At 67.2% G+C, this 43053-nt stretch carries 31 protein-coding genes and 2 pseudogenes; 16 read left to right on the top strand and 17 right to left on the bottom strand.

Going from position 1 to position 43053, the window contains the following annotated elements; genetic code table 11:
* Window positions 1-43: 43 nt before the first annotated feature.
* Window positions 44-234: pseudogene (locus tag O5O54_RS19960) on the top strand (IS3 family transposase); the annotation flags it as partial.
* A 156-nt stretch (window positions 235-390) separates the two neighbouring features.
* On the opposite strand, the gene O5O54_RS19955 reads toward O5O54_RS19960, so the two are convergent.
* Genes O5O54_RS19955 through O5O54_RS19935 form a run of 5 tightly spaced genes read right to left on the bottom strand, consistent with a single transcriptional unit; the run spans window position 391 to window position 9802 of the window.
* Entirely contained in the window at window positions 391-3063 is a 2673-nt protein-coding gene (locus tag O5O54_RS19955) for a carbohydrate-binding protein (protein WP_279483612.1), read from the bottom strand.
* The gene (locus O5O54_RS19950; RefSeq protein WP_279483611.1) at window positions 3060-5291 is read right to left on the bottom strand and encodes an amylo-alpha-1,6-glucosidase; all 2232 of its coding nucleotides are present in this window, start codon (window positions 5289-5291) and stop codon (window positions 3060-3062) included. The genes O5O54_RS19955 and O5O54_RS19950 overlap by 4 nt, the downstream gene beginning before the upstream one ends.
* A gap of 23 nt (window positions 5292-5314) precedes the next feature.
* The gene (locus tag O5O54_RS19945) at window positions 5315-8809 is read right to left on the bottom strand and encodes a molybdopterin cofactor-binding domain-containing protein (RefSeq protein ID WP_279483610.1); all 3495 of its coding nucleotides are present in this window, start codon (window positions 8807-8809) and stop codon (window positions 5315-5317) included.
* Window positions 8806-9297 (bottom strand): (2Fe-2S)-binding protein, encoded by a 492-nt coding sequence (locus tag O5O54_RS19940; protein ID WP_279483609.1) that lies wholly within the window; start codon window positions 9295-9297, stop codon window positions 8806-8808. Before O5O54_RS19940 ends, O5O54_RS19945 begins: the two co-directional genes overlap by 4 nt.
* Window positions 9298-9331: 34 nt before the next feature.
* Window positions 9332-9802 carry a MarR family winged helix-turn-helix transcriptional regulator gene (locus tag O5O54_RS19935; protein WP_279483608.1) on the bottom strand — a complete coding sequence of 157 codons (471 nt, stop codon included), beginning with the start codon at window positions 9800-9802 and terminating at the stop codon, window positions 9332-9334.
* 367 nt (window positions 9803-10169) lie between these two features.
* On the opposite strand from O5O54_RS19935, the gene O5O54_RS19930 reads away from it, so the two are divergent.
* From O5O54_RS19930 to O5O54_RS19885, 10 genes are all read left to right on the top strand, one after another.
* A complete protein-coding gene (locus O5O54_RS19930; RefSeq protein ID WP_279483607.1) occupies window positions 10170-11324 on the top strand; it encodes an FAD-dependent monooxygenase in 1155 nt (384 codons plus the stop codon).
* Window positions 11321-12136 carry an alpha/beta hydrolase gene (locus O5O54_RS19925; RefSeq protein WP_279483606.1) on the top strand — a complete coding sequence of 272 codons (816 nt, stop codon included), beginning with the start codon at window positions 11321-11323 and terminating at the stop codon, window positions 12134-12136. Before O5O54_RS19930 ends, O5O54_RS19925 begins: the two co-directional genes overlap by 4 nt.
* A 3-nt stretch (window positions 12137-12139) precedes the next feature.
* Complete coding sequence (locus O5O54_RS19920; protein WP_279483605.1) at window positions 12140-12895, top strand: Asp/Glu racemase; 756 nt, start codon at window positions 12140-12142, stop codon at window positions 12893-12895.
* A gap of 11 nt (window positions 12896-12906) precedes the next feature.
* Entirely contained in the window at window positions 12907-13566 is a 660-nt protein-coding gene (locus tag O5O54_RS19915) for an N-carbamoylsarcosine amidohydrolase (protein WP_279483604.1), read from the top strand.
* 34 nt (window positions 13567-13600) lie between these two features.
* Window positions 13601-14629 carry a leucyl aminopeptidase gene (locus O5O54_RS19910; protein WP_279483603.1) on the top strand — a complete coding sequence of 343 codons (1029 nt, stop codon included), beginning with the start codon at window positions 13601-13603 and terminating at the stop codon, window positions 14627-14629.
* A 169-nt stretch (window positions 14630-14798) separates the two neighbouring features.
* Window positions 14799-16112 carry an MFS transporter gene (locus O5O54_RS19905; RefSeq protein WP_279483602.1) on the top strand — a complete coding sequence of 438 codons (1314 nt, stop codon included), beginning with the start codon at window positions 14799-14801 and terminating at the stop codon, window positions 16110-16112.
* 133 nt (window positions 16113-16245) lie between these two features.
* Entirely contained in the window at window positions 16246-17322 is a 1077-nt protein-coding gene (locus O5O54_RS19900) for a PotD/PotF family extracellular solute-binding protein (RefSeq protein ID WP_279483601.1), read from the top strand.
* Between the two features lie 94 nt (window positions 17323-17416).
* Entirely contained in the window at window positions 17417-18238 is an 822-nt protein-coding gene (locus O5O54_RS19895; protein WP_407061737.1) for an ABC transporter permease, read from the top strand.
* A 12-nt stretch (window positions 18239-18250) separates the two neighbouring features.
* Window positions 18251-19030 (top strand): ABC transporter permease, encoded by a 780-nt coding sequence (locus O5O54_RS19890; RefSeq protein WP_279483600.1) that lies wholly within the window; start codon window positions 18251-18253, stop codon window positions 19028-19030.
* The gene (locus tag O5O54_RS19885; protein ID WP_279483599.1) at window positions 19017-20090 is read left to right on the top strand and encodes an ABC transporter ATP-binding protein; all 1074 of its coding nucleotides are present in this window, start codon (window positions 19017-19019) and stop codon (window positions 20088-20090) included. Before O5O54_RS19890 ends, O5O54_RS19885 begins: the two co-directional genes overlap by 14 nt.
* 284 nt (window positions 20091-20374) lie before the next feature.
* On the opposite strand, the pseudogene O5O54_RS19880 reads toward O5O54_RS19885, so the two are convergent.
* From O5O54_RS19880 to chrA, 3 genes and pseudogenes are all read right to left on the bottom strand, one after another.
* Window positions 20375-20592, bottom strand: a pseudogene (locus tag O5O54_RS19880) (transposase); the annotation flags it as partial.
* A gap of 123 nt (window positions 20593-20715) precedes the next feature.
* On the bottom strand, window positions 20716-21522 hold the full coding sequence (locus O5O54_RS19875; RefSeq protein WP_279483598.1) for a Crp/Fnr family transcriptional regulator: 807 nt from the start codon (window positions 21520-21522) through the stop codon (window positions 20716-20718).
* A 100-nt stretch (window positions 21523-21622) separates the two neighbouring features.
* A complete protein-coding gene (chrA, locus tag O5O54_RS19870) occupies window positions 21623-23038 on the bottom strand; it encodes a chromate efflux transporter (protein ID WP_279483597.1) in 1416 nt (471 codons plus the stop codon).
* 476 nt (window positions 23039-23514) lie between these two features.
* On the opposite strand from chrA, the gene O5O54_RS19865 reads away from it, so the two are divergent.
* The 5 genes from O5O54_RS19865 to O5O54_RS19845 all read left to right on the top strand — a co-directional run bounded on the left by O5O54_RS19865 (window position 23515) and on the right by O5O54_RS19845 (window position 30339).
* Complete coding sequence (locus tag O5O54_RS19865; protein WP_279483596.1) at window positions 23515-25464, top strand: methyl-accepting chemotaxis protein; 1950 nt, start codon at window positions 23515-23517, stop codon at window positions 25462-25464.
* Window positions 25465-25583: 119 nt separating this feature from the next.
* A complete protein-coding gene (locus tag O5O54_RS19860; protein WP_279483595.1) occupies window positions 25584-25829 on the top strand; it encodes a hypothetical protein in 246 nt (81 codons plus the stop codon).
* Window positions 25826-26290 carry a chemotaxis protein CheW gene (locus O5O54_RS19855; protein ID WP_279483594.1) on the top strand — a complete coding sequence of 155 codons (465 nt, stop codon included), beginning with the start codon at window positions 25826-25828 and terminating at the stop codon, window positions 26288-26290. Before O5O54_RS19860 ends, O5O54_RS19855 begins: the two co-directional genes overlap by 4 nt.
* Window positions 26287-28398, top strand: coding sequence for a bifunctional diguanylate cyclase/phosphodiesterase (locus O5O54_RS19850; RefSeq protein WP_279483593.1), 2112 nt, complete (start codon window positions 26287-26289; stop codon window positions 28396-28398). The genes O5O54_RS19855 and O5O54_RS19850 overlap by 4 nt, the downstream gene beginning before the upstream one ends.
* Window positions 28399-28698: 300 nt before the next feature.
* Window positions 28699-30339 carry a sensor histidine kinase gene (locus O5O54_RS19845; protein ID WP_279483592.1) on the top strand — a complete coding sequence of 547 codons (1641 nt, stop codon included), beginning with the start codon at window positions 28699-28701 and terminating at the stop codon, window positions 30337-30339.
* 24 nt (window positions 30340-30363) lie between these two features.
* Here the strand turns inward: O5O54_RS19845 and O5O54_RS19840 are convergent, their stop codons facing one another.
* From O5O54_RS19840 to O5O54_RS19800, 9 genes are all read right to left on the bottom strand, one after another.
* Window positions 30364-32592 (bottom strand): ATP-binding protein, encoded by a 2229-nt coding sequence (locus O5O54_RS19840; RefSeq protein WP_407061736.1) that lies wholly within the window; start codon window positions 32590-32592, stop codon window positions 30364-30366.
* Window positions 32593-33132: 540 nt separating this feature from the next.
* A complete protein-coding gene (locus tag O5O54_RS19835; protein ID WP_279483591.1) occupies window positions 33133-34149 on the bottom strand; it encodes an ABC transporter permease in 1017 nt (338 codons plus the stop codon).
* A 32-nt stretch (window positions 34150-34181) separates the two neighbouring features.
* A complete protein-coding gene (locus tag O5O54_RS19830; protein ID WP_279483590.1) occupies window positions 34182-35714 on the bottom strand; it encodes a sugar ABC transporter ATP-binding protein in 1533 nt (510 codons plus the stop codon).
* A gap of 71 nt (window positions 35715-35785) precedes the next feature.
* A complete protein-coding gene (locus O5O54_RS19825; protein WP_279483589.1) occupies window positions 35786-36862 on the bottom strand; it encodes a sugar ABC transporter substrate-binding protein in 1077 nt (358 codons plus the stop codon).
* Window positions 36863-37048: 186 nt separating this feature from the next.
* A complete protein-coding gene (gene rpiA, locus O5O54_RS19820) occupies window positions 37049-37762 on the bottom strand; it encodes a ribose 5-phosphate isomerase A (RefSeq protein ID WP_279483588.1) in 714 nt (237 codons plus the stop codon).
* 62 nt (window positions 37763-37824) lie between these two features.
* Complete coding sequence (locus O5O54_RS19815) at window positions 37825-38664, bottom strand: MurR/RpiR family transcriptional regulator (protein ID WP_279483587.1); 840 nt, start codon at window positions 38662-38664, stop codon at window positions 37825-37827.
* 5 nt (window positions 38665-38669) lie between these two features.
* Window positions 38670-39356 carry an HAD-IA family hydrolase gene (locus tag O5O54_RS19810; RefSeq protein ID WP_279483586.1) on the bottom strand — a complete coding sequence of 229 codons (687 nt, stop codon included), beginning with the start codon at window positions 39354-39356 and terminating at the stop codon, window positions 38670-38672.
* Between the two features lie 25 nt (window positions 39357-39381).
* Window positions 39382-40902 (bottom strand): xylulokinase, encoded by a 1521-nt coding sequence (gene xylB / locus O5O54_RS19805; protein WP_279483585.1) that lies wholly within the window; start codon window positions 40900-40902, stop codon window positions 39382-39384.
* A gap of 4 nt (window positions 40903-40906) precedes the next feature.
* Window positions 40907-42364, bottom strand: a complete 1458-nt coding sequence (locus O5O54_RS19800; protein ID WP_279483584.1) for an NAD-dependent succinate-semialdehyde dehydrogenase — start codon at window positions 42362-42364, stop codon at window positions 40907-40909.
* Between the last annotated feature and the right edge of the window lie 689 nt (window positions 42365-43053).

Below are 43053 nucleotides of genomic sequence, written 5' to 3'. Positions count from 1 at the left end.
CCCTCCGTGAAGTAGGCTTTTGAGCCTTTGGAGGATGCCGAGACTGCCGCAGAAGAAGCACAAGGCTGAAAAGATCGTCGCGGAACTCCGGCAGGTCGACGTGTTGCTGTCGCAGGGTTGCCCGGTGGCGGAAGCGATCCGTGCGATCAGCGTGACGCCGTTCGCGTGCTTCGCCGGCGCAAGGCGTTCGGCGGGCTGAAGAGCGATCGGGTGAAGCGTCTGAAGGATCCGGAGAAGAGGCGTACGACTACAAAGCCGTCCCCGCTCTTCTCACCATGCCAGTCGGCAAACCGCGCCTCATGCTGGCCGACAAGGGCTATGACGGGGCTGACGTGCGTCAGTCGCTGCCCCTAAGGCCGCCTTGAGGACTGTGTTCCGACTGCCCAACCTTTAACGTATTCGCGTTGCCACCAAATGCGGTGGAGTTGTCAGACCAGAGGATGGCGGTTCCTTTGCGGAGAAAGGCATTGCCTCGTGATATCGGTTTGCGGCGGTGTTGCGAACGTGGATCGCGATGGAAAGCGTTTTGTCCGAGCGGCTTGGCAAAGGGAATCTGACAGGACAGTCGAGAAAACGGCCGACGAAGACATCATCGATCCAGAGCTCGCCCGAGACATGGACGCCGGCAAGTTCGAGATGCCAGTCGGCTTCGTCCGGTTGATCCGGTACTACAATCGTCGTCCGATAGATGCCCGTCCCGGAGAAGAATGGGAAGCCTTGGACTTCCCAGCCACGATCGACGGCGATGGGAACGGGGCTCGGATCGCCGGCCTCCAGAGTCCATCCGTCGACGAGAGTGATGTTATCGCCGACGCATGATCGGATCGAGGCGTCGACGCCGCGACGCCCGGCGTTTGGGTGTTTGCCTGCCTCGTTCTCGGTTACGACGAGGCAGGCGATCCCAAAGGCCGGAACCGTGAGGGTCGTCGTGCCGTCGCTGTCCTCCACAAGCTGCGTGCGACCAGTGCCGATGGTGGAAGGGTGAAAGAGCGTGACGTCATGCTGCTGCGAGACACCTCTTAGGTTCAGTTGCCTCGCATGACCCATGTCATTGAGGGCGGCGAGGCGCCAGGAGGTTCCAACCCGTGCGATCGAGGACCAGGTCGGTCCGCCGTCCGTGAAGCGCATGTCGAGCGCCTGGCGGGCCAATGTCGAGACACTCGCCCTGATACCTGCAGCTTCCAAGCCTGAATGCGGGCAGGGGAGCGTGGCGGACGACGCGCGGTCGTCCTGGGCGGTTTGGAAGAGGTTGGCCATGTCGCAGAGTGCCCGCGGCAGGCCGCCAGACCAGAGGACCTTGCGGCCACAGCGCACAAACTCGCGAATGCGGTCGTCACTGCGGCAGTCCGCCAGCCTATCGATAGCGGGGAGCACCAGCACCTCGTAGCTCGCCTCGGGCGCCAGCGCCGTCCCGAACTGACGCTCGTCGACGACATCGTAGCCGATGCCGGCTTCCGACAGGGCTTCGGCCCAAAGACCGAAATGCCTGCCGCTGACATGGGCAGGACCCTCTGCCCGGATCGTCTCCAGCGGATAGAGAAGCGCTACGGGCCTCAGAGGTTCGCCGTTCTCAAGAAAGGCCGAAAGCCGCGCCAGTTCGTCGAAGATGGGGCCGCAGTCGTCCCACCACGGCAGGAAGTTGTAGGCCGGAGGAAAGTCCCAACGCGGGTTGGCGAGGAGGCGCTCGTCATGATCGAAGCCGTCTGTCACGTTGACGGCATGGAGGAGAATGCGGCGGGCACCCAGAAGCAGGTGCCGGATCGCCTGCACGCGGAACCGCTGTGGGGTCAGGTCCCACTGTCCCGCCAGCGTCGGTCTGCCGGCCTCCCGGCCGGTGGCATACTGCTCGATCGTGCAGCGCCGGCGCCCGTTGGTGCGGGCGACGCTGTCACCGAACTTGGCCGCAAGCTGCGGCGCGAAATCAGCGGCGTCCACCGCCGTTTCGGTTCGGAAGGCGTCGATGCCGAAATGATCGACGCCCGGCATGACGCGCGGGTCGATGCCCGTCAGCCCGCCATGCAGCGCCCAGCCGCCGACATGGGTGAGGAGTTCGTGTCCGGTGAACCCGACGCCGCGCTCGCGCGTCCAGCGTGCGAGGGTGCCGAAGAAGGCCTCGTGCATGCGCTCGGCATAGGCGCGCAGAAAGCCCGTCCGCAACGCGCCCGTCTGCGGGCCGACGTCATAGACAAGCGACAGAAGCGCGGCGGTCCCGTCGGCCGTCGCCGGGCTGCCGTCGCACAGGAGGCTGTTTCCGATGACGCCTTCGTGCTCCGTCCAGGAGTAAAAACCTGCATAGGGATGATCGAAGAAGAAGCCGTCCGCAGCGCCGTCGGCTGCTTCCAGGAGAGGCGCGTAGACCACCTCGGCGAAGCGCTCGGCGGTTTCGGGCAGGAGATAATTGACGAGCCTCGACGTCAGGCATCGGGCCGACACGAAGACCGTCACCTTCCAGTCGGCCGGAAGGTCGGCGCAGGTGGGCCATTCGACGCGGCACCCGTCAGTTCCTTCCGGGCGGACCGCGAACGCATGCCCGAGGAAGCGGAGGTCCGCCGCATCGCGAACGACGGGCGGGTGCGCGACGGCGGCGATCGCCTGCCAGTCGCCCCAGACCGCGGAGGCGCCGTCGTAGATCCAGGCCCGGCCGACATCGCCGAGGAAGTCGAGAAACGGCGACGCGATGCCGCTGATGGCGAGCGCCGATCCGACCGACGCCGTCGCCCAGAACATGTGGCGCTCGCGAAGATGGTCTGCGCCGTCCACGGTCCGTCCGCCGCCGTGGCCGGACATCCAGCCGTATTCATCGTAGATCGTGACCACGATCCCAAGACTCTTTGCCGTCGCGCAGGCCCTGCGGTAGGCCGCCAGATAGGCGGGCGACAGATAGGCGGAGAGATCCAGGGCCGGTCGGGCCTGGATCATCACGCAGCCGATGCCCTTGTCCCGCATGTCGCGGATCTGTGCCACGATCTCGTCATCGGTCGGGATGCGGTGCCAGAACCAGAAGGTGGCCGTTCGAAAACGCGCCGCGGGGTTCTCGAACCAGTCCGGCTGCGGTTCCGTCACGCGGCATCCGCCGGGGCCAGATGCCAGTCGAGCCGGGCGCCGGCCTCGACCCCCTCGAGATCGGCGACCTGGCGGCCATCCTCGAGCCGCGTCGATATCGCTTCTCCGCGAAGGCGCACGGCAACTATTCGACGGGACGCCTCGGTGCCCAGCCGGAACGCGAACGCGCCGCCGCCATCCGCGAAGGTCACCGAGACGAGAAACGGGTGGACCGTGATCTTCCGCAGGCGTCCGCGATAGGTGGTCTCGAAGATCGCCCGGCCGTCAGCCCCTAGGAGCCGCATCTGCCCGTTCTGCACCTCGACGGTCACAGGGCCGGCCGGACTCATGATCGGACCAAGGCGCACAGGCTGCCCGTCGTTGTCGAGCTGCCACCCGTCCCAGGGGCCGATGTCCATGATGTCGCCGACGGCCATGAGCGGCAGCATGGCGCCCCAGGTGTAGAACGGGTCATTGCCGGGGCGCTCGTCGATCCGCCCCGTATCGCCGTCGTAATTCTCGCCGCACCAGCGGTGCGATGTCCAGGATTTCTCGAACATCGCGAAGCTTCGCGCGACAAGGCTGGAGGCCTGCGCTTCGAGCCTGTAGCGCCTCAAGCCCTGCCAGACGAGCCAGTTGACATTGGGCCAGATGCGGCCGCGCCAGTAGATCTGGTCCGCATAGGCGGGATCGTCGCGCGAGACGTTGGGCAGCGGGTAGCGGCCGCCAAACATGGCGGGATCGTCGAGATGGGCCAGAAGCCGCAGGACCTGCCCATCGTCGGCTGCCCCGCACAGGAGCGGGAAGAAACTCGTCGGCGAGACGCTGCGCACGAAGCCGCCGTCACGCTGGCGGTTGGCGAAGAGGCCGCGGGCCTCGTCCCAGAGTTCGGTGCGGATCAGTTCGCGAGTCTCGCGGGCGAGGGATGCGAACCGTTCGACTTCATCAGGCCGGCCGATGTCGGCGGCGATCAGCGCCAGCATCTCGGCGTCGAGCGCCAGCGCCGAGTTGAGACCGACGTCGAGCGTCGAGAGGGTGCGGGTTGCCGGATCGTAGCGCGCCTCGTCGTGCGTTGGCGAATTGTCCATGCCGGTTTCGTTGCGCGCGCCGAAGGCCGTGCCGCGATACATCGCGTCGCCGACGTCCGATGTGCCGCAGGACACGAGGCCGCGCCCGTCCGGGTCGCGGTTCGCGCGCCACCAGAGCTGGTTGCGCGCCAGCGCGTCGAAGACATCGGACAGAAACGCGCGGTCGCCCGTGCGCTGGAAGATCATCCAGGCGACGAAGGCCCCGTGAGGAGCCTGCGTGCGATCGACCCAGGCGTCCTTCGGGTTGACGAGGCAGGCGATGTTGCCCTGTGGCGTCGCGCTTCCCATCGCCACGTCGAAGTTGCGCCGCGCGAGCGCCGGATCGAACAGCCCGGCCATTAGAGCGGCGAAACACTGGTCGTTGTACCAGACAGCATCGCCCAGCCCCCAGATCCGGCTGGCGGTCGTGGTGGGACGCCGGTTCAGCCGGTCGTAGACGGTGTTCCAGCCGATCACGTCGCGCACGGCGTCGAGTGCGCCGGCATGGCGGCCGGCGTGGAGCGTCGGGACATCCGCCATCTCGCCGGTGAGCGCCGCACGAGCCCTGGCGACGGCCAGATCGCGCGTGTCGGCGACCGCGGCGGCGAACGCCAAGCGCGGGGTCATCTCGAGGTTGAAGCGCAACGCCATCAGCGGGGCGGCATCGGCGCGCGCCGATTTGTCGAAGTAGCCGTTCCTGTCGAAATCCTCGACCAGCGCCGCGAAGGTCTCGTGGCCGGTAGCCAGCGCCGGGATATCGTCGGCGGCGAAGGCGACGAAACGGAAGTCCACCTCCACCACCGCGACGCCGGTGCGCGGATCGTAATGCACCGTTCTGCCGTCCTCGGCCGAGATGCCGAACGTGACCCAGTAGCGCAGGCCCCATTCGCCGGCCTCCAGCGTCTCGAAGCAGCCGCGCAGGACGAACGGGTCGGGCTTGTCGGCGTGGAAGGCGACGCGAGTGTCGGCAAAGCGCGTCTCGTAGGCGACCGTCTCGCCGCGCAGGCCGTGCGCCCCGAACCGGATCTCGTCGGGTGCGCGGATCGCGGTCGCATGGCCCGCCTTGGCGGAATAAAGGACGGGCGCGATGCGCACGCCGAGCGGAAGGAAGGTGAACTCGCCGGGGCGCTCGGACCATGTGTTCCAGGCGCTGTCGAGGGAGACGGACTTGTCGAGAAACATGGAGGCGATCCGAACGCGTTCGATCAGGAATGGGGCGCGCCGCGCGCCGCGTCCACCGCGCTGGGCACATCTGTCCAGGCCGGCTTGTCGGGTGCGAAGCGTGCGCGAAGATAGGCCATGAGGTCGGCGATCGCACGGTCGTCGAGCGCCTTGCCGAAGCCCGGCATTGGTTCGCCCGCAAGCCCCCGATGGGCGGGCACGCCCGACAGGACCGCCAGGATGGCGTTTCCAGGCCCGGCTGCGTGAAGGTTGACGTTAAGGGCGAGCGGTGCGGCGCGCTCGCCCGGCGCATGGCAGGTGGCGCACGCCCCGTCGAAGATGCGCGCGCCGGCGGGCGATGCGATCGCGGCCGCGACGGCGGCGGCCTCGCTCGCCGCGATCGTGCGCTCCGTCTGCGCCCGGGCCTCGTCCGAACTCGTCGGCGGCCCGCCCAGCGACGCAAGATAGGTCGCCATCGCCTGGATGTCGGCATCGGGCAGGTCGGCCAGCGAGGCGACGACATGGGCCATCGGACCGGCGGCGCTGCCATGCTCGGCCGATCGACCGTCGCGCAGGTAGTCATAGAGTGCTTCGCGCGTCCAGGCGACGGGCGACACGCCGCCACGCAACGAGGGCGCGTGCCAGCCGTCGGCCTCGCCGCCGGCCAGATGCGCCTTGCCGCCGACCTCGGCGCCCAGCGCATTTCGCGGACTGTGGCAGGCGCTGCAGTGACCGAGCCCTTCCACGAGCTCGGCGCCGCGGTTCCATTCGGCGCTTCGGCCGTCGTCCGTTGGTGCGGGTGCCGCGGAGTGGAACAGCGCGTTCCATCCGGCCATCAGCGGACGGATGTTGAAGGGCGCGCGCAAGGTTGTCGGCGGCGCCTTCGAGGCGACCGGCTCCTGGACCATAAGATAGGCGTAGAGCGCCTGAAGGTCCGCCTCGCTCGCCTTGGCGAAAGACGTGTAGGGATGAGCGGGATAAAGGTGATGGCCGTCGCGCGAGACCCCCTGCCGCATCGCCCGCTCGAAGGCCGGATAGCTCCAGCCGCCGATTCCGGTCTTCTCGTCCGGGGTGATGTTGGTGGCGTAGACCGTGCCGAACGGCGTCTCCAGCGCGCGGCCCCCCGCAAAGGCCTCGCCACTGTTTCCGACATGGCAGACGTTGCAGGCGCCGACGGCGGCTGCCAGGCGCCCGCGCTCGATCGTGGCCGCCGAGAACACGTCGGAGCCGGGTTGGGGGACCGGGGCGATGGCGCCGGGGAAGGGGAGGATCGCCGCGCCGGCGGCGAGCGAGCCGAAGAGCGCGCCCGCGATCGGCCAGGTCCAGCGCCGACGTGTCCTGACCGAGGCCGCATCGGGCGGCGGCAGGGGATTGAGCGCGGCGCGAACGCGCTCGGGCGTCAGAGGCAGTTCGCGGAAGCGCACGCCCGTCGCGTCGAACACGGCGTTGCAGATCGCCGCCGCGCTCGGCACGGAGGCGGATTCGCCCGCGCCGAGCGGCGGCTCGTCGGGGCGCGGCACCATCAGGACGTCGATGTCCGGCACCTCGGGAAACTGGAGGATGGGATAGGCGCCCCATTCGAGCGCGGCGACGCCCGTCCGCGAGAAGCGAACCTCCTCCTTGAGGACCCGGCTCGTGGACTGGATGACGTTGCCGTGGATCTGATGCCGGACGCCGTCCGGATTGACCATCTGTCCGGTGTCCTGGCCGCAGACGACGCGTGTCACGGCGATCTCGCCGGTCGCGCGGTTGACCGCGACATCGGCCACCCAGGCCGCCCAGGCGGCCGCGGTGCCGGGAAACTTGCCGTGGACATAGACGGCATAGGCGAAGCCCCGGCCGTAGAGGATGTCGCCTTCGCTCCCGTGCGTGAAGGGCTCGGTGTGGGGCACCCAGTTCGCGCGCTCGGCCGTGGCGCGCACGAGGTCGATCGCGCGTGGATCGGTGAGGTAGCGCAGCCGGTACTCGATCGGATCGACCTTGGCGGCGATCGCCAGCTCGTCGATGAAGGATTCGTGCGCAAAGGTATTGGGCATGGCCGACACGCCGCGGAACCAGGATGCACGCGCGATCGGCGGCATGTCGTGGACGGTGACGCGCAGGTTCGGGAAGGCGTAGGGCGGGATCGCCGTGCGGTCGCCCATCTGCAGCGTGTCCGCCACCGGCGGGACCTTGCCGGTGAGGATCAGCGGCAGGGTCGGGGCGAGGTTCGAGGGATAGCGCGTCTCGAAGTCGTAGAGGGCGGGACCGCCTTCGAGATCCAGGCCGCCGCGCACGTCCACGACCTGCGCGGCGCCCTTCGGCTCCCAGGCGTGCTCCTGCTCGCGCGTGAGCTGGACCCGGACGGGGCGCCCGACCGCGCGCGACAGGAGCGCGGCGTCCGCCGTCACGTCGTCGGCGCAGTTGCGGCCGTAGCACCCGGCCGCCTCCAGCCGTTCCACGGTGATCCGGTCCTCGGCCAGGTCGAGAAGGCGGGCGAGGTCGGCGCGCAGAGGAAAGGGGTTCTGCGTGCCGGACCAGACGGTCAGGCCATCGCCGCTCCACTCGGCCACGGCGCAGGACGGGCCGATCGAGGCATGCATCTGGTAGGGCCAGACATAGGTCCGCTCCAGCGTGGCCCCGGCGTTGAGGGCGCGCTCCACGTCGCCTCGGTCGGCGAGGCGACGGGCCGTGGAGGGCTGGTCGCGCAGCGCCGCTTCGGGCCGGCCGAGGTCGGCGATCTCCGGCGGCGTGCGCCAGCGCACCTTGAGCCGGCGCATCGCCTCGATCGCCTGCTCCTCGCGCTCGGCGACGACGCCGACGAAGTCGCCGACGACGACCAGCGCGACGAAGCCGGGAAGGCCGGAGACCGACAGCTCGTCCGCGTGGATGAGGCTGGCGCCGACATGCGGGCCGCTGTCGAAGCCGAGATAGGGCGGGCGCACGACGCGGCCGTGCAGCATGCCGGGCACGCGTACGTCGTGGACATAGGCGAAGGTGCCGGTCGCCTTGGCGGGAATGTCGGTGCGCGGTTGCGCGGTTCCGACGATGCGGTAGTCCTCGACCGGCTTGAGCGGGGCCGCCGGGTCGATCGGAAGCCGCACGCCGTCCCCCGCGAGGAGGTCGGCATAGGAGACGAACGCGTTGCCCGGTTCGCGCGTGCCGACGATCCCGTCCTCGACGGATAGGTCCCCGACGGGGTGGCCGAGGCGAATGGCGGCGCGCCCGAGGAGGTGGGCGCGCGCGGTGGCCGCCGCGGCGCGCAGCGGCTCGGCCGTCACCTGGATCGTCTCGCTGGCGATCGTCGCGCCTTGGTTCGGGCCGGTCGTGGTCGATCCCAGCACCATGGTGACGTCGGCAAAGGCTACATCGAGTTCGTCGGCGACGATCTGGGCCAAGGCGGTGCGGATACCGGTGCCTAGATCCACATGCCCGTTATAGGCCGTCACGCGCCCGTCTTCCCCGACCACGAGGAACAATTCGTCCGCGCCGTCCGCCCGTGCGCCGGGGCGCACCACCGAAAGGCCCTTCGGCGCGTTCCTCTCCGTCGTCGACGTCATGATGCGGTCTCCGCGCTGGTCGATCGGGCCGCGGCGCGAACGGCCGCCAGGATCTCCACATGCGTGCCGCAGCGGCACAGGTGATGGCGCAGCGCCTGGCGGATCGCTCCCTCGCTCGGGCTCGGGTCGCGCCGCAGGAGCGCGACGGTCGCGATGATCATGCCGTTCAGGCAGTAGCCGCACTGGGCGGCCTGGGCGGCGATGAAGGCGGCCTGGACGGGATGGGGCGCGGCCGACGTTCCGAGACCCTCCAGCGTGGTGACGTCGCGCTCCCCAAGGTCGGCGAGCGGCAAGGTGCAGGACCGCACGGCACGGTCGCCGATCAGGACCGCGCAGGCACCGCATTCGCCGAGGCCGCAGCCGTATTTCGGGCCATTGAGGGCGAGGTCGTTGCGCAGGATGTAGAGAAGGGGCGTGTCGGGCGCCGCCGTGACGGACATGGACTTGCCGTTGACCGAAAGGCGGAAGGATCGGGCCGTCACGCTCATGGGGCGGGTCCGCAGGGTGTCGCCGGCTGGCCCGTCAGAAGCTCGCGTCCACATCCGCGATGATGCGCAACGTATGGATCAGTGCCATGCGCTCGGCGGGGTTGAGCCGCTGCATCGTCAGTTCGGTGATGCGTTTGGCGCGCGGGACCATCTCGTCGAGAAGGGCGAGCCCGGCCGGGGTGATGCCGGTGATGACCTTTCGGCCGTCCTGCGGATCCTTCGACAGTTCGATCAGGCCGCGCGCACGCAAACGGTCCACGATCCCACGGATCGTCGCCTGGTCGATGCCCGTCTGCCGAACGAGTTCGCCCTGCGACTGCGCCCCGTTGTCCTTGAGGGCGCAGAGGGTCGAGAACTGGACGGCCGTCAGCTGGCCGTCGGCGCTCTCGGCCTGAAAGATCGCCAGATGGCGCTGGTACGCCCGGCGCAGAAGATACCCGACCTGTTCGGTGAAGTCGTATGGCGCGGCCTCCTGCGCGGCCGGCTCCTGATGTGCGTCCTGCATGTCCGTCCTTCGATCGTCCGAGCGCCGGGGAGCCCGTCGGGGCGTGGCCGGTCGTTTCCTCATGCCGGTCCGGCGAGGGAACCGCAAGGACGAGCGGGCAGGGGAGGGTGGCCGGCGTCGGGGATCGGGGCATCAGGCTGGCCGCAACGAACACTGCATCGAAAATTAGAGCGTAAACGCTATGATTGCGAGAAAGCGCGTTCGTGTCAATCAAGTATAGATTGCCTGATATGCAACGAATTTGTGCAATGCGATAGCAATCTATGCAGTTGCAGCACAAAGTTTCCCCTTGCATTTGCAGCGTACACACTCAATCAATAGGGGGTCGGTCGTCTCGCGGGACGACCTTGAACGGAGTGACGCAACCATGCAGCCAGGATCCCGCATCGCCGTCGTGGGCGCCGGACTCGGCGGTGTCGCCGCTGCCGCCCTGTTGCAGAAGGCGGGCTTCCAGGTCGACGTCTACGAGCAGGCCCCCGCCTTCTCTCGCGTTGGCGCTGGCATCCACATGGGCCCGAACGTCCTCAAGATCTTCCGGCGCATCGGCATCGAGGACGCGCTGGTCGCCATCGCGTCCAAGCCGGACTTCTGGTTCTCGCGCGACGGCGAGACCGGCGAGTACCTTTCGCGCATCCCGCTCGGCGAGCATGCCCTCAGGACCTATGGCGCGCACTATCTCACCGTGCACCGCGGCGACCTTCACGCGCTCCAGGTTTCGGCCCTTCAGCCCGGCACGCTCCATTTCGACAAGCGCCTCGCATCGATCGAGGAGGACGGCTCGGGCGTCGATCTCGCCTTTGCGGACGGCTCGCGCGCCCGCGCCGACATCGTGGTGGGGGCGGACGGCATCAACTCGCGCATCCGCGAGACGCTGCTGGGCGACGAGAAACCGAACTACAGCGGCTGGGTCGGCCATCGCGCCCTTCTCGACAAGGATGCCCTGCGCAGGACGGGACTCGATTTCGAGGCCTGCGTGAAGTGGTGGACGCACGACCGCCACATGATGGTCTACGACACGACGGCCGACGGGCACGAATACTACTACGTGACGGGCGTGCCGCATCCCGCCTGGGACTTCGACGGTGCCTTCGCGCCTTCGAGCCGCGAGGAGATGCGCGAGGCCTTCGTCGGCTACCACCCGGTCGTCCAGGCGCTGATCGAGGCGACCACCGAGGTCACCAAGTGGCCCCTCCTCAACCGGAACCCGCTGCCGCTGTGGAGCCGCGGGCGGCTCGTGCTGCTCGGCGACGCCTGCCATCCGATGAAGCCGCACATGGCGCAAGGGGCGGCCATGGCGATCGAGGACGGCGCGATGCTGGCCCGGTGCTTGTCCGAGACGGGCCTTTCCGACCACTCCACCGCCTTCCGTCTCTACGAGGCGAACCGGCGCGAGCGCGCCTCCCGCGTGCAGGCCGTGTCCAACGCCAACACATGGCTGCGCACGCAGGAGGATCCGGCCTGGGTCTTCGGCTACGACATCTTCGAGGTGCCGCTGCGCAGCGAAAGCGGAGTGGCGGCATGAGCGCCATCGCGCCCGAAGGCTTCAACATCCGCGCCAACGGCATCCGCCAGCACATCCTGCGCTATCGCGGATCGGGCGAGCCGCTGGTCCTCGTGCCCGGCATCACCAGTCCTGCGATCACCTGGGGCTTCGTCGCCGAACGTCTGGCCGAAGGGTTCGACACCTATGTCGTGGACGTGCGCGGGCGGGGCCTGTCCTCGACCGGGCCGGGTCTCGACTACGGGCTCGACGCCATGGCGGACGACCTGTCGGCGCTGATCGAAGGACTTGGCCTCTCGGGCACGACGGTGCTCGGGCATTCGATGGGTGCCCGGATCGCGATCCGCGCAGCCAGCCGCAACGCGGCCGGCATGAAGCGTCTCGTTCTGGTGGACCCGCCCGTGTCGGGGCCGGGCCGACGCGCGTACCCGTCCAAGCTGCCCTGGTACGTCGATTCCATCCGCCAGGCGACCGAGGGCATGGACGCCGAGGCGATGCGTGCCTTCTGCCCGACCTGGACGCTCGAGCAGCGCGCGCTGCGCGCCGAATGGCTGCACACCTGCTACGAGCCGGCGATCGTCACCGCCTTCGAGGGCTTCCACACCGACGACATCCACAGGGACCTGCCGGCCCTGCCGGTACCTGCGGTCCTGATGATCGCGGGGCGCGGCGGCGTGATCGAGGCGGAGGACGAGGCCGAGATCGCAAGGCTCAATCCCGCGATCCGCACGGCACGCGTGCCCGATGCCGGCCACATGATCCCCTGGGACGACCTCGAAGGCTTCTTTCGCGCCCTCGATGCGCTTCTCGGCACCACTCTCGCGCGGGCCTGATCCATGAGCACCCGAACCTTCCGCATCGGCCAGATCGTACCGAGTTCCAACATCACGATGGAGACGGAGATCCCGGCCATGCTGGCCGCTCGCCAGCTGATCCGGCCCGAGCGCTTCACCTTCCATTCGGCGCGCATGCGCATGAAGCACGTCACCAAGGACGAGCTCGCCGCGATGGACGCCCAGTCCGACCGCTGCGCGCTGGAGCTGTCCGACGCGCGGGTCGACGTCCTCGGCTATGCCTGCCTCGTCGCCATCATGGCGATGGGTCACGGCTATCATCGCGAGAGCCAAGCCCGCCTGTCGAAGGTGACCGAGGAGAACGGCGCGCCGGCCCCGGTCGTCACCAGCGCCGGCGCCCTGGTCGAGGCGCTGGATGTCCTGAAGGCGAAGCGCATCGCGCTGGTCGCCCCTTACATGAAGCCGCTGACGAAGCTCGTGATCGACTATATCGAGGCCGAGGGCATCGAGGTCGTCACCCACGAGGCGCTGGAAATCTCGGACAACCTCAAGGTGGCGGCGCACGACCCGGCCAACCTGCCGGGGATCGTCGCGGGCCTCGACACGTCGGGCGTCGATGCGGTGGTCCTGTCGGCCTGCGTTCAGATGCCCTCGCTGCCGAGCATCGCAAGGGTCGAGGCGCTGACGGGCAAGCCGACGCTGTCGGCGGCGGTCGCCACCACCTACCGGATGCTCGACGAGCTTGGCCTCGAGCGCATCGTGCCGGGCGCCGGCGCGCTGCTCTCAGGCGCCTACTGAGGAGCGGCCCGATGGATCCGGCGGCTTCCGAGAACTACAGGGGCGTCTGGGGAAACCGCATCGGCTTCGGCCGGACACCCGCGCTCCTCGTGATCGACTTCATGAAGGCCTACACGGAGGTCGGGGCGCCGCTCTATGCCCCCGGCGTCGTCAGGGCGGTGGTCGAGACGCCGCGCCTTCTGGCCGCCGCGCGCGGAATCGGTCTGCCGGTGATCCACACCAACATCCTCTACCACGCGCCGGGCTGCACCGACGGCGGGATGTGGGTGAAGAAATCGCCCGTCATGACCGCCATGGTGGCCGGCAATCCGCTGGCGGAGTTTTGCGACGGCGTCGAGCCGGTCGCGGGCGAGCCGGTCTTCACCAAGCAGTATGCCAGCGCCTTCTTCGGCACCAGCCTGGCTCCCATGCTGCACGCGCAAGGGATCGACACGGTGATCCTCGCCGGCTGCTCGACGTCGGGCTGCATCCGCGCGAGCGCCGTCGACGCCGTCCAGCACGGGTTCCGAACGATCGTCGTGCGGGACTGCGTCGGCGATCGGCACGAGGCCCCGCACGAGGCGAACCTCTTCGACATCGACGCCAAGTACGGCGACGTCGTCACGCTGGACGAGACGCTGGAGGCGCTCGCGCGCATCGGCGTGGCGCACGACGGCCCCCCATCCGTTTGAGACCTCAGACCCTACAGGCATCAGGAGACCGGACATGGATCACGCGAGCTTCACCGAAATCTGCCTGCATCAGCTGAAGATGTCGGGCGTCCACGAGGGCGAGAAGCTCGTTGTCCTGACGCAAGGCGCCGACCGGCTCGACTATGCCGATGCCTTCATGGCCGCCGGCCAGCGGCTCGGCGCGCGGATGTACCACATGCGCCTGCCCGCGCCGCTGCCGACCGGTGGTTGGAACGTCGGCGTCACCGGTCTCGCCGCGCTGCCCGACGCGGTCGAGGCGCTGAAGAACTGCGACATGCTGATCGACTGCGTGTTCCTGCTCTTCAGCCCCGAGCAGTTCGCCATCCAGGCGGCCGGAACGCGTATCCTGACGGCGGTCGAGCCGCCGGAACTTCTGGCCCGGATGCTGCCGACGAAGGAGCTGCGCGAGAAGGTGGAGATCGCGGGCGAGATCCTCGCCAAGGCCAAGGTGATGCGCATCACCTCGAAGCACGGCACCGACGTCACCTACAAGCTCAACACCTATCCGACGATCACCGAATACGCCTGCACCGACGAGCCGGGCCGCTGGGACCATTGGCCGTCGGGCTTCGTCTTCACCGGCGGCGACGACGACGGCGTGGACGGTCAGATCGTGGTCGCGCCGGGCGACATCCTCCTGCCGCAGAACGTCTATGTGCGCGAGCCGATCACCTACACGATCGAGAAGGGCTGGGTGCGTGACATCCGCGGCGGCCTCGAGGCCGAACTCGTGAAGTCCTACATGGACGGCTTCAACGACCCGCGCGGGATGGGCATGAGCCATGTCGGCTGGGGCATGAACCCCAACGCCAAGTGGCACGGGCTGGTGCCGGGCGAGTTCCCCGGCGGCATGGGCATGGAGCCGCGCTCCTTCTGGGGCAACGTCATGTTCTCGACGGGCCCGAACAACGAGCTCGGCGGTCCCAACGACACGGCCTGCCACCTGGACATCCCGATGCGCGGCTGCTCCCTCTTCCTTGACGACGAGGCCGTCGTCATCGACGGCGACATCGTGGTGAAGGAACTGCGCCGCTCGGTCTGACGCGAATGGAGGAGGGCGCGGGGAGGGGCGCCCTTCGCGGGTCGATCACATGGAGATGCCTGTCCGCTTCCTGGCGGGTGGGAGCGACGACGCGCGGCCGCCGCATCCTGGCTTCGGCACCTCGTCGCGCATGCCTCACAGATGAACCGCAATCGCAGGGGATAAGGACATGGCTCAGACCATATCTGTCGAACAGGGCATCCAGGCCGCCGGCGTGGGCGCCTTTCAGCGTCGCCTCTTCGTCATATTCGGCCTCGTCTGGGCCGCCGACGCCATGCAGGTCCTCGCGATCGGCTTCACCGCGCCGACCATCGCGACGAGTTTCGGCATCACCGTGCCCCAGGCTCTGCAGACCGGCACCCTGTTCTTCGTCGGCATGCTGATCGGCGCCTTCGTGTTCGGGCGCCTCGCAGACCGGATCGGACGGCGGAACTGCCTGATCATCACGGTGCTGATCGACGCCGTCTTCGGTATCGCCAGCGCCTTCGCGCCCGACTTCGGCTGGCTCCTGGCGCTGCGCTTCCTCACCGGCGTCGGGGTCGGCGGCACGCTGCCGGTCGACTATACGATGATGGCCGAGTTCCTCCCCTCGCAACGGCGCGGGCGCTGGCTCGTGCTTCTGGAATCCTTCTGGGCGGTCGGCACCATCGTGCTGGCGATCGTCGCGCTCTATGCCGGATCGCAGGGCGGCGAGGCGTGGCGTACGATCTTCTTCTGCACCGGCGTGCCCGCGATCATCGGCATCGCCCTGCGGTTCTTCGTGCCGGAGTCCCCGCTTTACCTCAACAAGACGGGGCGATCCGCCGAGGCGAGGCGCGTCCTGCAGCAGATGGCGAAGGTGAACGGCTCGACCCGGGCGATCGGCGAACTGCGCCCCGAGACGATGGAGAAGAAGTCCATTTCGGCCCTCTTCGACAGCGTCCTGCGCCGCCGCACCGTGGTGCTGCTGATCGCCTGGACGCTGGTGTCGATCTCCTACTACGGCATCTTCGTCTATCTGCCGGTCCGCCTGTCCTCGGAAGGTTTCGGCTTCATGCGCGGTCAGATGTTCCTGGTCATCGTCGCCCTCGTGCAATTGCCCGGGTTCTTCCTGGCCGCCTACGGCGTGGAGAAGTGGGGCCGAAAGCCGACCCTCATCGGCTTCCTGATGCTGAGCGCCCTCGGCTGTCTGCTCTACAGCCTCGGCTCGACGACGGCACTCGTCGTCGGCGCGACGCTGCTCCTCAGCTTCTCGCTGCTCGGCACCTGGGGCGGGCTCTACGCCTTCACCCCGGAAATCTATCCGACGGGCCTTCGCGCCAGCGGCATGGGTCTTGCCGGCGCCATGGCGCGGGTCGGCGGCCTGCTCGCCCCCTCCATCATCGCGCCGCTGATGGCGACGAACTTCACCATGGCCCTCTTCGCGATCTCGGCCCTGCTCGTGATCGCGGCCGTCTCCGTCTCGCTGATCGACGTCGAAACCCGCAACATGGTGCTCGAATGACGTCGCCCTGAATTCGACCGCGACGGGCCGGACCGGCACGATGCCGGATGTCGAATCTCCCGGCCTTGTGCTCGAATGGCCTTCCGTATTCCTCTTCACCCCCTTTTCCTTGCGACCGATGGGAGCCGCCAGTATGCAGAAGCCTTCAAGACGCGATGTCCTGACCCTCATGGGCGCCGGCACGCTGGCCATCGCCGGGCTCGGCGCGGGGCTTCGCCCGGCGCGGGCGGCCGGAACCGTGACCGTCCTCAATTGGCAGGGCTACGGCACCGACGAGAAGTGGGCCGTCGAGGCCTTCAAGGAGAAGACCGGCATCGAGGTGGTCCACGACTACTACAATGCCGAGTCCGAAATGCTGACGAAGCTGCGGACCAACCCGGGCGCCTACGACGTCGTCGTCGTCAACAGCGCCCGCACCCAGCAGGCGACCGCCGAAGACCTTCTCGATGCCATCGACCTGTCCAAGGTTCCGAACGCCGCCGGCGTGCCGGCGAAGCTCGCCGACCATCCGAACTTCACGGTGGACGGCGAGCACTACGGCGTTCCCTGGGTCTGGGGCATGAACGCGCTCGCCGTGCGCGACGGCAGGCCGCGGCCCGACAGCTACGGCGCACTGGCCGATCCCGCCTATGCCGGGAAGGTCGGTCTCTTCGACGACGCCGTGACGGCGGTCGCCATCGGCGCCTTCATGACCGGCCAGGACATGAACGATCCGAAGGACCTGAAGAGCGCCGGCGACTGGCTGAAGGCTCTGAAGCCGAACGTCAAGACGATCTGGACCAGCGAGGACCAGTGGAACAAGGCCTTCTCGGCCGGCGAGTTCGACCTCTCCGTCTACTGGTCCGGAGCCTCGGTCCGCTCGAAGCGCAACTTCAAGCTGCCGGTAGAGTTCGTGGTCCCGAAGGAAGGGGCGGTCGGCTGGCTCGACACGCTGGCGATCCCGGCGACGAGCGAGAACAAGGACAGCGCGCTCGCCTTCATCAACTACATGATCGATCCCGCCTTCTACTTCGACTGGGCGACCAAGGTCGGCGCGCCGGCCTCGGCCAACACGGCCGCAATGGACAAGCTTCCCGCTGACGACCTCAACCGCAAGGTCCACGACGCGGCCTATCTCGACACGATGACGATCATGGCGCCGCAGCCCGACGAGCGCCGCGAGGCCTTCAGCAACCTCTGGCAGGAAGTGAAGGCTTCCTATGCCGGCTGAGGCCGCCATCGGTTCCGACATCAGCTCCGGCCGCGACCCCGTCGCGGCCGGAGGGGGCACCCGACGGCTGCCGGCTTGGATGGCGACGGTCGCCATGCTCCTGCCGACCTATGCCTGGCTGACGCTCGCCGTCCTCCTCCCGCTCGGCGCCATGCTGGTCTTCAGCTTTCTCAGCGGCACGCCGATGGGCAAGAAGGAGGTGTTCTTCACGCTGAAGAACTACCGCGCCTTCATCGACCAGCCCTATCTCGTCGGCGTCGCCTGGACGTCGCTCCTGATCGGGCTCTGGACGACCGCGATCTGCGCCGTCCTAGGCTTCCTCGCGGCCCTAGCCCTGGTGCGCGCGACGGCCGGGCGCGCCCGCGAGACGCTCCTGATTCTCGTCATCCTGCCGTTCTGGACCAACGGGCTCGTGCGCGTCTTCTCCTGGACCATGGTGATCCGCGAGGGCGGCTTCCTCGACACCGCGATCCGCACGGTCTTCGCCGACGCGCCCTCGGTCGGCTTCCTCTACTCCCTTCCCGCGATCGTCCTCGGTCTCGTCCACGGCTACCTGCCCTACATGGTGCTGACCTGCTACGTCGCGCTTCTCGCGATCGACGACGCGATCCTTGAGGCGGCGGCGAGCCTGGGGGCGCGCTGGTGGACCATCCTCTTCAAGATCCTTGTGCCGCTGGCCGCGCCCGGCCTCATCTCCGGCGCGATCCTGATCTTCGTGCCCGTCATCGGCGCCTTCATGGAGCCGCGCATCCTCGGCGGGACGCGCGGCGTCACGCTCGGCACGGTGATCGAGGAGCAGTTCACGGCAGCCTTCAACTGGCCCCTCGGCGCCGCCCTGTCCTTCACCATCCTGGCCGTGGTGCTGGCGATCTTCGCCACCTTCTCCGGCGTCCTGCGCCGCAATGCCGCCGTCTGAGGAGGGACACCCATGAAACTCGCCGCCCGCACCTATCTCGTGGCGATCCTCGTCTTCCTCTACCTACCGATCGCGGTGCTGGTGGCGATGGGTTTCAACGAGTCGCCGCTCTACGCGCTGCCCTTCCGGTTCACGACGCACTGGTACGCGGCGCTCAGCGAGAACGCCAAGCTCCTGCGCTCCAGCTGGAACAGCGTCTTCATCGCACTGATCACGTCGGCGATCGCGACCGGCCTCGGAACGCTCGCGGCCGTCGCCCTGTCTCGGCGCGAATTTCGCGGCAAGACGCTGCTGCGCCTCCTGCTCCTGCCGCCGATCGCCATTCCCTGGCTGATCACCGGCACGGCCATGCTCGTCTTCTTCTTCTGGACCGGCATCGGGCGCGGGTTCCACGCGATTCTCATCGGCCACGTGGCGCTGGCCATCCCCTATGTCGTCCTGGTCGTCGGCACGGGCCTGACGACGATCCGCACGGATCTCGAGGAAGCGGCCATGAGCCTCGGCTCGCGGCCGGTGTCGGCCTTCTTCCGGGTGACGCTGCCGCTGCTCCTGCCCAGCATCGTCGGCGCAGCGCTCTTTGCCTTCGCCGTCTCCCTCGATCAGTTCGTCGTCTCGTACTTTCTCGCGACGCCCGGCTTCTCGACCCTGCCGGTCGAGATCTACTCGGCCATTCGCAAGGGCTTCACGCCCGAAATCAACGCGATCTGCACGATCCTTCTCGGCGGTTCGATGATGCTCTTCCTCCTCTTCTCCCTCTTCGCCAGACCAGGAGCCCCCCGTGACCGCCGTTGACGTATCCGCAGTGGCGAAGAGCTACGGGAAGGTGGACGTCCTGTCGGACATCTCCACCCATTTCCCGGAGGGCTCCTTCACCAGCCTCCTCGGCCCCTCGGGCTCCGGCAAGACGACGCTCCTGCGCATCATCGCAGGCTTCGTCATCCCCGACCGGGGTAAGGTGACGATCGGCAGCCGCGATGTGACGAGCGTTCCCGTCTGGGACCGCAACATCGGCATGGTCTTCCAGTCCTACGCCCTGTTCCCGCACATGAGCGTCGCCGACAACGTGGCTTTCGGTCTGGCGAGACGCGGCATCAAGGGCGAGGCAGCCCGGCGCGAGGTCGATCGAGCCCTCGAGATGGTCCGCCTGCCGGGGTTCGGTGAGCGCAAGCCCAAGCAGCTTTCGGGCGGTCAGCAACAGCGCGTGGCGCTCGCCCGTGCCATCGTCACGCGCCCCAGCGTCCTTCTTCTCGACGAGCCGCTTTCGGCGCTCGACCGGCGCCTGCGCCAGGAGATGCAGGTCGAACTCGTGCGCATCCAGCGCGAAAGCGGGCTGACCACCATCTTCGTGACCCACGATCAGGAAGAGGCGCTGACCCTGTCGGACAAGGTAGCGATCCTCGATCGCGGCCGCATCGTCCAGATCGGCGAGCCGACCGAGGTCTACGAGCGTCCCGCGAACCGCTTCGCCGCGGAGTTTCTCGGGGACACGAACTTCCTCCAGGGCACCGTGGAGGTGGAAGGGACCGTCTCGGCGCACGGCCAGCGGATCGCCAGCGCCATCGCGCTGCCGCCTGTGGGGCAGTCCGTGACGCTGGCCGTGCGCCCAGAGAAGATCGAGATACGGGACGCGTCCGACGACAGCGGCAACGGCGCGCAGCCTTCGGCAAACCAGCTGTCGGCGGTGATCCTAGCCTCGATCTATTCGGGAACGGCGATCACCTACGAAGCGGAGGCGGCGGGCGGCCTCCGGCTGAAGATCTTCGCCCAGAACCGCGACGCTCGCCCGCGCAGCCCGGGAGAGCCGGTGATCCTGTCCTGGTCCGCTGACCACACGGTGCCGCTGGAGGGGTGATGGCCTTGTAGGGGACAGCTTGACGCGTCGGTGATGCTGGTTGAGTTCTTGGACCCGTTCTGCGAGGCCTGCCGTATCTTCCATCCGATACCTGGATAGATCATCTACAGGACCTCAGACCGGTCATCCGCTGCATGCCGCTCCATGAAGGTTTGGACGAGCTTATGTGTATCCAGTTGTTGGAGGTGCCGGCCGTCATCGAGCGGAAGGTCTCCGATCTGGAGGCCGGCGGTGTTGCTGAAACCCATCGTTCTTCGTCAACGGCCGGGAGCCGACCCAATTGGACGCAGCCGCTTCAACTCGGCCGCCAGGTCCTCCTGGCGTTCGGGAGGTGGCGCTTCCAGATCACGCTCACAGCGTTTGTCCAGCCAGAGCCGCAACGCCGATAGCCCGACGCCGAGACCCTGGGCGATCTCCTGGCTCGCGTGCGGTCGCTCGACCCTACCAGACGAACGGCCTCCGCCTTGAACTCCTTGTCGAACCGGCGCTGCGGCTTGCCCATGAAATGCTCCTCTGTCGTTCGAAAGAGCTCTCCACTTGCCCAGCGCAAGTCCACTGTGATCGGCTCGATCGAGTGGCTTTTAGACGGTCAGCCATCCAGGCGCGCATTGGTAAAGCGGACGTTTCACGGCATGGTGGTCGGCGACCTCGCAAGAGGCGGACGGCTTTCATCAGTCATTGGATCCTCGAACCAATCCAAAGTGCGGATCGCCTCGCGTGGGATGCCCACCAGCTCTTCGAGCCGGGCTCGGTCATGGACTTCCAACGAGAAGCGCCGCCACGATGCGACCTGACGCTGCCGCAGTTCCTGAAGGCAATGGTTGACGGTGACATTCGTCAAGCCCGTCGCATCTCCGATCTCCTCCTGACTGAGGGGTGCGAAGATCGGTCCCGTATGCGTAGGGTCGGCAAGGCTCACCCGATCGTGCAGACTCATGATGAGTTCGCCGACACGCTGGATCGAGCGTGTTCTGCCCACCCACGCCAGGCGTCGCATGAGGAGAGCGCGCTCTTCCTGCGAGACAACGAACAGGATCGCTGCGAGGCGTGGGTGATGGCGAAACAGCCTGCCGAAGCTTTGGTTGGAAACCGGTGCCACGACCGCGTCCGATAGAGCCTGGATGGTTTCGCCAGCGACCGAAGCTGCGAAGCTTGGGACCCCGACGAGGTCGCCGGGGAGGTGGATCTTGACGATCTGGCGGGCCCCGTCCTCGAACGTGACGCTACAGGACACCCAGCCGGATCGCAGGAAGTAGACCTTGGGATCGGTGTCGCCTCGATGTCGGACATACTGTCCACGCGTGAGCGTCATGGGTGCGCCGGCCATCTCCTCGAACGCCTCGGCCTCATCGGGAGAGAGCGGACCATACTTGGTGATCCGACATGTCGGCGGGCGCTGATCCATCGGCTCGCTGGGTTCGAAAAGGGTCACCCCGATATGCGTTTCATCCGATCCCTCAGCATCCCGCGCAACGGGACTCATCGACGGCTATCGGATTTGTGCCGGTGGGCTCGCACTGGATTGCTCCCTATCAAACAGCACTCGTGATCAGGTGCCATAAAGCTCCCGCGCCAGCCGCTCCGAGCAGCGTCGGGACGACGCCGAGGCGGAAGCGGAACAGGGCGATCGCGGCCGCGACGAACAGGACGAGGGCGGCGGGGTCGATGCTCGCCACCTGCGGCACGTCCAGTGAGAGCGGGCCGACGCGGACCTCCGCTACCTGCCGGAACAGGACGTGCAGCCCGAACCAGACGGCAAGGTTCAGGATCACGCCGACCACCGCGGCCGTGATGGCCGAGAGTGCCCCCGACAAAGCGTGGTTACCGCGCAGCCGCTCGATGAAGGGTGCGCCGAGGAAGATCCACAGGAAGCAGGGCAGGAACGTCACCCAGGTGGTCAGCAGCCCGCCGAGCGTTCCGGCGAGGTAGGGGTTCATTGCCCCCGGCTCTCGGAACGCGGCCAGGAACCCGACGAACTGGGTGACCATGATCAGCGGCCCAGGCGTCGTTTCGGCGAGGCCGAGGCCGTTCAGCATCTCGCCTGGGCCCAGCCAGCCGTAGTGCTCGACCGCCTGCTGGGCGACATAGGCGAGGACGGCATAGGCGCCACCGAAGGTGACCACCGCCATCTTGGAGAAGAACACGGCCACGTCGGCGAAGACGTTGCCCGTGCCGAAGGCGAGGACGAGGAGCGCGACTGGGACCAGCCACAGGGCCAGGAACACCGCCGAGATGCGCAGCGCCCAGCGCAGGTTCGGTCGAGCATGGTCGGGTACCCTCTCGCCGAGGGCGGAATCCGCGTCGGCGAGCACCACGCCCTTCGACGGCCCGTGTCCGCCGCCCCCGGTAAAGGCGGCAGATCCCGCGCGGGCGCCGATGTAGCCGAGGAGACCGGACGCGAGGATGATCGCGGGGAACGGCACGTCGAATAGGAAGATCGCGGCGAAGGCGGCGGCTGCGACGGCGACCATGGTGCGGTTGCGCAAGGCGCGCCTCCCGATCCGGTTCACGGCCTCGAGCACGATCGCCAGCACCGCCGCCTTCAGGCCGAAGAACAGGCCGGCGACGATGCCGACGTTGCCGAAGGCGACGTAGACGAACGACAGGGCCATGATGGCGAGAAGGCCCGGCAGGACGAAGAGGCCGCCCGCGACGAGGCCGCCCTTCGTGCGGTGAAGGAGCCAGCCGATGTAGGTCGCGAGCTGCTGGGCCTCGGGGCCGGGCAGGAGCATGCAGTAGTTCAGGGCGTGGAGGAACCGCTCCTCGCCGATCCACCGCTTCTCGTCGACGAGGACGCGGTGCATGAGGGCGATCTGCCCGGCCGGCCCGCCGAAGGACAGGCAGGCGATGTTGATCCAGACCCGGACGGCTTCCCCGAAAGGGATGCCGTGATCGTGCGCGCGGGTGGGTTCGGTGGACGGGAGGCGGGTCGTCGGAGCGACAGTCATTTCTCGTAAACTCCATTCATCCCGCGCAGGGCTGAAAGTCCTGTGTTGTTGTGGGTACCCAAGGTGACGAGTATCGGTCAAGCTGTATACAGCTTCTCCCCTTTCCGGGAAGCGGGAACCGAACGGGCCGGGCGTACGCATGCTGGAAAATACGAAAGATCGTCTGCAACAGTTCTGTTTCCACGCGAATTCCCCAATCATTCTTCTTGTTGTCATCCTAAACGGCGTGAAACTATTCGGTAGATACGCAATGGCGGCCTTGCGCACGGGCCTTCCGCATGCAGGAAAATTATATGCAAACCTTGCTATCAAGGCGAACGGCCCGTTCTTGGGCCGGAAAAACAGGAGCCGTTGTACGGTCGTCAGTAAATTTACTTAGTCGGAACGATTAGCCAGGGGAGCATAGCTAATCCCATTTTAATAACCTGGGGTTACGGTCTTGAAAGGACATTTTCACGCTCTATGGGGCAAATTCGATGATGAAGAAGCTGCGGATCGCCACAAAGATCGCTTTGATTGCGCTCTTCATCAGTTCGATCGGCATAGGTGCTTCGATCTATGGGGCAATGACCCTCTTCGCCTCCAACGCCGCTTATTCGGACATGATCGAACGGCTGGACAAGTCGGCGATCTACCTCGCCCGCTTGAACCGTTCCGCCAATGCCGTCGGGTTCGCGGCCTACCGTAGCTTTGCCTATTCCGGGACATCGCAAGAAGCGAAGTCGGCTGCGGAGCTGGCGAAGGAACAGCTCGACCTCATGCAGAAGTACTACGGTGAGGCCGCCAGGCGCTTGACGGATGAAGCAGATGCGCTGCGTGCCATCAAGGAGCAGATGGACATCGTGACGAGCCGCGCCCCGTTGGCCGTGGCCGCCGGTCTCGCGGACAACAACGATGCGGGGCTTGCGGAGATGAGGATCGTCAACCCTGCGGTACTCGCATTGAGCAAGCAGACGGGCGCCTTGAACGACAGGACGATCGCACATGTCACGGAGATGAACGCAAGGCTTTTCGCGCAGGCGGCCAGCGCGTCCTGGATGCTGATCGGCGGTACCATCGTGAGTGCCGTCTTCGGCCTTATCGCCGCATTGTGGGTTTCGACCAAGGGGATCACGCAGCCGCTGACGAACCTCCGGGACCGCATGGCGGATCTGGCCGCCGGCAACCTTGAGACGATCGTCGATGGACAGGACCGTGGCGATGAGGTCGGCGGCATGGCTCGTGCCGTTCAGGTGTTCAAGGATGCGGCGATCCTGAACAAGCGTCTGGAGGCTGACGCCGAAGCGGCCCGGAAGGCGGAAGACGCACGACGCGAAGCGCAGGCTCAGGCCGACCGCGCGAAGGCACAGGAACTCCAGGGCTTCGTATCCGACATCGAGACCGGCTTCGCAGAGCTTGCCGCCGGCAACCTGACAGCCCGCATGAATCGTCCTGTGGCGGCCGAGTTCGAACCCATCCGCGACCAGTTCAATGGATCGGTGGAGAAGCTGGAGCAGACGATCGGCGCGGTGGTCGGCTCGATCGGCTCGATCCGGACGGGCCTCACGGAGATCAACGTGGCGTCCAACGATCTTGCCCAGCGCACGGAGCAGCAGGCGGCAAGTCTTGAGGAAACGGTCGCTGCGCTCGGCGAGGTGACGCGCGCGGTCAACGAGACGGCTGAGAACGCCACACAGGCGCAGGCCAGCGCCCAGAGCGCCCAGCGCAACGCCCAGAAGGGCGGCGAGATCGTGAGCCGGGCGATCGACGCCATGCAGACGATCGAGCAATCCTCGCAGAAGATCGGCAACATCATCGGGGTGATCGACGAGATCGCCTTCCAGACCAACCTGCTCGCGCTGAACGCCGGTGTCGAGGCGGCGCGCGCCGGCGAGGCCGGCCGGGGCTTTGCGGTGGTGGCGCAGGAGGTGCGGGGGCTCGCCCAGCGCTCGGCGGAGGCGGCGAAAGAGATCAAGGGCCTGATCGAGGCATCGAGCCATCAGGTCGGAACCGGCGTCGAACTGGTGACGGCGTCGGGCCGGAGCCTCGAGGAGATCATCGGCGAGGTCGGCGAGGTCAGCCGGGTCGTCAGCGAGATCGCGCGCCGTGCCCAGGAGCAGGCGGTGAGCCTGAAGGAGGTGTCCACCGCCGCCGACCAGATGGACAAGGTCACGCAGCAGAACGCGGCGATGGTGGAGCAGGCGACGGCAGCGGCCCAGACACTGGCGAACGAGACGGACGAACTCGCGCGCCTCATCGCCGAGTTCAAGACGGCGGCGACCGCCAACCATGCGCGCCAGAGCGAGCGAGCGGCCCAGCGCACCGCCAACGTCGGTCGCCGCGCTGCCCCGACCGCATCCGTAGCCCGTCCTGTCGTCCAGATGAAGCCGGTCGCCCAGGGCAACGCCGCCTTGTCGACGCTCCAGGACAACTGGGAGGAGTTCTAGGCCGCATCCAACGACGTGGGGCCGTCGTGATCCGGTCTGAAGGCATAAGGTCCGGGGATCGAGGGCCTCGATCTCCGTCGGATTTACCGACTGGACCGTATTGGGAAGCGGGGGAACAGATGGTGCAGGAACGCCGCTTTCGAGGCTTCACGTTGGCGCATGTCGAGACGCTCGAGGCGCGTGACGATGGAACAATCGCAATGATCGGTCTCAGCGGATCAGGAGATGCGGTTGCGATGATCGTCCAGCCGGAAGCTATCGACGATCTCGTTTCCCGTCTCCGGAGCATTCGGCCTTCCATGTCCTCGAACGCCGGACAGTCGAGCGCGAATCCTTTGGCAGACCTCAAGTGGGACCCGGCATGAGCGAAGTGTCCGCTGCCGTGTCCGACACATGCGAACTGATCGCCTTTTCCGCTGCGGGGCAGGAGTTCTGTGTCGACGTCCATGCCGTCCGCGAGATCCGCAGCTATACTGCGGCCACCCCGATGCCGCACGCTCCGCCCTACGTCTGCTGCGTCGTCAACCTCCGGGGAACTGTTCTGCCCATCGTCGACCTCGGCGATCGCCTGGGGCTCGGCCGCACCGTTCCGAACGCGAGGTCCGCGATCATCGTCGCGGACCTCGATGGCGGACTCGTAGGTCAGCTGGTCGACGCGATGTCCAGTATCATGACGGCCCGGAATGATCAGCTTCAGCCGGCTCCCGACGTCGCCTCGGCTCTCGCACGATCCTGTGTGACCGCAGTGCTGGCGATCGACGATCGGATGATCTCCCTTCTTTCCCTGCAAGATATCCTTGCGCAAGGCGCGGACCTGGCAGCGTGACCCACGGTTCCGACGATCTTCTCGCACCCTCCCGGCGCTCGACCGCCGTCCCGCGCAGCCTCGCCGACGATCTCGACCGTGTTGCGCGCTTCGCGCGCGAGGTTCTGGAAGCTGCCGCCGTTCGCGTGCGCATCGACCATGTGGACGGTGGGACATCCATCCACACCGCCGGGGTCGTGTCGAGCGCATCGGTCACCGAAACAGGGGACATGAACTCTCTCGCCGTTTCGACGGGTGACGAGCGGACCGGTACCTTTCGCTCCGATGTATGCGACCCCGACGGAAGCGTCATCGGTTCTATCGTTATCGAGCGTCCCGGTTCGCCGGCGCTGGAGCGGGCGGAATGTCGCGTGCTGGCGGGTCTGGCGCGTCACGTCGGCGAACGGGTGGAGGCCGCACGTCGGATCGACGCCGAAGCTTCGCAGCGGTTCGAGAGCATCGCGACGTCCTCCCCCGACGCTATCGTCACCGCCAACGGCCGCAACGAGATCGTGGCATGGAACGCGGGGGCGGAGCGTCTGTTCGGGTACGCCCCGAGCGAAGTGCTCGGTCAAAGCCTCAGCCTGATTGTGCCACCCGCGATGAGAGGAATGCACGAGGCCGGTCTAGGAAAGCTGGCATCCGGAGGCGAGCCGAAGCTGATCGGGCAATCCGTAAAGGTTCGGGCCTGCCGGAAGGACGGCAGCGAGTTCCCGATTGAACTGTCCCTTTCCAGGTGGATCGAGCGCGGCGAGCAGAGGTTCGGGGCGATCATCCGCGACATGAGTGAGCGCGTTCAAACCGAGACGGAGCTTCGCGAGGCCGCCGCGACCGATCCGCTCACGGGACTTGCCAACCGAGGAGCGCTGAACAAACGGCTGGCTGACCTTCTGGCGGTCGAGCGTCCCGTCTCTCTTCTCCTGATCGATCTCGACGGCTTCAAGGAAGTCAACGACACGCTCGGGCATCCGGTCGGCGATGCCGTCCTTGTCGAAGTCGCCTCCCGCATCCGGGAGGGTGCATGTCATTTCGGGCTGTGCGCCCGCATGGGCGGCGACGAGTTCGTGGTCCTCATGGAGGACACCGCCAACCCGATGGATGCTCGCTGGCTCGGCGAGACGTTGATCGACGCGATCGAGATCGCGATCGGAGCGTCCGGTGCGCTGGTCACCATCAGCGCGTGCGTCGGGGTTGCCTGTACCGGGGACTGCGGGACGGACGCCGGGACGCTCATCGCCAACGCCGACCTCGCCCTCTACCGGGCGAAGGCGGAGGGGCGCGGTCGCACCCGCCTGTTCACCCCCGACCTCCGGAACAAGGTGGCCGAACGCGGCTTGGCGCGCAGGGAACTTGGTCTCGCCTGGGACACTGGCTCGTACGAGTTGTACTATCAGCCTCAGGTTCTGATCGCCGACGGCTCGGTCCGGGGGGCTGAGGCGCTGCTGCGCTGGAACCACCGGGAGAGAGGGTTGCTCGCACCGGGCGCGTTCCTTCCGATGCTGGAGAGCGACGCGACCGCGCTCGCGGTCGGGGACTGGATCCTCGAGACCGCTTGCCGACAGGCGGCGCACTGGCGCTCCACCATCCGGTCCGACTTCCGGATCGCGGTCAACCTGTTCCCGATCCAATTCAAGTCCGGCGATCTCGTCCAGAACGTCGAGCATGCCCTGCGGGCGGCTGGCCTTTCCCCGGACGGCCTCGAGATCGAGATCACCGAGACGACGATCCTGAAGAGCGACGAGCGGATCCTGTCCCAACTTCAGCGCCTGCGGGCTCTCGGCGTCTCGCTCGCGTTCGATGACTTCGGCACAGGCTTTGCCTCGCTCAGCATGCTGCGAAAGTTTCCGGTCACGAAGATCAAGATCGACCGCTCGTTCGTCAGCGGACCGGACGTCGACGACCGGGACGTGTCGATCACGCAGGCGATGATCCAGATGGCGGATGGGTTGGGTATGTCCGTCGTCGCGGAAGGGATCGAGACGCTTGCACAGCACGACCTGATGCGCCGGCAAGGATGCGACTGGGGACAGGGATATCTCTACGGCCGGCCCATGCCCGCGCTAGGGTTCGAGCGGGCGGCGGAACCCGACGCGACGGAGGCTACTGCTCGTCTCAGTACGGCCGGATGAGCGCGTGTCATCCAAATCGCGGGTCAGCGACGGGTTCTTCGCCATCCAAGAAATTCGCCCCTACCAATACCAAGCCGCGACATAAAATGCACGGGAGCCTCGCTGCCCCTGGACCTTGAACATGTATCCGAACCCGACGACCCGGCGTTTCCTGAAGGCGCCGGATCACCGAGCGGGCTGCATTGGGTTTCGATCCCCGGAAAGGCGTGCAACTCGTCGGCACGGTCTTGTCGGATCATCCCACACCTATGGGTCCGCATGATGCCACTCCTCCGGCGCCCGCTCCCGATCCGAAGGCACATGGCGATCTTCGCCGCTCTCGTGCTCCTTCCCCAGCTCGCCCTCGCGGTCGTGATCGGTACTTGGTACGCCACAGCCGAGCGCCATCGCGTGGAAGCTTCGGCATCCGCCGCAGCCACGGCCATTCGCAGCCAACTCGACCGGGAGCTCGAGGCGATGAAGGCCGCGCTTCAAGCGTTGGCGACCTCCCCGAATGTCGAGGGTGGCAACTTCGACGCCCTGCGTGAGCAGGCTCTGGAGCTGCTGCGATTTCGCGGCTCGGCGATCGCCGTCAGGGACCGCAGCCATCAGCAATTCATGAACACCTATGCGAAGCCGGGTGCGAAGCTGCCCGTCAGCACCGATCCAACCCTTGTGGAGACGGATCGCCGCGTGTTCGAAACTGGGTTGCCGCAGGTATCGGACCTCTACGTTGGAGCGGTCTCGAGGAAGCCCTTCGTCATGGTGGATGTCCCACTGACGCGCGACGGGCAAATCCTTTATGCCCTCAATATGGCGATCGCACCCGAGGCGCTCCGGGACGCCCTTGCGGGAGACAGCCTGCCGGGCGGGTGGATGGTCAGCCTTCTCGACGGCGCGGACCGCGTGATCGCGAGGACGAAGGATCATGAGCAGTTCGTCGGCAAACCCGCGACGGAGTCCTTCCGGCTCGCTGCGACCGGCTCGTCTGGCTTCGTAGCCGGGGTCGAGTCGCTGAATGGAACATCGGTTTCCGCCGCCTACGAGCAGCTCGACGGCAGCGACTGGCGGGTCGTCGTCAGTGTCCCGAGTTCCGTCTTGGCCGCGCCGCTTTGGCAGCTCACCGTGACCCTTCTGGTCGCAGCGCTCCTTGCCGCAGCCACGTCGACGCTCCTGGCCCGCTTCTACTCCGACGGTCTCGACCGCCAGGTGGGATCGGTCCAGCGAATGGCCGATCTCGTCGGTCGCGACGGTCCCCTTTCGCGAGAGGGGGGAACGGTGGTCGAACTCGAGAGCATTGCCGGCGCGCTCCGTGAGGCGGACGTCGCCATCAAGGCCCGCGACCGGCACAAGGACCTGCTGCTTGCCGAACTCAACCATCGTGTCCGCAACACGCTCGCCGTGCTTCTGTCGGTCGTCGGTCAGACGATCCGGGCGGGCGGGGACGTCGAGGCCATAGCCCGCAAGGCTGCCGGTCGCATCATGGCGCTGTCGCGGGCGCATGATCTCCTGTCTTCGGCCGAGTGGAGCCCGATCGCGCTTTCCGATCTCGTGGCGCGGACGACGGAACAGGAGAACGTGTCGATCACCTATGTCGGGGACGACGTGATGCTTCGACCCGAGGCGGTCGCGCCGCTCGCGCAGGTTCTCCACGAACTCGCCGTGAACGAGCGGGTTCACACAAACGGACGGGCCGCGGCGATCGTCGTCCGGGGCGGGATCGAGGGATCGGACTTCCGGCTGGAATGGAAGCGGGACGTATACGACGGCGACGCGGCGGGTGTCCCATCGGGTTTCGGGTTCCGCCTCGTTCGGCTCTGCTTGGAGCGGCAGCTCTTCGGAACCGTCGAACGCTTGGAAGGCGGCACGTTGACAGCCGTCATGCCGCTGCGGTTCCTCACCGTCGATGATGCGCTCGCAGAACCGTTCGCGGCGCGGTTTGGTGTCGGCGGCCCGACGTAACGCGCAGCGTTGCGACGGCGGCCCTCAGCCGCCGATCAATGACAGGATGCGACCTTTCAGGTCCGGCATGGCGAAGGGCTTGGAAACGAGGTCGATGTTGTTTTGCAGGCGGATGCCCTCGAGGACGGATGTCTCGGCGTAGCCCGTGACGAAGACGATCGGCAATGAGGGCCTGAGCTCCCGGGCGGCTTCCGCAAGCTGTCGCCCGTTCATTCCCCGCGGCAGCCCGACATCCGTAACGAGGAGATCGACGGCCGTGTCTGACCGGAGGACCTCCAAGGCCTCCGCCCCGTCCTCGGCTTCGGTCGCCCGAAGGCCGAGATCCTCGACACAGTCCACCATGAGCATCCGCACAAGGGGCTCGTCGTCGACAACGAGGACGCTGCCGCCCTTGGCTTTGCCTAGGGGCAACGGGACGCTCGCAACCGGCGCCGCAGCCTCCGCCACCTCGTGGCGCGGAAGATGGAGACTGACCGTCGTGCCTTGGCCGACCTCCGAACGGATTCCAACTTCGCCGCCTGACTGGCGCACGAAGCCGTAGATCATGGAAAGACCGAGCCCCGTGCCGACGCCGATCGGCTTGGTCGTGAAGAAGGGGTCGAACGCCTTTTCCAGGACGTCGGGCGGCATGCCCGCTCCGCTGTCGCAGACGCGGATGCAGACGCATTCACCGGAAGCGACACCACCAGCCCCGGCCTCGGATGTCGAAGGCGCCTCGTTCGCGATCTCGATCACGATCCGGCCGCCGTCGCGCATCGCGTCCCGGGCGTTGATGCACAGGTTCAGAAGGGCGTTCTCGAGTTGGTTGGGGTCGACGAGGACAGGCCACGGCTCCCCGTCGGCAGCGACGGTGACCTCGATGGCAGGGCCGATCGTGCCGCGAATGAGGTCCATCATGCCGGAAACGAGGCGGAGGGGGTCTGTCGGCTTCGGTGCGAGCGTCTGACGCCGCGAGAACGCGAGGAGGCGCTGCGTAATGCTGGCCGCTCGCTTCGTGGAAGCCAGAGCTCCGGTCAGATATCGGTCGACCTCGCTGGATCGGCCTTCACGGATGCGCGCCTCGATCGTTTCCAAGCTGCCCTGGATGCCCGCGAGGAGATTGTTGAAGTCGTGCGCGAGCCCGCCGGTAAGCTGTCCGACGACCTCCATCTTCTGGCTCTGGCGGAGCGTCTCCTCGGCCGCCATCAGTTCCGCGGTTCGTTGACGGACGCGTTCCTCCAGGTCGGCGTTGAGGGTCGCAAGCTGGTCCGCCGTCGACTTCAGCTCCGCCGCGGCCCCCGCTCGCTCGACATGGGCCCACGAGCGTTCCGTGACCTCGCGCACGAGGTCGAGCTCGTCCACGGTCCACGCGTGCGAACCCTTGTGATGGACCGCCATGAGCGCGGTCAGGCGCCCGTCCTTGACGAGCGGCATGCAGATCGTCGAGCCGATGCCGATCGACTGGAAGGTCGCCGCCTCCTCGGGAGCCAGCTCCCGAAGGTTGTCGTTGACGACCAAGGGCTCACCGGCCTTCAGGTTGCGGACCGCCATCTTTCCGAAGGCCGCGAGGCTGTAGTGTCCGACGATGCTGGATGAACCCGGGGCAGCCCAGTCGCCCCGGATCGTGAACCCGTCCTCGTCCCCGTCCATGTCCGCGTAGGCGCAGACGGACGCGCCCATCGCGGTCCCGACAAGCCTGGTGGTCACCGACAGGATTTCCCCGGCGTCCAGGAGCCGGGCGGTTTCCCGCCCGATCTCGTCGAGCAGGCGCAGGCGGGCCTCGCTGGCGGCAAGCCGCTCGGCTACGACCTTCCGGGAGGTGATGTCGATCGCCGTGCCGATGACGCGAAGGCAGCGGCCCTCGTCGTCGAAGACACCGCGTCCCTTGGCGGCGACCCACCGCACGACGCCGTCCTCCTTGCCGATCGTGCGGTACTCGACGTCGTAAAGCGCTCGTCGTCGGGGATCCGCCGCCGCCGCATACGCCGCGGCCGTTGCCTCGAAGTCATCGGGATGAAGACCGGCGTAGTAGTCCTCCATCGAGACGTCGACATCGGTCGAGATCCCGAACATCGCCTTCACTCGGGGCGGCCAGAACAAGCGTTTGTTGACTTCGTCGACGTCCCAGAGACCGATCTCGGCATGTTCGGTCGCGAGCCGGAGCTGCTCCTCGCTCCGCCGGAGCGCTTCCCGGCTTTCGAACAGGGCTTGCGCCGGGTTCTCGATCTTGCCACCAGGCCGGTGGCCGTCGCCGTACCCCGCATCTTTGGCCATGGTCCGTCCCCCGTGCGCCAAGGGTCTGTGCTTCAAGCGACGCCGTCAGCCGCGCCGACCGACCTCGGATACGGAAGGATTAGCCAAATGGTGGAGTCCTCACCAGTCGGGGTGAGGGTGCACGGGGCGCAAGGATCGTAGGCACCTTATGAATTCCGTCCTTAAGCGTTCAAGGTCATGTTCCAGGTCGGACCATTCTAAGATCCCGTTCGGAACGTCCCCGGCGGAGGATCGGCGAGGGATTTTCGTCGCCGATGAGGCACCGAACGCAGTCGATGCCGGCGGCATCGGCGAGGATCGGCAACGAAAGGGGTGGCGGAAAGCACCGCCGAGCCGACCCGGCGGACTTTTCGGACGGGCTCAAGGGAAGGCGCATCACCGACCACACGCGTTGGACAGCCGCAACCGGCCGGCACGTCGAACTGATTCACGCGCTCTGAAGCGGCGCTATGCCCCTGGCTTCCGCTGGTTCGATATCGACTGACGTCAGATGTGCGGTGGCCTCAGGAACGGTGCGAGTTCGGCATCGGCGCTGGGAGATCAACTGAAATACCGCACTCGGAGGGCGTCGATCGCGACGGCTATGAAGATCATGAAGCCGCCGATCATGCCGACGTAGAAGGAGGGCACGTTGACGATGGCGAGGCCCACCTGGATCACGGTGAGGAGCAGCACGCCGCCCAGCACCCCGACCACGTTGCCGCGTCCGCCGAAGACCGACACGCCGCCGATGATGGGCGCCGCGATGGCGTAGAGCAGGTAGCTCGACCCCTGATTGGAGGTGATCGCCATCTGCCAGGAGGCGAGAAGGAAGCCCGCGACGCCTGCCAGGAACCCGGCGATCGTGTAGGTCGCGATCTTGATGCGGTCGACGCGGATGCCAGCCGAGTTGGACGCCACCGCGTTGCCGCCGACGGCGTAGATGCTGCGGCCGAGGATCGTGCGATTGAGAAGGACGGCCATGGCGACGAGCGCGACCACGAATATCGCGGGCATCACCGGCCAGCCGCCGATCGTCGCCTGGCCGATCCAGATGTAGCCGTCCGCCATGTTGGTGATGGTTCGCCCCTGCGTCAGCGCCAGAAGCGAGCCTTCGAGAATGATCATCATCGCCAGCGTCTCGATCAGGGACACCATGCGCAGCTTGGTGATGCAGAGCCCGTTGAAGAAGCCGATGAGCGTCGCGACCCCGACGCCCGCCAGCATCGCCACGAACCAGGGAAGTTCCAAATTGGAATAGGCGAGCGCGCCGATGGCCGAGGAGAAGCCGAGATTGGCCGGCAGCGACAGGTCGATCTCGGCGACCAGAAGCGGCAGCGACACGGCGAGGCCGATCATGCCGAGCACGGTCGCTTGGACCATGATGTTCTGCAGGTTGAACAGCGTGAAGAAGTAGGGGTTGAAGACGCCGAACAGGACGACGAGCGCGATCAGCCAGATCCACACGACGTTGTGCAGGACCCAGCCAGCGACCGAGCGGCCGGCGGGCTTGGGCGCGGCCGGCTGCGGTGCCGTGGCGGCGGAGGATGAGGGAAGGCTGACGGCTGCGGGCTTCATGGGCGTGTCCTGTGGCATGCGTGCTGACGCGTTCAGGCTTCGGCGAGGCCGCGCAGCCGTTCGGTCGTGATGTCGGAGCCGGAAAGCTCGCGCGTGATGCGGCCCTTCTCAAAGAGGCAGACCCGGTCGGCGATGCGCACCATCTCGTCGGTGTCGGTGGAAACGACGATCACCGACACGCCGTCCCTGGTGAGGGCGTCGATGATGCGCAGAACGTCCTGCTTGACGCCGACGTCGATGCCGCGCGTCGGCTCGTCGAGGATGAGAAGGCGCGGCTGCGTGGCGAGCACGCGGCCGAGGCAGACCTTCTGCTGGTTGCCGCCGCTCAGCGTGTCGACGGCCGCGTCCGGCCCCGCCGCCTTGATGCCCATGGCGGAGAAGTAGCGGGCCGAGAGGGCGCCTTCCGCGCCTTTCCGAAAGAAGCCGCCGCTGGAGACGCCGCGCAACGACGACAGGGAGAGATTTGCGGCGATCGACATGCCGCCGACCGAGCCGTCGCGGCGCCGGTCGTCGGACAGGAAGGCGATGCCCCGGTCGAAGGCCTCGCGCGGGTCGCGCGGCAACGGGCGGCCGGCCTCGCCCTCGCCAGGGAAGGCGACCGTGCCGCCCTGCGCCGGCAGGAGCCCGAAGATCGCACGCGCCAGTTCCTTGGCGCCGGCACCCGGCAGGCCGGTGAAGCCGAGAATCTCGCCCGGCCGGATGTCGAGGGTGGGAACGTCGAGCGAGCCGGCGCGGATGTCGCGAAGCTGGAGCGCGGGGACGCCGGCGGGAAAGCTCCGGCGCTCGCGCTGAAACAGCGCGAGGCCCCGACCGAGCACCAGCTCGGACAGCGTCTCGGAGGTCAGCGAGCGCACGTCGTCCGTGCCGCCGGCGAGCTGCCCGTCACGTAGGACAGAGCAGGCGTCGCAGATTTCGAGGATCTCGTCGTTGTAGTGCGAGATGAAGACGAAGGTGACCCCTTCGGCCTTCAAGTTGCGCATGAAGTCGAAGAGCTGCACCCGGTCGTCGACGTTGAGTGCGGCGGTGGGTTCGTCGAGGATGATGACCTTGCCGCCGCTGAACATGGCGCGCAGGATGTTGAGCTTGCGGCGCGCCACGGCGTCGAGCTTGCCGGCTTGGGCGGCGGGATCGATGCCCGAGCCGGCCAGCATGCGTGCGGCCTCGGCCCGCAGGCGCTTCCACGCGACGAAGCCGAAGCGTCGGCGCGGCCAAATACCCAGCATCAGGTTCTCGGCTGCGCTCATGTGGTCGACGATCATCGGCTCTTGGGTGACCAGGAAGACGCCGGCCTTCTCCATCGCCTTCACGTCGGCATGCTCGACGGGTACCCCGTCGAGATAGATCGTGCCCGCCGTCGCCTGGCGCTGGCCCGAGATCAAGCCGACGAGCGTGGACTTGCCCGCTCCGTTCTCGCCGAGGAGCCCGTGGATGGTGCCGCGACGGATTTCGACGGAAACCCCCGCAAGCGCCAGAACGCCGCCGTAGCGCTTTTCCAGGCGGTCGGTACGCAGCACGACGGAGCGGTCGGCTTGGGCCTCGGGCCGAGGCTGAAGGGTGGTGGTCATGACGTCCTCCGCCGGAACCGGACGACGGCGCGAGGGCCAGGGACCTCCGCGCCGCACTTCGGGATAGGGGATCAGGAGTAGGGGATGCCCCAGTCCTTCTCGGCGATCGCACCCCAATGGCGCTTGTCGTCGGCGTTGGAGCCGTCGATCACGAAGGGCGGGATGATGAGCGTCGGGCCGGTGGCGCCGTTGACGATCTCGCCCTTCTCCCAGAAGTACTTCGTGTTTTCGTAGGCACCGAGCGGCACGGCCTGTCCAGGAATGGCGTGCTTGTGGAGCATCTCCACCGCGATCTCGCCATAGGCGATCGGATCCTGCGAGACGCAGGCGTCCATGTAGCCTTCCTGGATCCACTTCAGCGCGATCGGCTCGCCGTCGATGTTGACGAAGATCACGTGGCCGTCCTCGCCTACCTTCTTCCACCGGTTGCGCTGCTGGAGCGCGGTGACGATGCCGCGCGAGGGCGAGTCGCTCGGCGCGTGGACTGCGTCGAGGTCGGGGAACTCCGACAGGGTGGAAAGCGTGACCGCGAGCATCTGGTCCAGCGCGCCTTCGGTCGGGCGGGCGAGATACTTGATGTCCGGGTACTTGGCGAACTCCTCGTCCATGCCCTCCTTGCGCTGACGCCAGGCGACGCTCTGCAGGGCGCCGAAGCAGTTCAGCACCGTGCCCTTGGGGCTGCCGTGCTTTTCGGTCAGGCGCTTGATGATCTCCTGCGCCGCCATGACGCCGCCGAGCTTGTTGTCGAACGACACGGTGATGGCGACCTCGCCGCCATCGGCCGGGGTGTCGATGATGGCAACCGGAATCTTGCGCCCGTTGTAGCGGCGGATGGCGCTGACGATGGCCTGGCTGTCGATCGGATCGGAGACGATGGCGCTCGGCTGGCTGAGCATGAGGCTTTGCCACTGCTCGAGCTGCCGGGTGTTGTCGAAGCTGGCGTTCGTCGCCTGGAAGCGCCAGTTCTGCGCCTCGACCGCGCGCTTCACCGCTTCTTCCTGGATGACGAAGAAATAATAGTCGAGGCTCTTGTTGCTGTAGGGCACGAAGACCGCTTCCTGCGCGAAGGCGGCCCGACCCCCCACAAGGGCAGTGGCGCCGAGCGCGGCGCCGGCTTGCAAGAGATGGCGACGATTGATCTGTGGCATGGGGCTGCTTCTCCTCCCAGAGCGATAAATGTAGTAATACTAGACGTTGCGGCGAGCCGTCAAGAAGTCCCGTGGCCGGGGCTCGAAATGCTGCCGGAGCGGGAGCGGCGAGATGCATGTGCGGCGTGGCGCCGGCCGCTAATGGCCGACGTTCGATGGCGTAGTGCCGAAGGAAATCTTGCTTTACTAGATTTTGCGCATGAGCACGTCGGAGGTGCCGTCGAACTTGCCGACGACCATGCCCGCCGACTCGCGCGTGAAGAGGCCGTTCTCCACCACGCCGGGGATGCGATTGAGGGCGATCTCCAGCGGGGCGGGCTCGGCGATCACCGGCCCGCAGCGGCAGTCGAGGATGAAGTTGCCGCTGTCGGTGACGACGGGCTGGCCCTCGCGCAGCCGCCGCTCGATCGTGGCGCCCTCGATCCCATGCTCGGCAAGGGTCGCCTCCACTATGCGCTGCGTCTGCTTCCAGGCGAACTGCACGACCTCCACAGGCAGGGGGAACGTGCCGAGCCGGTCGACGATCTTGGTCTCGTCGCAGATCGTGATCATCCGCCTGGAGGCGTGGGCGATGATCTTCTCCCAGAGAAGGCACGCGCCGCCGCCCTTGATCATGTTGAACTGACGGTCGATCTCGTCCGGCCCGTCGACCGTGAGGTCGAGCTCGCCGATCTCGTTCGGGTCGATCAGCTCGATGCCCGATTCCCGCGCGACCTGGTTGGTGGCGCGCGACGTCGTGGTGCAGGTGAGGCGCAGGCCGTTGGCCACGTGCTTTCCAAGCTCGCGCACGAAGAAATGCGACGTCGTGCCCGAGCCGAGGCCGAGCTTCATGCCGTCCGTCACGAACTCCTCGATGACGCGGCGCCCGGCCACGCGTTTCGCTTCGTCCTGTGCGCTCATAGGGTTCTCCATGCTTGCCTGTGCCGCGTTGGTCGCGGGGGGAGGGAGGCCGAGACGGGCCTTCAGATCTTTTCGGTCTGCCAGGAATCGAGCGCCGGCAGCTGATCGGGAAACTCGCTGCCGCCGATCATGGCGATCGACGTGACGAGCATGTTGACGACGAGATGGTGGTTGAGCCGCGAGGCGAGCGGGGTCAGCAGCTCTGTTCGGTCGTAGGGCACGACGGCCACGAGCGCGTCGGTCACCGCCGAAAGCGGGCTGTCGGCCGCCGTTACGGAGACGACCTCGGCCCCGCCCGCCCGCGCGGCGGTCGCGATGTCCACCATCTGCTTGGTGTGGCCGGACTGCGAGAAGATCAGCGCGACCTCGCCCGGCCTCGAGGTCTCCGCATGGAGCCACTGCTTCTTGCGCCCGATCAGCGCCTCGCAGCGGATGCCGAGGCGCTGGAACTTGTGTTCGGCGTCGAGCGCGGTGATTTCGGAGATGCCCGAGGCGTAGATGCCGATCCACGTCGCCGCCTGGAGGCGCTTGGCCGCCTCTTCGAGCTGCGGCGGCTCGAGGTCCTCGAGCGCCCGTTGGATGGCGTTCAGCGAGTTGCGCGCCGTCTTGCGCACGATGTTGGCGATGGAATCGCCGGGAATGATCTGCTCGTAGGCGAAGGGCGCGGAGGGTACGAGGCTCTGCGCCAGAAAGAGCTTGAAGTCGCCGTAGCCTTCGAAACCAAAGCGGCGGCAGAAGCGCACGATCGTGGGATCGCTGACCCCGGACTTCTGCGACAGGGTCGCCATGCTCATGTGGATCACGGCGTTGGGATCGGTCGCGACGATGTCGGCGACGCGGCGCTCCGCCGCGCCCATCATCTCGCGTTCCGACAGAATGCGCTGAAGAAGGCTCGTCGTCATCGGCGTCAGGCGGACCGGCGGGTGGCGGCTGGCTTGAGCGCGAGGAGGTCGGCAAGCCGCTCCAGACGAAAGGCGTCGTCCACCTGCAGGAGCGATCCGCCTCCCCAGGGCACGGCGTGGAATGGAATGCCGGCGCCCATTGCCGTCGCTTGGTCGACGGCCGTGTCGCCGACATAGGCGACGCGCGCGGGCGCGACATCCATGCGCTCGCACACCGTCAGAAGATGGGCCGGATCGGGCTTGCAGGCCGGTGCGGCGTCGGCCCCGACCACGGCCTCGAACAGCGGCGCGATGCCGAGGAGGTCGAGCACCTTCAGCGTCAGCGCATGCGGCTTGTTGGTGCACAGGCCCAGCCGGAAACCGGCATCGCGCAGGAGCCGTAGGTCTTCCTCGACATGAGCGTAGAAGCGGGTATGGCGCGCCGGGCTTCGTTCGTAGTTGGCGATGTAGGTCGGCACGGCCTCGTCCACCAATGCATCGTCATGCGGCAGGCCGACAGCCTTCAGGAGATCGAGAAGCAGCCGTCGCGGGCCATTGCCGATGAAGCCCTCGACGAAGGCCGGATCCTGCTCCGGCCAGCCCTTCGAGGCGAGGTATTCGTTGACGGCCGCCGCGATGTCGTGGGCGCTGTCGATCAGCGTGCCGTCGAGATCGAAGATCAGGACGTCGGCGGTGGCGGAGGGGGAGGGCATCGGCAAGGGGCTCCTGGCCTTCGAGTCACGGGTCCAGGCGCGGGTGGCCGAGATCGGTCGAGGCCTGCGCGAGGGCGGAATGAAGGGTGCGGTAGATGCGGTTCGCGGCCTCGTAGACGGCGCCCGTATCCGGGTTCGGCGCGTCGCGCGTCACCGCGCGGCAGACGGCGGCGGCGCTCGTGGCGTCCGGCCAGACACCGATGCCGACCCCGGCTAGGAGGGCCGCGCCGAAGGCGCCGCCCTCTGCCGCGCCCTCCGTCGTCACGACGTCGCAACCGAAGAGGTCGGCCTGCATCTGGCGCCAGAGCGGCGAGCGGGCGCCGCCGCCCGACGCCTTGACGATGCCGCGTCCGATGCCGGCTTCTTCCATGACGGCGAAGATGTCGAACAGTCCATGCACGACGCCTTCCATCACGGCGCGCGTCATGTCGGCCGCCCCGTGTCGGGCTGTCAGGCCGACGAACGCGCCACGGGCGGCGGGATCGGGGTGCGGGCAGCGCTCGCCGAAGAGGTAGGGCAGGAAGAGGAGGCCTTTGGCACTGGCTGGGCTCGTTGCCGCGCGCGCCACGAGGGCGTCGAACGAGGGCGCCTCGCCACCCGCGAAGTCGGCGGCAAGGCCCCGGAACCAGCTCATGGCCCCCCCGGCATTCAGCGAGACGCCCATGCAGTGCCACATGGCGGGGTCGACGTTGCAGAAGACCTGAAGCCGGCCGCCGGGATTGTCGCTGGGCCGGTCGAGGGCGCAGGCGACGATGCCGGCCGTGCCGATGGTGGTCTGGATTTCGCCCGGCACGATGACGCCCGAGCCCAGCGTCTGGATCACGGCGTCGCCACCGCCACCGACGACCGGGATGCCCTCCGAGAGCCCAAGCAGCGCCGCCCCCGAGGCGCTGAGGCGCCCGCTCACCGTAGAGGATTCGTGCACCGGCGGCAGGAGATCGGGCGAAAGGTCGAGACGGTCCAGAAGCTCGGTCGACCAGCGGCGAGCGCGCGTGTCGAAGAGACCCGTGCCGGAGGCATCGGAAACCTCGGTCGCGCGTTCGCCGGTGAGGACGAGGCGCAGATAGTCCTTCGGGTTGAGGACATGGGCGAGCCGGCCGAAGAGCTCGGGCTCGTGCGCGCGCATCCAGAGGATCTTGCCACCGGTATAGCCGGCCAGCATCCGGTTGTTGGTGAGCGCGAGAAGCGCCGCCTCGCCGCCGGCGCGATCCGTGGCTTCAGCACATTCGGCGGCGTTGCGCTGGTCGTTCCAAAGGATCGCCGGGCGCAGCACCCGGTGCGCCGCATCGAGCGGCGTCAGCCCGTGCATCTGGCCGGACAGGCCGATCGCCTTCACCGACAGGTCCGGGTTCTCGGCGAGGAGGGAGCCGACGGCACGGCGCGCGGCGTCCACCCAGTCGGCGGGGTTCTGCTCGCTCCAGCCGGGACGCGGCTGGGACAGGGGGTAGGTCTCGGTGCGGCTTGCCAGAACCGCGCCGTCGAGGCCGGCCAGAAGCGCCTTGCATCCGGAGGTTCCGATATCGATCCCGAGGAGGCACTCGGTCATGGGATCAGCGCGCCTCGTCGTAGCGGATGCGGATATGCTTGAAGTTCAGATATTCCAGCATCCCCTCGCGGCCATGCTCGTAGCCGACGCCGCTCTGCTTGCGCCCTCCATAGGGCGCGTTCATCACGCCGGCATCGACGTTGTTGACCGCGACGTTGCCGTAGTCGAGCCGGCGCGAAAGGGTGCGCACCTCGTTCATGTCGCGGGCATAGATGTAGGAGGCGAGGCCGTAGGGCGTGTCGTTGGCAAGCGCAGCCGCCTCACCGAGCGTGTCGAAGGGCGCGACGCCGACGAGCGGGCCGAAGGTTTCCTCCGTCATCACCTTCATCCCGTGGGTGCAGTCCGCAACGACGGTCGGGCGGAAGAAGTGCCCGCGCGAGAAGGCCTCGCCCTCCGGCGCCGAGCCGCCCGCCACGAGCCGCGCGCCTTTCTCCAATGCGTCGGCAAGATGCGCCTTTGTCTTTTCCAGCGGCTCGGCCGAAGCCATGGCCCCAAGATCGGCATCGGGCTTTTCCAAACCGTTGGCGATGGTGAGCCTATCCACCGCCCCCTTCAGCTTGTCGAGGAAAGCCTCGTAGTGCGGCCGGGCGACGTAGATGCGGTTCACCGCGATGCAGATCTGGCCCATGTTGCGGAAGCCCCGCCGCGCGGCACCCTTGGCCGCCGCGTCCAGATCGGCCGAGGGCGCGACGATCAGCGGGCAGTTGCCGCCGAGCTCCAGCGACATGCGCCGCACGATCGGGGTCGTGCGTTGGATATGGAGGCCGACGGCGCTGGAGCCGGTGAAGGCGATCTTGTCGATGTCGCGGTGCTCCACCAGCGCCTGTCCGACCTGCGACCCCTTGCCGGTGACGATGTTGACGACGCCTGCCGGGATCCTTGCCTCGATGCAGGCCTCGGCGATGGCGAGCGCCGTGAAGGGCGTGAGTTCGGCCGGCTTGATGACGACCGTGCAGCCGGCGGCGAGCGCGCCGCAAAGTTTCCAGCCGATCAGCTCGGCCGGATAGTTCCAGGGTGTGATCGCGCCGACGACGCCGATCGGCTCGCGCACCACCATGCTCTCGTGGTCGGTGGTCGCGCCCGGCACGATCTCGCCGTGAACGCGCTCGGCCTCCTCGGCATAGAAATGGCAGGCTTCGGCGAGCTTGAGGATCTCGCCGCGCGCCTCGTTGAGCGGCTTGCCCTGCTCCGAGGTCATGATGCGCGCCATCGTGTCGGCACGGGCCGCGATCACCTCGCCAAGCCGGTGCAGGGCGGCCGAGCGCTCCTTCGGGGCGAGTTGTGCCCAGGGTTGAAAGGCCGCGCGTGCCGCGGCGACGGCGGCGTCCACCTCGGCCCCCGTCGCCGCGGCGATACGGCCGATCACCTCTCCTGTCGCCGGATTCTCGACAGGCAGGGTTTCGCCCGCTCCCCGACGCCACTCGCCGGCGATGAAGAGCTGGGAATCGTAGGCTGCGAGCATGATGCGTCCTGCGGGTCTCGTGTACCGGAAGGTGGGCCGCCGGCTAGTTTCGGACCGATCTAATATAGCTTTACTACATATCGCAAGCGGGAAAGCGACGGAAGCCGCATCGAGCCTTACGCGCAACGAAATCGCTTGTCAGCACGGCACACGCTGTACGTTCGATGTCCGGAGAGCCATTCCTTTTTCTCGAGCAGGCTTGCCGATTTCGACGTGACTCGCTATCGAAGGGGGCGACGTAATAGTTTTGCTACGTTCGAGATTTCGATGCTGACAGATGGGTTGGACAGCGCCAAGCTGGTCGGATGCGCCTTGCGTCCGGACCTTGGCGGCGCCTCGGTCGCAACCTCGCGCGGCGCGGCCATCGAGGTCACGCCAACCGCGCCGACGATGGCCGGTCTCCTCGACGCCGTCGGCAACGGCCGAGTTCGTCTGCCTCCCGACCCTGCGACGCTGGGTTCGCCATCGTCGTCTATGATACCCGCCTCGCCGGATAGAGAGTTCACGTCGCGCTGCCCACTCCGGGCGCGGCTTCCAGCCGTCAGGCCGGCGGAAGGCCCCTCCGGGGAACGATCGAAAGACTGACTTTCATGACGACGACCCTGATCGAACGGCTGCGCACGATTGCCGGCCCGACCCATGTCCATGTCGGCACGCGAGCCACGCGTCGCTTCCGGAAGGGCTACCGT

The sequence above is a fragment of the Aureimonas sp. SK2 genome, assembly GCF_029813115.1.
Classification (GTDB): domain Bacteria; phylum Pseudomonadota; class Alphaproteobacteria; order Rhizobiales; family Rhizobiaceae; genus Aureimonas.
This window is presented reverse-complemented; position numbering and strand designations above follow the sequence as displayed.

Coding starts and splice junctions, on each gene's coding strand:
- O5O54_RS19950 (WP_279483611.1), bottom strand. CDS start 5,291: ATGTTTCTCGACAAGTCCGTCTCCCTCGACAGCGCCTGGAACACATGG.
- O5O54_RS19945 (WP_279483610.1), bottom strand. CDS start 8,809: ATGACGTCGACGACGGAGAGGAACGCGCCGAAGGGCCTTTCGGTGGTG.
- O5O54_RS19940 (WP_279483609.1), bottom strand. CDS start 9,297: ATGAGCGTGACGGCCCGATCCTTCCGCCTTTCGGTCAACGGCAAGTCC.
- O5O54_RS19935 (WP_279483608.1), bottom strand. CDS start 9,802: ATGCAGGACGCACATCAGGAGCCGGCCGCGCAGGAGGCCGCGCCATAC.
- O5O54_RS19930 (WP_279483607.1), top strand. CDS start 10,170: ATGCAGCCAGGATCCCGCATCGCCGTCGTGGGCGCCGGACTCGGCGGT.
- O5O54_RS19925 (WP_279483606.1), top strand. CDS start 11,321: ATGAGCGCCATCGCGCCCGAAGGCTTCAACATCCGCGCCAACGGCATC.
- O5O54_RS19920 (WP_279483605.1), top strand. CDS start 12,140: ATGAGCACCCGAACCTTCCGCATCGGCCAGATCGTACCGAGTTCCAAC.
- O5O54_RS19915 (WP_279483604.1), top strand. CDS start 12,907: ATGGATCCGGCGGCTTCCGAGAACTACAGGGGCGTCTGGGGAAACCGC.
- O5O54_RS19910 (WP_279483603.1), top strand. CDS start 13,601: ATGGATCACGCGAGCTTCACCGAAATCTGCCTGCATCAGCTGAAGATG.
- O5O54_RS19905 (WP_279483602.1), top strand. CDS start 14,799: ATGGCTCAGACCATATCTGTCGAACAGGGCATCCAGGCCGCCGGCGTG.
- O5O54_RS19900 (WP_279483601.1), top strand. CDS start 16,246: ATGCAGAAGCCTTCAAGACGCGATGTCCTGACCCTCATGGGCGCCGGC.
- O5O54_RS19895 (WP_407061737.1), top strand. CDS start 17,417: ATGCTCCTGCCGACCTATGCCTGGCTGACGCTCGCCGTCCTCCTCCCG.
- O5O54_RS19890 (WP_279483600.1), top strand. CDS start 18,251: ATGAAACTCGCCGCCCGCACCTATCTCGTGGCGATCCTCGTCTTCCTC.
- chrA (WP_279483597.1), bottom strand. CDS start 23,038: ATGACTGTCGCTCCGACGACCCGCCTCCCGTCCACCGAACCCACCCGC.
- O5O54_RS19865 (WP_279483596.1), top strand. CDS start 23,515: ATGATGAAGAAGCTGCGGATCGCCACAAAGATCGCTTTGATTGCGCTC.
- O5O54_RS19860 (WP_279483595.1), top strand. CDS start 25,584: ATGGTGCAGGAACGCCGCTTTCGAGGCTTCACGTTGGCGCATGTCGAG.
- O5O54_RS19855 (WP_279483594.1), top strand. CDS start 25,826: ATGAGCGAAGTGTCCGCTGCCGTGTCCGACACATGCGAACTGATCGCC.
- O5O54_RS19845 (WP_279483592.1), top strand. CDS start 28,699: ATGGCGATCTTCGCCGCTCTCGTGCTCCTTCCCCAGCTCGCCCTCGCG.
- O5O54_RS19840 (WP_407061736.1), bottom strand. CDS start 32,592: ATGGCCAAAGATGCGGGGTACGGCGACGGCCACCGGCCTGGTGGCAAG.
- O5O54_RS19835 (WP_279483591.1), bottom strand. CDS start 34,149: ATGAAGCCCGCAGCCGTCAGCCTTCCCTCATCCTCCGCCGCCACGGCA.
- O5O54_RS19830 (WP_279483590.1), bottom strand. CDS start 35,714: ATGACCACCACCCTTCAGCCTCGGCCCGAGGCCCAAGCCGACCGCTCC.
- O5O54_RS19825 (WP_279483589.1), bottom strand. CDS start 36,862: ATGCCACAGATCAATCGTCGCCATCTCTTGCAAGCCGGCGCCGCGCTC.
- rpiA (WP_279483588.1), bottom strand. CDS start 37,762: ATGAGCGCACAGGACGAAGCGAAACGCGTGGCCGGGCGCCGCGTCATC.
- O5O54_RS19815 (WP_279483587.1), bottom strand. CDS start 38,664: ATGACGACGAGCCTTCTTCAGCGCATTCTGTCGGAACGCGAGATGATG.
- O5O54_RS19810 (WP_279483586.1), bottom strand. CDS start 39,356: ATGCCCTCCCCCTCCGCCACCGCCGACGTCCTGATCTTCGATCTCGAC.
- xylB (WP_279483585.1), bottom strand. CDS start 40,902: ATGACCGAGTGCCTCCTCGGGATCGATATCGGAACCTCCGGATGCAAG.
- O5O54_RS19800 (WP_279483584.1), bottom strand. CDS start 42,364: ATGCTCGCAGCCTACGATTCCCAGCTCTTCATCGCCGGCGAGTGGCGT.